At 65.6% G+C, this 56,549-nt stretch carries 55 protein-coding genes and 1 pseudogene (2 of these 56 cut by a window edge); 36 read left to right on the plus strand and 20 right to left on the minus strand.

Going from position 1 to position 56,549, the window contains the following annotated elements; all coding sequences use genetic code 11:
• Positions 1-500, minus strand: the 5' portion of a protein-coding gene (locus GU920_RS07125; RefSeq protein ID WP_161766224.1) for a Tim44/TimA family putative adaptor protein. Its footprint begins 166 nt before the window's first position; the window shows 500 of its 666 coding nt (coding positions 1-500); its start codon is at positions 498-500; its stop codon lies off the left edge, out of view.
• Between the two features lie 129 nt (positions 501-629).
• On the opposite strand from GU920_RS07125, the gene GU920_RS07130 reads away from it, so the two are divergent.
• Complete coding sequence (locus GU920_RS07130; RefSeq protein ID WP_161766225.1) at positions 630-1,127, plus strand: FxsA family protein; 498 nt, start codon at positions 630-632, stop codon at positions 1,125-1,127.
• A gap of 60 nt (positions 1,128-1,187) precedes the next feature.
• Positions 1,188-1,712: a protein-export chaperone SecB gene (gene secB, locus GU920_RS07135; RefSeq protein WP_161766226.1), complete on the plus strand. Its 525-nt coding sequence runs from the start codon at positions 1,188-1,190 to the stop codon at positions 1,710-1,712.
• A gap of 37 nt (positions 1,713-1,749) precedes the next feature.
• On the opposite strand, the gene dnaQ is transcribed toward secB, so the two are convergent.
• From dnaQ to GU920_RS07155, 4 genes are read right to left on the minus strand one after another with little or no spacing between them, the layout of a single operon-like run.
• The gene (gene dnaQ, locus GU920_RS07140) at positions 1,750-2,451 is read right to left on the minus strand and encodes a DNA polymerase III subunit epsilon (protein WP_161766227.1); all 702 of its coding nucleotides are present in this window, start codon (positions 2,449-2,451) and stop codon (positions 1,750-1,752) included.
• Positions 2,444-3,037: a dephospho-CoA kinase gene (gene coaE / locus GU920_RS07145; protein ID WP_161766228.1), complete on the minus strand. Its 594-nt coding sequence runs from the start codon at positions 3,035-3,037 to the stop codon at positions 2,444-2,446. The genes dnaQ and coaE overlap by 8 nt, the downstream gene beginning before the upstream one ends.
• Complete coding sequence (locus tag GU920_RS07150) at positions 3,034-3,873, minus strand: shikimate dehydrogenase (RefSeq protein WP_161766229.1); 840 nt, start codon at positions 3,871-3,873, stop codon at positions 3,034-3,036. Before GU920_RS07150 ends, coaE begins: the two co-directional genes overlap by 4 nt.
• The gene (locus tag GU920_RS07155; RefSeq protein ID WP_161766230.1) at positions 3,870-4,466 is read right to left on the minus strand and encodes a Maf family protein; all 597 of its coding nucleotides are present in this window, start codon (positions 4,464-4,466) and stop codon (positions 3,870-3,872) included. The genes GU920_RS07150 and GU920_RS07155 overlap by 4 nt, the downstream gene beginning before the upstream one ends.
• A gap of 429 nt (positions 4,467-4,895) precedes the next feature.
• Between GU920_RS07155 and GU920_RS07160 the strand changes: the two genes are divergently transcribed.
• From GU920_RS07160 to GU920_RS07190, 7 genes are all read left to right on the plus strand, one after another.
• Positions 4,896-5,345, plus strand: a complete 450-nt coding sequence (locus tag GU920_RS07160; protein WP_161766231.1) for a CopD family protein — start codon at positions 4,896-4,898, stop codon at positions 5,343-5,345.
• A gap of 167 nt (positions 5,346-5,512) precedes the next feature.
• Complete coding sequence (gene rho, locus GU920_RS07165; RefSeq protein WP_161766232.1) at positions 5,513-6,784, plus strand: transcription termination factor Rho; 1,272 nt, start codon at positions 5,513-5,515, stop codon at positions 6,782-6,784.
• Between the two features lie 28 nt (positions 6,785-6,812).
• Positions 6,813-8,087 carry a tRNA uridine-5-carboxymethylaminomethyl(34) synthesis GTPase MnmE gene (gene mnmE / locus GU920_RS07170; protein WP_161766233.1) on the plus strand — a complete coding sequence of 425 codons (1,275 nt, stop codon included), beginning with the start codon at positions 6,813-6,815 and terminating at the stop codon, positions 8,085-8,087.
• Between the two features lie 11 nt (positions 8,088-8,098).
• Positions 8,099-9,964 carry a tRNA uridine-5-carboxymethylaminomethyl(34) synthesis enzyme MnmG gene (gene mnmG, locus GU920_RS07175; RefSeq protein ID WP_161766234.1) on the plus strand — a complete coding sequence of 622 codons (1,866 nt, stop codon included), beginning with the start codon at positions 8,099-8,101 and terminating at the stop codon, positions 9,962-9,964.
• The gene (gene rsmG / locus GU920_RS07180) at positions 9,961-10,575 is read left to right on the plus strand and encodes a 16S rRNA (guanine(527)-N(7))-methyltransferase RsmG (protein WP_161766235.1); all 615 of its coding nucleotides are present in this window, start codon (positions 9,961-9,963) and stop codon (positions 10,573-10,575) included. Before mnmG ends, rsmG begins: the two co-directional genes overlap by 4 nt.
• Complete coding sequence (locus tag GU920_RS07185; RefSeq protein WP_161766236.1) at positions 10,568-11,389, plus strand: ParA family protein; 822 nt, start codon at positions 10,568-10,570, stop codon at positions 11,387-11,389. The genes rsmG and GU920_RS07185 overlap by 8 nt, the downstream gene beginning before the upstream one ends.
• Positions 11,389-12,297: a ParB/RepB/Spo0J family partition protein gene (locus GU920_RS07190; protein ID WP_161766237.1), complete on the plus strand. Its 909-nt coding sequence runs from the start codon at positions 11,389-11,391 to the stop codon at positions 12,295-12,297. The genes GU920_RS07185 and GU920_RS07190 overlap by 1 nt, the downstream gene beginning before the upstream one ends.
• A gap of 20 nt (positions 12,298-12,317) precedes the next feature.
• On the opposite strand, the gene hemW is transcribed toward GU920_RS07190, so the two are convergent.
• Genes hemW through rph form a run of 4 tightly spaced genes read right to left on the minus strand, consistent with a single transcriptional unit; the run spans position 12,318 to position 15,171 of the window.
• Entirely contained in the window at positions 12,318-13,472 is a 1,155-nt protein-coding gene (gene hemW, locus GU920_RS07195) for a radical SAM family heme chaperone HemW (RefSeq protein WP_161766238.1), read from the minus strand.
• Between the two features lie 3 nt (positions 13,473-13,475).
• Entirely contained in the window at positions 13,476-13,850 is a 375-nt protein-coding gene (locus tag GU920_RS07200) for a RidA family protein (protein ID WP_161766239.1), read from the minus strand.
• On the minus strand, positions 13,847-14,458 hold the full coding sequence (rdgB, locus tag GU920_RS07205) for an RdgB/HAM1 family non-canonical purine NTP pyrophosphatase (protein ID WP_161766240.1): 612 nt from the start codon (positions 14,456-14,458) through the stop codon (positions 13,847-13,849). The genes GU920_RS07200 and rdgB overlap by 4 nt, the downstream gene beginning before the upstream one ends.
• Positions 14,455-15,171 (minus strand): ribonuclease PH, encoded by a 717-nt coding sequence (rph, locus tag GU920_RS07210; RefSeq protein WP_161766241.1) that lies wholly within the window; start codon positions 15,169-15,171, stop codon positions 14,455-14,457. Before rph ends, rdgB begins: the two co-directional genes overlap by 4 nt.
• Positions 15,172-15,283: 112 nt before the next feature.
• On the opposite strand from rph, the gene hrcA reads away from it, so the two are divergent.
• Positions 15,284-16,345, plus strand: coding sequence for a heat-inducible transcriptional repressor HrcA (gene hrcA / locus GU920_RS07215; RefSeq protein WP_161766242.1), 1,062 nt, complete (start codon positions 15,284-15,286; stop codon positions 16,343-16,345).
• Between the two features lie 16 nt (positions 16,346-16,361).
• Positions 16,362-16,898, plus strand: coding sequence for a nucleotide exchange factor GrpE (locus GU920_RS07220; protein ID WP_161766243.1), 537 nt, complete (start codon positions 16,362-16,364; stop codon positions 16,896-16,898).
• A gap of 107 nt (positions 16,899-17,005) precedes the next feature.
• On the opposite strand, the gene mutS is transcribed toward GU920_RS07220, so the two are convergent.
• Positions 17,006-19,651 (minus strand): DNA mismatch repair protein MutS, encoded by a 2,646-nt coding sequence (gene mutS / locus GU920_RS07225; protein ID WP_161766244.1) that lies wholly within the window; start codon positions 19,649-19,651, stop codon positions 17,006-17,008.
• Between the two features lie 62 nt (positions 19,652-19,713).
• On the minus strand, positions 19,714-20,361 hold the full coding sequence (gene msrA, locus GU920_RS07230) for a peptide-methionine (S)-S-oxide reductase MsrA (protein ID WP_161766245.1): 648 nt from the start codon (positions 20,359-20,361) through the stop codon (positions 19,714-19,716).
• A 142-nt stretch (positions 20,362-20,503) separates the two neighbouring features.
• Between msrA and GU920_RS07235 the strand changes: the two genes are divergently transcribed.
• The 3 genes from GU920_RS07235 (at position 20,504) to GU920_RS07245 (ending at position 23,454) form a co-directional block, all read left to right on the plus strand.
• On the plus strand, positions 20,504-21,430 hold the full coding sequence (locus GU920_RS07235) for a D-amino acid aminotransferase (RefSeq protein ID WP_161766246.1): 927 nt from the start codon (positions 20,504-20,506) through the stop codon (positions 21,428-21,430).
• A 44-nt stretch (positions 21,431-21,474) separates the two neighbouring features.
• A complete protein-coding gene (locus GU920_RS07240; protein WP_161766247.1) occupies positions 21,475-22,191 on the plus strand; it encodes a sulfotransferase-like domain-containing protein in 717 nt (238 codons plus the stop codon).
• A gap of 69 nt (positions 22,192-22,260) precedes the next feature.
• On the plus strand, positions 22,261-23,454 hold the full coding sequence (locus tag GU920_RS07245; RefSeq protein ID WP_161766248.1) for a phytanoyl-CoA dioxygenase family protein: 1,194 nt from the start codon (positions 22,261-22,263) through the stop codon (positions 23,452-23,454).
• 52 nt (positions 23,455-23,506) lie between these two features.
• Here GU920_RS07245 and GU920_RS07250 read toward each other — a convergent pair whose 3' ends face one another.
• Positions 23,507-24,730: an argininosuccinate synthase gene (locus GU920_RS07250; protein WP_161766249.1), complete on the minus strand. Its 1,224-nt coding sequence runs from the start codon at positions 24,728-24,730 to the stop codon at positions 23,507-23,509.
• Positions 24,731-24,925: 195 nt separating this feature from the next.
• Here GU920_RS07250 and ilvA point away from each other — a divergent pair, with 195 nt between their 5' ends.
• Positions 24,926-26,173: a threonine ammonia-lyase IlvA gene (gene ilvA, locus GU920_RS07255; RefSeq protein WP_161766250.1), complete on the plus strand. Its 1,248-nt coding sequence runs from the start codon at positions 24,926-24,928 to the stop codon at positions 26,171-26,173.
• On the opposite strand, the gene GU920_RS07260 is transcribed toward ilvA, so the two are convergent.
• Positions 26,170-26,484, minus strand: a complete 315-nt coding sequence (locus tag GU920_RS07260) for an Hpt domain-containing protein (RefSeq protein WP_161766251.1) — start codon at positions 26,482-26,484, stop codon at positions 26,170-26,172. The genes ilvA and GU920_RS07260 overlap by 4 nt on opposite strands.
• A 181-nt stretch (positions 26,485-26,665) precedes the next feature.
• Between GU920_RS07260 and GU920_RS07265 the strand changes: the two are divergent.
• Positions 26,666-27,832, plus strand: a pseudogene (locus GU920_RS07265) (PP2C family protein-serine/threonine phosphatase); the annotation flags it as partial.
• A gap of 20 nt (positions 27,833-27,852) precedes the next feature.
• On the opposite strand, the gene GU920_RS07270 reads toward GU920_RS07265, so the two are convergent.
• On the minus strand, positions 27,853-28,299 hold the full coding sequence (locus GU920_RS07270; protein ID WP_161766252.1) for an NUDIX hydrolase: 447 nt from the start codon (positions 28,297-28,299) through the stop codon (positions 27,853-27,855).
• 81 nt (positions 28,300-28,380) lie between these two features.
• Between GU920_RS07270 and hslO the strand changes: the two genes are divergently transcribed.
• From hslO to GU920_RS07310, 8 genes are all read left to right on the plus strand, one after another.
• Positions 28,381-29,376, plus strand: a complete 996-nt coding sequence (hslO, locus tag GU920_RS07275; protein ID WP_161766253.1) for an Hsp33 family molecular chaperone HslO — start codon at positions 28,381-28,383, stop codon at positions 29,374-29,376.
• Complete coding sequence (locus tag GU920_RS07280) at positions 29,369-29,965, plus strand: CoA pyrophosphatase (protein ID WP_161766254.1); 597 nt, start codon at positions 29,369-29,371, stop codon at positions 29,963-29,965. The genes hslO and GU920_RS07280 overlap by 8 nt, the downstream gene beginning before the upstream one ends.
• Positions 29,962-31,101 carry a CCA tRNA nucleotidyltransferase gene (locus GU920_RS07285; protein WP_161766255.1) on the plus strand — a complete coding sequence of 380 codons (1,140 nt, stop codon included), beginning with the start codon at positions 29,962-29,964 and terminating at the stop codon, positions 31,099-31,101. The genes GU920_RS07280 and GU920_RS07285 overlap by 4 nt, the downstream gene beginning before the upstream one ends.
• A 60-nt stretch (positions 31,102-31,161) precedes the next feature.
• Complete coding sequence (locus tag GU920_RS07290; protein ID WP_161766256.1) at positions 31,162-33,009, plus strand: ABC transporter ATP-binding protein; 1,848 nt, start codon at positions 31,162-31,164, stop codon at positions 33,007-33,009.
• Entirely contained in the window at positions 33,006-34,856 is a 1,851-nt protein-coding gene (locus GU920_RS07295) for an ABC transporter ATP-binding protein (protein WP_161766257.1), read from the plus strand. The genes GU920_RS07290 and GU920_RS07295 overlap by 4 nt, the downstream gene beginning before the upstream one ends.
• Before the next feature lie 19 nt (positions 34,857-34,875).
• Positions 34,876-35,298, plus strand: a complete 423-nt coding sequence (locus GU920_RS07300) for a VOC family protein (RefSeq protein ID WP_161766258.1) — start codon at positions 34,876-34,878, stop codon at positions 35,296-35,298.
• Positions 35,295-36,524 carry a class I SAM-dependent RNA methyltransferase gene (locus tag GU920_RS07305; protein WP_161766259.1) on the plus strand — a complete coding sequence of 410 codons (1,230 nt, stop codon included), beginning with the start codon at positions 35,295-35,297 and terminating at the stop codon, positions 36,522-36,524. Before GU920_RS07300 ends, GU920_RS07305 begins: the two co-directional genes overlap by 4 nt.
• 110 nt (positions 36,525-36,634) lie before the next feature.
• Positions 36,635-37,132 carry a L,D-transpeptidase family protein gene (locus tag GU920_RS07310; protein ID WP_161766260.1) on the plus strand — a complete coding sequence of 166 codons (498 nt, stop codon included), beginning with the start codon at positions 36,635-36,637 and terminating at the stop codon, positions 37,130-37,132.
• Between the two features lie 36 nt (positions 37,133-37,168).
• Here the strand turns inward: GU920_RS07310 and GU920_RS07315 are convergent, their stop codons facing one another.
• On the minus strand, positions 37,169-37,702 hold the full coding sequence (locus GU920_RS07315) for a CAP domain-containing protein (RefSeq protein ID WP_161766261.1): 534 nt from the start codon (positions 37,700-37,702) through the stop codon (positions 37,169-37,171).
• Positions 37,703-37,930: 228 nt separating this feature from the next.
• Between GU920_RS07315 and GU920_RS07320 the strand changes: the two genes are divergently transcribed.
• Positions 37,931-38,542 (plus strand): L,D-transpeptidase, encoded by a 612-nt coding sequence (locus GU920_RS07320; protein WP_161766262.1) that lies wholly within the window; start codon positions 37,931-37,933, stop codon positions 38,540-38,542.
• Positions 38,543-38,687: 145 nt separating this feature from the next.
• Positions 38,688-38,867 carry a hypothetical protein gene (locus GU920_RS07325; protein ID WP_161766263.1) on the plus strand — a complete coding sequence of 60 codons (180 nt, stop codon included), beginning with the start codon at positions 38,688-38,690 and terminating at the stop codon, positions 38,865-38,867.
• 104 nt (positions 38,868-38,971) lie between these two features.
• On the opposite strand, the gene hemH is transcribed toward GU920_RS07325, so the two are convergent.
• Both hemH and GU920_RS07335 read right to left on the minus strand, forming a co-directional pair.
• A complete protein-coding gene (gene hemH / locus GU920_RS07330) occupies positions 38,972-40,027 on the minus strand; it encodes a ferrochelatase (RefSeq protein ID WP_235933165.1) in 1,056 nt (351 codons plus the stop codon).
• A gap of 115 nt (positions 40,028-40,142) precedes the next feature.
• Positions 40,143-40,967, minus strand: coding sequence for an SAM-dependent methyltransferase (locus GU920_RS07335; protein ID WP_161766264.1), 825 nt, complete (start codon positions 40,965-40,967; stop codon positions 40,143-40,145).
• 24 nt (positions 40,968-40,991) lie between these two features.
• On the opposite strand from GU920_RS07335, the gene GU920_RS07340 reads away from it, so the two are divergent.
• The 6 genes from GU920_RS07340 to GU920_RS07365 all read left to right on the plus strand — a co-directional run bounded on the left by GU920_RS07340 (position 40,992) and on the right by GU920_RS07365 (position 45,353).
• Complete coding sequence (locus tag GU920_RS07340; protein ID WP_161766265.1) at positions 40,992-41,711, plus strand: ComF family protein; 720 nt, start codon at positions 40,992-40,994, stop codon at positions 41,709-41,711.
• Between the two features lie 40 nt (positions 41,712-41,751).
• A complete protein-coding gene (grxC, locus tag GU920_RS07345) occupies positions 41,752-42,006 on the plus strand; it encodes a glutaredoxin 3 (RefSeq protein WP_161766266.1) in 255 nt (84 codons plus the stop codon).
• Positions 42,006-42,842 carry a carbon-nitrogen hydrolase family protein gene (locus GU920_RS07350; RefSeq protein WP_161766267.1) on the plus strand — a complete coding sequence of 279 codons (837 nt, stop codon included), beginning with the start codon at positions 42,006-42,008 and terminating at the stop codon, positions 42,840-42,842. Before grxC ends, GU920_RS07350 begins: the two co-directional genes overlap by 1 nt.
• Before the next feature lie 10 nt (positions 42,843-42,852).
• On the plus strand, positions 42,853-43,311 hold the full coding sequence (locus tag GU920_RS07355; protein ID WP_161766567.1) for a MarR family winged helix-turn-helix transcriptional regulator: 459 nt from the start codon (positions 42,853-42,855) through the stop codon (positions 43,309-43,311).
• A 212-nt stretch (positions 43,312-43,523) separates the two neighbouring features.
• Positions 43,524-44,405: a PfkB family carbohydrate kinase gene (locus tag GU920_RS07360; RefSeq protein ID WP_161766268.1), complete on the plus strand. Its 882-nt coding sequence runs from the start codon at positions 43,524-43,526 to the stop codon at positions 44,403-44,405.
• A gap of 117 nt (positions 44,406-44,522) precedes the next feature.
• Positions 44,523-45,353: a YihY/virulence factor BrkB family protein gene (locus GU920_RS07365; RefSeq protein WP_161766269.1), complete on the plus strand. Its 831-nt coding sequence runs from the start codon at positions 44,523-44,525 to the stop codon at positions 45,351-45,353.
• Here GU920_RS07365 and GU920_RS07370 read toward each other — a convergent pair.
• The 3 genes from GU920_RS07370 to GU920_RS07380 all read right to left on the minus strand — a co-directional run bounded on the left by GU920_RS07370 (position 45,347) and on the right by GU920_RS07380 (position 52,191).
• The gene (locus tag GU920_RS07370; protein ID WP_161766270.1) at positions 45,347-48,871 is read right to left on the minus strand and encodes a translocation/assembly module TamB domain-containing protein; all 3,525 of its coding nucleotides are present in this window, start codon (positions 48,869-48,871) and stop codon (positions 45,347-45,349) included. The genes GU920_RS07365 and GU920_RS07370 overlap by 7 nt on opposite strands.
• Positions 48,871-50,688, minus strand: a complete 1,818-nt coding sequence (locus GU920_RS07375) for an autotransporter assembly complex protein TamA (RefSeq protein ID WP_328799239.1) — start codon at positions 50,686-50,688, stop codon at positions 48,871-48,873. The genes GU920_RS07370 and GU920_RS07375 overlap by 1 nt, the downstream gene beginning before the upstream one ends.
• A gap of 225 nt (positions 50,689-50,913) precedes the next feature.
• Complete coding sequence (locus GU920_RS07380; RefSeq protein ID WP_161766271.1) at positions 50,914-52,191, minus strand: ROK family transcriptional regulator; 1,278 nt, start codon at positions 52,189-52,191, stop codon at positions 50,914-50,916.
• Positions 52,192-52,415: 224 nt separating this feature from the next.
• Between GU920_RS07380 and GU920_RS07385 the strand changes: the two genes are divergently transcribed.
• The 4 genes from GU920_RS07385 to xylB all read left to right on the plus strand — a co-directional run.
• The gene (locus tag GU920_RS07385) at positions 52,416-53,441 is read left to right on the plus strand and encodes a substrate-binding domain-containing protein (protein ID WP_161766272.1); all 1,026 of its coding nucleotides are present in this window, start codon (positions 52,416-52,418) and stop codon (positions 53,439-53,441) included.
• A 155-nt stretch (positions 53,442-53,596) separates the two neighbouring features.
• A complete protein-coding gene (locus tag GU920_RS07390; protein ID WP_161766273.1) occupies positions 53,597-54,916 on the plus strand; it encodes a sugar ABC transporter permease in 1,320 nt (439 codons plus the stop codon).
• 13 nt (positions 54,917-54,929) lie between these two features.
• Positions 54,930-55,688 carry an ATP-binding cassette domain-containing protein gene (locus tag GU920_RS07395; protein ID WP_161766274.1) on the plus strand — a complete coding sequence of 253 codons (759 nt, stop codon included), beginning with the start codon at positions 54,930-54,932 and terminating at the stop codon, positions 55,686-55,688.
• Positions 55,688-56,549: the 5' portion of a xylulokinase gene (gene xylB, locus GU920_RS07400; RefSeq protein WP_161766275.1), read on the plus strand. The gene runs 575 nt beyond the window's last position; the window shows 862 of its 1,437 coding nt (coding positions 1-862); it begins with the start codon at positions 55,688-55,690; its stop codon lies beyond the right edge, outside the window. Before GU920_RS07395 ends, xylB begins: the two co-directional genes overlap by 1 nt.

The following is a 56,549-nucleotide window of genomic DNA, read 5'->3' on the forward strand; positions in this document are numbered from 1 at the left end:
ACCTCGGCCTCGCGCGAGCTGCGGTCAAAGGTCGCGTCATGCAGCGCCAATTCGCGCAAGCCCACGAAATTCGCCTCAACCGTCAGGCCCTGCGCTTCACGCGCGCGGATCGCCTCGTCGAACGTATCGGCCACCTCGGGCGAAAGGAAGGCGCGGACCTTGTCCACCTCGCCCTTCTCATAGGCCATCAGGATCATCTCATAGGCACCGCGCGCACCCGACAGGAACTGCGAAACGTTGAAGCCCGGCTCCGCCAGCTTCATCGCGCCCAGCGCCTTGGCCGCGTCCGATCCTTCGGGGGCGTGGTCGATGATGTCCCGGTCCGGCCCGCCCTCGATCACCTCAAAGTCGCGGCGCGGTTTGGCGGCCGCGCGCACCTCATCCAGCGGGATGGGCGGTTTCTCAAACCCCTCGCGAGAGCCCAGAACGGAACGCAGCTTGAGAATCAGGAAAACGGCGATCCCGGCCAGAACCAGCAGCTGGATCAGGGAAGAACTCATCGGAACCTCGGTCTTGCGATGCCGCGTGTCGGCTTGGGGTTGGTAACTGTCTTGCTTGGCCCCTATGTAGGGTTCATGGTCGCGCCTGTCTATGGCGCGCCCCCCGTTTTGGCCCTGAGGACCATTCCGATGCCCGTTTTCGCCCTGCTTCTGGCCTGGCCCCTGATCGAAATCGCCCTTTTCGTTACCATCGGTGGCGCAATCGGCCTGTGGCTGACCCTGCTTGTGGTCATCGGCACGGGCGTGCTGGGTGTGGCCCTGCTGCGGCGGCAGGGCCTGCGCAGCGCCGAACGCCTGCGCCAACAGATGGGCGAGATGCGCGATCCCCTTGGTGCGGCCGGGGATGGCGCACTGCGCGCGCTGGCGGCCTTGCTGTTGATCCTGCCCGGTTTTCTGACAGATGCCCTCGGTGCGCTGCTGTTGGTGCCGCCGCTCCGCGCCGCCCTGATTACACAGATCGCGCGGCGCGTCAGCGTGGTGTCGATGCGGTCGGACCAGCCCGCCCGGCGGGCTGACGGCATTGTGATCGACGGCGAATTCGTCGAGGTGGACCCCGACCCGACCCAAACCCCACCGCGCACCCCGCTGGGCACCCCCCAGCGCCCCTCCGGCTGGACGAGGCATTGAGGCAGCGCCACCTTCCTGCTAGGAACACGCTCGACCAAGGAACGTCGAGGAGAAGCCGCCATGGCCGATGAAACCCCCGCTGCCGGCACCGACGGCGCGCAACCCGCCCCCCAGCAGCTTCGCATGCAGGTGCTTGCCCAGTTCATCCGCGACATGTCTTTCGAAAACATGGTCGCGAAAAAGGGCATCAGCGGCGCCGATGTGCAGCCCGACATTCAGGTTGCTGTCAGCCTGGACGCGCGCAAGCGCCCCGTCGATCATCAATATGACATCGTGTCGAAGTACCGCTGCACGTCGAAGAACAAGGCGAACGGGGAAACGCTGTTCCTGCTCGAGGTGGAGTATGGCGCGATCTTTCATGTCGAGGGCGTGCCGGAAGAACAACTGCACCCCTTCCTGCTGATCGAATGTCCGCGCCTGGTCTTCCCCTTCGTGCGGCGCATCATCTCGGACGTGACGCGCGACGGTGGCTTCCCGCCGCTGAACATCGACACTGTGGATTTCGTGGCGCTCTACCGCCAAGAACTGGCCCGCCGGGCGCAGGCGGCGCAATCCGCACCCGCGGCGACAGCACCGATCAACTGATCCGGGTCATCTTGGGCAATAGGGCAGGGCGCGCCGGTCAGGCGCGCTTTTTCCATATGGCGGCATCGCCAAGCTTTGCGACAAAGGCCTCATGCGCGGCGGCCTCCTCCGCGCTGATCCGGGGCGGCAGGGGGGCGGGGCGCCGGCGCGGGCGCCAGACATCGCCCGTCTCGCGCTGGCGCGATGCCGATTGCGGGCTTCCCGCCGTCGCCAGCCCGAAATCAGGCTGACGTCCGCCCACCAGTTCCAGATAGACCTCTGCCAGAATTTCGCTGTCGAGAAGCGCGCCGTGCTTTTCCCGGGCCGAGTTATCCACGCCGAACCGTCGACACAGCGCATCGAGAGAGGCCGGCGATCCCGGAAACCGCTGCCGCGCAATCGCCAGCGTATCAACAGCCCGCTCCCACGGCAGGCCGGGCAGGCCTGCCCATTGCAGTTCGGCATTCAGGAATTTCATGTCGAAGGCGGCGTTGTGGATGACCAGCTTCGCATCGCCGATGAACTCCAGAAAGGCCTGCCCGATGGCCTTGAACACAGGCTTGTCGCGCAGGAAATCGTCGCCCAGCCCATGCACCTCGAACGCCTCCTTGGGCATGGCGCGTTCGGGGTTGATGTATTGGTGATAGGTGCGCCCCGTTGGCAGGTGGTTCAGCAGTTCCACCGCCCCGATCTCCACGATGCGATGGCCTTCGGTTGGTTCAAAGCCGGTGGTTTCGGTATCCAGAACGATTTCACGCATCAAGGGTTGTCCGTATATAGCCGATCAGCGCCCGCACAGCGGCGCGGGCGGCGTCCAGTTCCAGGGTTTCGATGATATGGGTCGCGCGCCCACGTTTTTCGCTGTCAGGCATCTGCCGGGCAAGGATGGCGGAGAACTGCGCCTCGGTCATCCCCGGGCGCGCCAGCACACGCGCGCGCTGCAGGGCTGGGGGCGCGGTGACCAGAAGGGTGGCATCCATCTCGGCCTCATATCCTTTTTCGAACAAGAGCGGGATATCCAGAACCACGATATCCGCAGCGACGGCCTGCAAAAAGGCGTGCCGGTCCGCTGCCACCAGCGGATGCACGATCGCCTCGATCCGCCCCAGCGCCGCAGGATCGCGCGCGATCCATGCCTTCAGCGCCGCCCGGTCGATCCCGCCCTCGCTCTGCGCGGCGGGGTGGATCGCGGCCAAGGGCGCAACCGCCGCCCCACCCGGTGCATAAAGCCGGTGCACCGCCGCATCTGCATCCCATACCGGCAGGCCTTCGGCGGCGAACATCGCCGCAGTGGTCGATTTTCCCATCCCGATCGAACCGGTCAGGCCAAGGCGAAAGGCCGTCATGCCGACAGGACCGCCGCGCGCGTGGCATCATCCACTTCGGGCCGCAGGCCGAACCAGCGTTCAAAGCCGGGCGCGGCCTGATGCAGCAGCATCCCCAGGCCATCCACCACAGTGGCGCCCCGCTCTTCCGCCTCGATCAGGAATTGGGTCTTGAGGGGGGTATAGACAAGATCAGTGACCAGCGCATGGGATGACAACGACCCGAGCGGCAACACAAGATCGGGCTTCCCGGTCATCCCCAGCGATGTAGTGTTCACGACCGTGGCCGCGCCGTCGATCATCGCATCGGCCTGCACCCATTCATGCACATGAACCTTGGCCCCGAAATCCGACCGCAGCGCATCGGCGCGCGCCCGCGTCCGGTTGGCAAGGCGGATCTCCGGCACGCCCACCTCGATCAGCGCGGCGATCACAGCGCGCGCGGCACCCCCGGCGCCAAACACCGCCGCCGGGCCGGCCGACGGCACCCAATGCGGGGCCTTCTGCCGCAGATTGGCGATGAAGCCCGCCCCGTCGGTGTTGTCGGCCTGTATCTTGCCATCCTTGCGGAAGATCAGCGTGTTCGCCGCCCCGATCAGCGCGGCCCGGTCCGAGATGACATCGGCAATCTGCAGGATCGCCTCTTTGTGCGGGATGGTCACGTTCGCCCCCACGAACCCCATCTTGGGCATCGTGCGCAGCACCGTGGCCAGATCCGCCTGCGCCACATCCATGGGAATGTAAAATCCCTTGATCCCGTAACGTTTCAGCCAATAGCCATGCAGGATGGGCGACCGGCTATGGGCGATGGGCGATCCGATGACGGCCGCAAGCGGGATGCGTGGAAGTTCGGTCATGCCGGGATGAACCCCCGTTGGCCGAGATAGGTCAAGAGCGGGACAAGCGGCAATCCCAGCACGGAGAAGAAATCGCCCTCCACCCGCGCCATCAGGCGAACCCCTTCCCCTTCCAGCTGATAGCCCCCGACGCAGTGGCGGATCTCATCCCAGTTGCGTGCCAGATACTCATCAAGGTAATCGTCCGTAAACGGGCGCATCGTCAGCCGCACCTCCCCCACATGCCGCCAGACAGGCTTTTCGCGTTCATATAGCACGACCGCAGAGATGAGCTTGTGCTCCTTGCCACGAAGGCGGCGCAACTGTGCCCGTGCTGCATCAGGGCTGTCCGCCTTTCCCCAGACCTCTCCTTCAAACTCCAGCACCTGATCGCAGCCGATCACCACCGCATCCCCGTGCCGTTCGGCCAGTTTGCGCGCCTTCATCTCGGCCAGAGTATCCGCCACATCCCGCGGTTTCGCCCCTTCGGCCTCCAAGGCGGCGCGGATCTGCTCTTCATCCACCCGCGCGGCCATCGCCTCTACCGCGATCCCGGCGCGCCGCAGCAAGTCGTGCCGGATCGTCGAAGCCGAGGCGAGGATGAGGCGGGTCATGGGCGGCGCTCCGTCTTGGGGGTGAAGCTGTGGAAAGGCTCGTTTTGTTCCTGCGCCCAGACTGTGCCCGGATCCCGGGCAGGCCGCGCCGGGCGGGCCGGAAGGGGATAAATCGACCAGCCGGGGCAATTTGTCCACCTGTGGGTTCGCAATTGGGAACGATGGGGACAGGGGCGGCGCGAGCCTCTTTACTGTTGCCGGTCTGTGGACAATTTCTGGCGCAAGAAGAGTGTAACACATTGATAGTAATACAGTGTTTTTCTGACCGGACTGCAGGGGACGGGTTATCCCGAAACGATCCACAGGTCATTTGCTGTGGATCAAACGCGGGATGATCCCCGGAATTCCGTTTTGCACAGGGCCAGCATCATCATTCTCTCTTCTCTTCTATATTGATAAGAAGAAAGAGGCAGAGACAAAGGATCGGGCATGGGTGACTTTCTGGCGAACTGGTATCCGTGGACGAAAGCGCTGCATGTGGTGTCCGTGATCGCGTGGATGGCAGGTCTGTTCTATCTGCCACGCCTCTTTGTCTATCACGTCGAAGTGGTGGCAGCCGGAACCCCGACGGATGACCTGTTCCAGACGATGGAACGGCGCCTTTTGCGGGCGATCATGAACCCGGCGATGGTGGCGACCTGGGTGTTCGGGCTGGCCTTGGTGTTCACACCGGGCGTCGTGCCTTGGTCCGAGGTGTGGCCCTGGCTGAAAGCGGCCTCCGTGCTGGGGATGACATGGTTCCACCACTGGCTGGGCCTGCGCCGCAAGGATTTCGTGGCCGGGCAGAATGCGGTGACCGGCCGCCAGTACCGCATGATGAACGAAGTGCCGACGCTGCTGATGCTGGTGATCGTCTTTTCAGTTATCGTGAAGTTCTGATGCGCGCGCAGTCGCGGCCGGGCGACAGCCGCGAAAGCGCGGCAAGATTGACTTTGCCCACCGCGCCGCGTATCTGCTGCCGGGCAGGGCCGTCCGGCCCACGGCATTTCCCGCTTCCATACTGGTGAACCTGCGCCTTTGCGCGGCACCCTAGGACCATTCCGCACATGACCACCGAACGCCTGAACCTTTCCGACCTGAAGGCCAAGACACCTGCCGATCTTCTGGCAATGGCTGAGGAATGGGAGATCGAAAACGCCCCGTCGATGCGCAAGGGCGAGATGATGTTCCAGATTCTGAAGGAACATGCCGAGGAAGGGTTCGAGATCGGCGGCGACGGCGTGCTTGAGGTTCTGCAGGACGGCTTTGGTTTCCTGCGCAGCCCCGAGGCGAACTATCTGCCCGGTCCCGATGACATCTATGTCAGCCCCGAGATGATCCGTCAGTTTTCCCTTCGCACGGGCGATTCCATCGAAGGCGTTATCCAGGCCCCGCGCGAGAACGAGCGGTATTTCAGCCTGGTGAAGGCGACGAAGATCAACTTCGACGATCCCGAACGCGCCCGCCACAAGGTGCATTTCGACAACCTCACGCCGCTTTATCCGGATGAGCGACTGAAGATGGAGATCGAGGATCCGACGATCAAGGATCGCTCTGCCCGTATCATTGATCTGGTCTGTCCGATTGGCAAAGGCCAGCGCGCCCTGATCGTGGCGCCGCCGCGGACGGGTAAGACCGTTCTGTTGCAGAACATCGCCCATTCCATCGCGACCAATCACCCGGAATGCTACTTGATCGTTCTTCTGATCGACGAACGCCCCGAAGAAGTGACCGACATGCAGCGGTCCGTGAAGGGCGAGGTTGTGTCATCCACCTTTGACGAACCGGCGACCCGTCACGTGGCCGTAGCCGAGATGGTGATCGAAAAGGCCAAGCGTCTGGTGGAACACAAGCGCGACGTGGTGATCCTTCTCGATTCGATCACCCGTCTGGGCCGGGCCTTCAACACCGTGGTCCCGTCCTCCGGCAAGGTGCTGACCGGCGGTGTCGATGCCAATGCCCTGCAACGCCCGAAGCGGTTCTTCGGGGCGGCCCGCAACATCGAAGAGGGCGGATCGCTCACCATCATCGCGACCGCACTGATCGACACGGGCAGCCGCATGGACGAGGTGATCTTCGAAGAATTCAAGGGCACCGGCAACAGCGAGATCGTGCTGGATCGCAAGGTCGCCGACAAGCGCGTCTTCCCGGCCATCGACATCCTCAAGTCTGGCACCCGGAAAGAGGATCTGCTGGTGGACAAGGTCGATCTGCAAAAGACTTATGTCTTGCGCCGCATCTTGAACCCGATGGGCACGACAGATGCGATCGAGTTCCTGCTGTCGAAACTGAAACAGACCAAGACCAATTCCGAATTCTTCGATTCCATGAACACATAAGTGTTCTGAATCAAGGGGTTGCAGGAAAATGGATACGATCTATGCCTTGGCCAGCGCGCGCGGCAAGGCCGGGGTGGCGGTATTGCGCTTGTCCGGCCCGGCGTCACATGCGGCGGTCCGTGCGTTGTGCGGTGATGTGCCGGAACCCCGTCGCGCCAGCCTGCGGCGCCTCAGCCATGACGGGGTAGAGCTTGATCAGGCGCTGGTCTTGATCTTTGCCGACCGCGAAAGCTTTACGGGCGAGGCTGCGGCCGAACTTCATCTGCACGGCTCGTTGGCCGTAGTGCAGGCCGTGATGCAGGCCCTGTCGCAGCAACCGGGGCTGCGTCTGGCGGAACCGGGAGAGTTCACCCGGCGTGCGCTGGAGAACGGAAAGCTTGATCTGGCGCAGGTCGAAGGTCTGGCAGACCTGATCGAGGCCGAGACCGAGGCACAGCGTCGCCAGGCGCTGCGCGTGCTGTCCGGGGCGATCGGACGACGGGCCGAAGCGTGGCGCAAGGATCTGATCCGTGCGGCGGCGCTGATCGAGGCGACGATCGACTTTGCCGATGAGGATGTCCCGGTCGATGTGCGGCCAGAGGTTCTGGCCCTGATTGACGTGGTCCTGACGGACCTGCGCCGCGAGGAAGCGGGCGCGACAGCGGCCGAACGGATCCGGGACGGGTTCGAAGTGGCCATCGTCGGGGCGCCGAATGCCGGCAAGTCCACGCTGCTCAACGCCCTGGCCGGACGGGATGCCGCGATCACCTCTGACCTTGCGGGAACGACGCGGGATGTGATCGAAGTCAGGATGGATATTGGCGGTCTTCCTGTCACGCTGCTCGATACGGCGGGCCTGCGCGAAACCGAGGATCGGATCGAACAGATCGGCATCGACCGCGCCTTGGAACGGGCGCGAATGGCGGATCTTCGCGTATTTCTGGACAGCGGCGATCAGGTTATCGGCTTATCGCCAGCCGAGGATGACATCATCATCTCCGGCAAGGCAGATCTGACGGGCCGGGGCGTTTCGGGCAAGACGGGGCAGGGCATCGCCGAGCTGATCTCAATGATCCAGGAACGGCTGCAACCGCGCAGTGCGCGGGCCGGTTTGGTTATCCGCGAACGGCATCGTCTTGCGCTGGTCCGGGCGATCGGGGCTATGGAATCAGCGCGCCATGAGGTAGAGAAGGGCGCAGAAAGAGCAGAGCTGGCAGCGGCAGATCTCCGCATCGCCATCCGGGCGCTGGAGGCGTTGGTCGGGCGGGTGGATGTCGAAAACCTTCTGGACGAGATCTTCGCCAGCTTCTGCATCGGAAAGTAAGGACGTTTCACGTGAAACAATTCGATGTCATCGTCATCGGCGGGGGTCACGCCGGGTCTGAAGCCGCCGCTGCCGCCGCCCGGATGGGCGCCAGGACGGCGCTGGTCACGTTGCGGGCCGAAGCCATCGGCGTGATGTCCTGCAATCCGGCGATCGGCGGGCTGGGCAAGGGCCACCTGGTGCGTGAGATCGACGCCCTTGATGGCGTCATGGGCCGCGCCGCCGATGCCGCCGGTATCCAGTTTCGCCTGCTCAACCGTCGGAAGGGGCCTGCTGTGCAGGGCCCCCGCGCACAGGCCGACCGTAAACTGTATCGGCAAGCGATGCAGCGCCTTCTGGCCGCGGAACCCTGCCTGACGATCATCGAGGGTGAGGTTGCGGATCTCGTCGAAGACGCGGGTCAGGTGCGCGGTGTGGTTCTGGCGGATGGCAGCCGCATCGACGCCGCAGCCGTCATCCTGACGGCAGGCACATTCCTGAACGGCCTGATCCATATCGGCGACAGCAACCATCCGGGCGGTCGCATGGGCGATCGGCCATCTGTTGCATTGGCACAGCGGCTTGCCGCGCTGGACCTTCCGCGTGGGCGGCTCAAGACCGGGACGCCACCGCGCCTATCCGGCCGTACGATCCGTTGGGATCTGTTGGAAATGCAGCCCGGGGATGAAGACCCGGTCCTGTTTTCGTTCCTCAACACAAGGCCGCAGGCCCGCCAGATTGACTGTGGCATAACCCACACCAACGAACGGACGCATGACATTGTGCGCGCCAATCTTGGCCGCTCCGCCATGTATGGGGGCCATATCGAAGGCGTTGGTCCCCGCTATTGCCCGTCGATCGAAGACAAAATCGTTCGCTTTGCCGACAAGACCTCTCATCAGGTTTTTCTGGAACCAGAGGGGCTTGAGGATGACACCGTCTATCCCAACGGCATCTCGACATCGCTTCCCGCCGACGTGCAAGAGGCCTATGTCCGCTCCATCCACGGGCTGGAGGATGTGGTTATCCTGCAGCCGGGCTATGCCATCGAATATGATTACTTCGATCCCCGCTGCCTTCGCCCGACACTCGAGGTGCGGGATCGGCCTGGCCTCTACTTCGCCGGGCAGATCAATGGCACGACCGGCTATGAAGAAGCAGCAGCGCAAGGTCTCTTGGCCGGGCTGAATGCCGCCGCCGCCGCGCTCGGGCGGGATCCTGTCACCTTCAGCCGCGCCGAAAGCTATATCGGCGTGATGGTGGATGATCTTATCACGCGCGGTGTCACCGAACCCTATCGCATGTTCACCTCACGCGCCGAGTTTCGGCTTGCCTTGCGTGCCGACAACGCCGACCAACGCCTCACGCCGCTGGGCATTCAGATCGGCTGCGTCCGCGATGATCGCCGACACGCCTTTGAGTCAAAGGCCGAACTGCTCCAGCAGGCCCGAAAAACGCTTGAGGGGCGCCGCTTGTCGGCCAAGGATATCGACGGGACGGGTCTCGTCGTCAGCCAGGATGGCGCGCGGCGCAACGGTTTTGATCTTCTCGCCTTTGGCGAAGACGCGCGCCCCGTGGTGGAAGGCCTCTTTCCGGATTTCGCAGAACTGCCCGATCCGATCCGGGAGCAGACGGCAATTGACGCGCTGTACGCGCAGTATCTGCACCGGCAGGAACAAGACGCACGCCTTCTTCAGCGCGAAGAGGATACGGTAATCCCGGATGATCTGGATTTTCGGGCCATGGCGGGGCTGTCCAACGAGCTTGCCCTGAAACTGACCCGGCATCGCCCGTCTACGCTGGCACAGGCCGGCCGGATCGAAGGGATGACACCGGCGGCACTTACCCTGATCCTCGCTCATCTGCGCAAGGCACAGCGGACAAAGGCCAGCGCATGACGGTGGCATCCCTGCCGGAGGGTGTTTCACGTGAAACGCTGGACCGATTGCAACGGTTGACCGAACTCCTCGCAAAGTGGAACCCGGCCATAAATCTGGTCTCCCGGTCCACGGTTGATCAGGCATGGGATCGGCACATCCTTGATTCCGCGCAGATTTTCGGCCTCGCCCCGCCGGTGGCCACGTCATGGGTGGACATGGGCAGCGGCGGCGGTTTCCCCGGCCTCGTCATTGCCTGCCTCGCCGCCGAACTGCGCCCCCAGATGACCGTCACCTTGATCGAATCGGATCAGCGCAAGGCCACCTTCCTTCGGCAAGCCGCGCATGACCTTGGCCTGACCATCCAGATCTATGCGCAGCGCATCGAAACATGCGAACCTCAGAATGCCAGCGTCCTGTCCGCCCGCGCCCTTGCGGCGCTGCCTCTGCTGCTGGGCTTTACCCGCCGCCACCTGTCAACAGACGGCATCGCGCTATTCCCCAAAGGCGCATCCTGGCGCGCAGAGGTTGAACAGGCGCGCAAAGACTGGCAGTTCACGCTCACATCCCATCCCAGCGCGACCGATCCTCAAGGCGCCATCCTTGCCGTGAAAGCCGTCTCTCATGTCTGACCCGAGCCGCCCCAAACAACCACGGATCATCGCGATCGCCAACCAGAAGGGCGGGGTGGGCAAGACCACCACCGCCATAAACCTCGCCGCGGCGCTGGCAGAGATTGGCGCGCGGGTCCTGCTTGTCGATCTCGATCCGCAAGGAAACGCGTCCACCGGGCTCGGCATCGAACCGGCGGATCGAAAGGTCACAACCTACGATCTGCTGCTGGAAGATGCGCCGCTTGACTCGGTCATCCAGCCCACCCGCATCCCGGGTCTGTTCATCTGCCCGGCCAATGCCGACCTGTCATCAGCGGATATTGAACTCGTCGCCAATGAAAAGCGCAGCTTTCTCTTGCACGATGCGCTGCGCCAGCCGGCGATTGATCGCTATGCCCTTGATTTCGTGCTGATAGATTGCCCACCGTCGCTCAGCCTGCTCACCGTCAACGCCATGATCGCCTGCCATTCGGTGCTGGTGCCGCTGCAATCCGAATTCTTCGCGCTGGAAGGTCTGTCGCAGCTGATGCTGACGGTGCGAGAGGTACGGCAAACGGCCAATCCGAACCTGCGGATCGAAGGTGTAGTGCTTACCATGTATGATAGCCGCAATAGGTTGAGCCAGCAGGTCGAAACAGACGCGCGCGAAAATCTGGGTGATCTCGTGTTCCGCACGATCATCCCGCGCAATGTCCGCCTGTCCGAGGCGCCAAGTTTCGCCATGCCGGTCCTGACCTATGATCCGGCCTCCAAGGGAAGCGAGGCTTATCGCGCCCTTGCAACGGAATTGACGGCCCGCCACCCGTTCGACCGCACAGAGGAACCCGCCTGATGGACAAGAAACCCGAACGTCGCAGCCTTGGCCGTGGTCTTTCTGCGCTCATGGCCGATGTGGCCGTGGACAGTGATCCGCAGACGCCGGATCGGCCGCGCCGCCCCGATCTGTTGATCCCGGTTGAAAAGCTCGTTCCCAATCCCAACCAGCCGCGCCGTGATTTCCAGCCCGAGGCGCTGCAGGAACTGGCGGCGTCCATCCGGGTGAAAGGCGTCATCCAGCCCCTGATCGTGCGCGCCATGGGCAATGGCAGCTATGAAATCGTGGCGGGCGAACGGCGCTGGCGGGCCGCGCAGCTGGCGCAGTTGCATGAACTGCCCGCGATCGTGCGCGATTTCACGGATTCCGAGGTGATCGAGGTCGCGATCATCGAAAACATCCAGCGGGCCGATCTGAACGCGATCGAAGAGGCGCTCGCCTTCCGTCAACTGATGGATCGTTTCGGCCATACGCAGGAAAAACTCGCCGAAGCCCTGTCCAAAAGCCGCAGCCACATCGCAAACCTGCTGCGCCTTCTGAACCTGCCCGAAGACGTGCAGGCCCATGTCCGCGACGGCAAGCTTAGCGCCGGTCACGCAAGGGCGCTGATCACCGCTCCCAACGCGTCGGAACTCGCCCGGCAGGTCATCACCCGCAATCTTTCGGTGCGCGAGACGGAAAATCTGACCCGAAACTCGGATCAGAAGGGCAGGGGAAAGACCAGCGGCCCCCGCCCCAAGTCTGACAAGGACGCCGATACCCGCGCGCTGGAAAACGATCTTTCCGCCAATCTCAACATGCGCGTGACGATTGATCATGGCGGGGCAGGGGATGGCGGCACGCTGTCCATCCGCTATCGCGATCTGGATGATCTCGATTTGCTTTGCCGCGTGCTCTCGGCCATTCCCCGCGACGTGCCGGTTTAGGGGCGCCCGCGCGCCGGGCCTTACGCCAACAACGCCCGCAGCACGCCGTTCAACACGGCGCGCCCCGCGTCGCTCGCCCGCAAGCGTCCGTCATACCGTGCCACAAGGCCCATCTCTTCCAACTCCACCACCTTGGCCTCGTCCAGCGGCACCCCTGCCAGCGCCGCGTGTCGCCGCAGATCCACGCCCTCGCGCAGGCGCAGGCCCATCAGAAGATGCTCCGTCGCCTGCTCCTCGGCGGTCACGGCCTCGCGCGGCTCTTCCCCGCTGCGGCCCGCCTCGACCATCTCCAGCCAGGCCCCCGGCGCCCTTGGCGCCACCGTCGCCCAGCGCGTCCCAGCCAGCGTCAGCCGCCCATGCGCCCCCGGCCCGATCCCGATGTAATCCCCCATCCGCCAGTAGATCAGGTTATGCCGGCTTTCCGCCCCCGGCCGCGCGTGATTTGACACCTCATAGGCCGGCATCCCATGTGCGGCGCAAACCTCCTGCGTCACGGCATACATGTCGGCCTGAACGTCCTCGTCCGGCAGCCCCCTCAAACCGCCGCGGGCAAACCGGTCGGCAAAGGCCGTGCCCTCCTCGATGGTCAGCTGGTACATCGACAGATGATCCACCGCCATCGACAGCGCCTCCGTCAGTTCCGCCCGCCACGCGGCAAGCGTCTGCTCCTGCCGCGCATAGATCAGGTCAAAACTCACCCTGTCAAAGCAATCTCGCGCAATATCAAAGGCTTGCCGTGCCTCTGCCACGGAATGAAGCCGCCCCAACCGCCGAAGATCGGCATCGTTCAGCGCCTGCACCCCCATGGAAACCCGCGTCACGCCCGCATCCCGAAACCCACGGAACCGCCCCGCCTCCACCGATCCGGGATTGGCCTCCAGCGTTATTTCGGGATCGTTGACCATCGGCCATGTCGCACGAACGGCCGCCAGCACATCCGCCACCACCTCCGGCTCCATCAGCGATGGGGTGCCACCGCCAAAGAACACTGTCTCCAGCACGCGCCCAGGCGTCTCTGCGCCCACCCGGGCGATCTCTCGCAAATAGGCGTCGCGCCAGCGGCGCTGGTCAATCCGCGCCGCGACATGGCTGTTGAAATCGCAATAGGGACATTTCGACTGGCAGAAAGGCCAGTGGATATACAGCCCAAACCCCCCGGCCCGCCAATCTTCCATGGGTTATCCCTTGAAGGCCGTCACCTCGATCTCGACCTTCATCTCGGGTCGGATCAGCCCGGCGATCACCATCGTCGCAGCGGGCCGGATTTCGCCCAAGGCTTCGCCCAGCGCGGGAACCAGCGGATCCACCAATGCCGCATCCGTCACCGTGTACTGGACCCGCACGATATCTTCCATCGTGAAGCCACCCTGTTCCAGCACGCCCTTGATCGTGCGAAAACAGTTGCGCGCCTGATCTGCTACATCCTCGGGCATGGTCATCGTGGCGTAATCATACCCCGTCACGCCCGAAACAAAGCACCACCCGCCCTTCACCACGGCGCGCGAATAGCCCATCGTCGCCTCGAACGGCGATCCTGTCGAAATGCGCTTCATGTGAAACATCCCTCCACCAGCTTGCGGAACGCGTCGGCGCGGTGGCTGATGCGGTTCTTTTCCCAACGATCCATCTCGCCAAAGGTCACGTCAAACCCCTCGGGCTGGAAGATCGGGTCATATCCATGCCCCTGATCCCCCCGCATGGGCCAGACCACCTGCCCTGGCATCACACCTTCGAACACCTCGTCATGCCCATCCGGCCAAGCCAGCACCAGCGTGCAGCGGAATTGCGCGGTGCGGGGGTAGGGGGCCTGTGCCGCTTCCAACTCGGCCCAGGTCCGCGTCATCGCCATCACAAAATCCCGCCCGGTCGGCGTTTCCGCCCAGTCGGCGGTGTATACGCCCGGCGCGCCGCCCAATCCGTCCACCGTGATCCCCGAATCATCGGCCAGGGCGGGCAGGCCCGATGCCTTGGCCGCGAAATGCGCCTTGATCCGCGCATTGCCGACAAAGGTCGTCTCGGTCTCGGCAGGCTCTGGCAACCCCAAGGCGCCCGCGCTGACCACGGCCACAGAAAACGGCTCTAACAAGGCCGAAATCTCTTCAAGCTTGCCCTTGTTATGCGTCGCCACCACCAGCCGATCGCCCGCGAACCTGCGCATCACAACCCCAGCGCTGCTTTCTGCGCCGCCACCAAGGCCCCGCACCCCGCCTCCGCTAGGTCCAGAAGCTGCCCCATCTCATCGCGCGAAAACGTCGCCCCCTCCGCGCTCATCTGCACCTCGATCAGCCGCCCGCGCCCGGTCAGGATGAAATTCCCATCCGTGCCGGCGGTCGAATCCTCGGCATAATCCAGATCCAGCACCGCCTGCCCGGCATAGATGCCGCAGGACACGGCGGCGACATGGTCGATCATCGGATCGCTGACGATGACACCCGCCTTCAGCAGCTTGTCCACCGCCATCTTCAGCGCGACCCACCCCCCGGTGATCGACGCGCAGCGTGTCCCGCCATCCGCCTGGATCACGTCGCAGTCGATGACGATCTGCCGCTCGCCCAGCGCCGATCGGTCCACGCCCGCGCGCAGCGCCCGCCCGATCAGGCGCTGGATCTCCTGCGTCCGCCCTGATTGCTTGCCCGCCGCCGCCTCGCGCCGTGTCCGGCTGTTGGTGGCGCGCGGCAGCATCCCGTATTCCGCCGTCACCCAGCCCAGCCCCGTATTCTTCAGAAACGGCGGCGCCTTGTCCTCGATCGTCGCCGAACACAGGACATGCGTCTCGCCCATCTTGATCAGGCACGATCCTTCTGCATGTTTCATCACACCGACTTCGATTGAAACCGGCCGCATTTCGCTTAGTTGTCGGGCAGAGGGGCGCATCAGATCATCCTTTTTGGGTTGGGGCCAGATATCCACCCCCATCCCCCGGATGCAACCCCGATTGACGCCCCGACGCCCGCGCCGATAATGGCAAACCGGCAAGGATCGACAGATGACAGACGGCTCGAAAATTCTGTCCGAAATGAATGACCGCTCGCGCGAGGTGTTCCGCCGCGTCGTCGAAGGCTACCTCGCCTCCGGCGATCCGGTGGGGTCGCGCACCCTAACGCGGTCCATGTCGGAAAAGCTGTCCGCCGCCACCATCCGCAACGTGATGCAGGATCTCGAATTCCTTGGCCTGCTCGACAGCCCGCATATCTCGGCCGGGCGCATCCCCACACAGCTTGGCCTGCGGATGTTCGTCGATAGCCTGCTCGAAGTCGGCACCGTCGCGGAAGAGGATCGCGAACGCATCGACGCCACGCTTGGCAGCAACGATCAGGACGTGAACTCGCTCCTCGATCACATCGGCGCGGCGCTGTCCGGCATCACCCGTGGCGCTTCCCTCGTGCTGGCGCCCAAGGTCGAGGCGCCGATCCGCCACATCGAATTCGTCTCATTGTCACAGGACCGCGCGCTGGTGGTGCTGGTCTTCGCCAATGGCCATGTCGAAAACCGCATCTTCACCCCGCCACCGGGACAGACGCCCTCTTCGATGCGCGAGGCTGCGAATTTCCTGAACGCGCTCGCCGAAGGCAAGACGCTGACCGAACTCCGCCGCTCCATGACGGCCGAGATCGCCAAACGGCGGCAAGAGATCGATTCCCTCGCCCGCGATCTGGTGGAATCCGGCCTCGCCGTCTGGGAGAACCCCGGCGAGACCTCAGAACGCCTGATCGTGCGCGGCCGCGCCAACCTGCTCGAGGAAGAATCGACCGATCTCGAACGCATCCGCACCCTGTTCGACGACCTCGAAAGGAAACGCGATATCGCCGATTTCCTCGAACTCGCCGAAACGGGCGAGGGCGTGCGCATCTTTATCGGGTCCGAGAACAAACTCTTCTCACTTTCCGGTTCAAGTCTCGTCGTTTCTCCCTATATGAACGCGGACCGAAAGATCATCGGCGCCGTCGGCGTCATCGGTCCGACCCGGCTGAATTACGGCCGCATCGTCCCGATCGTCGATTACACGGCGCAGCTCGTCGGGCGGCTGGTGTCCGAACGGGGCAAGTGAAGAAGGCAGTAGGAAAATGGCAGACGACAAATCGGTTCCGGAAGATTTCGCCATCGAGGAAGGTCTCGAAGATCTCGCCGCGCTGGACGAGGTCGAGGCGCTGCGTGCCGAACGGGATGAGCTGCGCGATCGTTTCATGCGCGCTTTGGCTGACGCCGAAAATGCCCGCAAGCGCGGCGAACGCGACCGGCGCGAGGCGGAACAGTATGGCAGCACCCGCCTTGCCCGCGATCTGCTCCCGGTGTTCGACAACCTCAACCGCGCGCTGAACGCCGCCACCGACGAACAGAAGGCCGCCGCCTCGGCCCTATTCGAAGGCGTGCAGCTCACCCTGCGCGAACTCACCAACGTGATGACGCGCCATGGCGTGAAACCGATCACGCCCAAAGTCGGCGACATGTTCGATCCGCAGAACCACGAAGCCATGTTCGAAGCGCCGGTTCCCGGCACCAAGGCCGGCCAGATCATTCAGGTCATGACCGAAGGTTTCATGCTGCACGATCGTCTGCTGCGCCCTGCGCAGGTGGGCGTTTCGTCCAACACGGGCGCCTGACTGCCACCGTCGACCGGGGGTTTCACACCCCGTCAGCCATCGGTTCTCGAACCGATGGCGCACTCGATGGCTGACCCCCGTGGGATATTTGACCAACGGAGAAGGGGCTAGGGCTTCAGCAAGTCCTTCAGTTCATAGACAAAGCGCAGCGCCTCCATCGGCGTCATCTCATCGGGATGCGCGTCCTTCAACCGCGCCTCCACCACGGATTCCTTCGCCACCACACGCGGGGCAGGGGGCGCGGCCGGGGCGACGGAAAACAACGGCAGATCGTCGATCAACGCCTTTGGCCGCGCGCCGCCCTGCCGTTCGCCGGATTCCAGCGCCTCCAGCACCACCTTGGCGCGGTCCACCACCGCCGCAGGCAGGCCCGCCAGCCGCGCCACCTGCACGCCATAGGACCGATCCGCCGCCCCTTTCCGCACCTCGTGCAGGAAGATGACCTCGCCTTCCCATTCCTTGACGCGGACGGTGGCGTTCTCCACCCCGTCCAGCTTCCCCGCCAGCGCCGTCATCTCATGGTAATGCGTGGCAAACAGCGCGCGGCAGCGGTTCACCCCATGCAGATGTTCCATCGTGGCCCAGGCGATGGACAGCCCGTCATAGGTTGCCGTCCCCCGCCCGATCTCATCCAAGATCACCAGCGCCCGGTCATCCGCCTGATTCAGGATCGCCGCCGTCTCCACCATCTCCACCATGAAGGTGGACCGCCCCCGCGCCAGATCATCCGCCGCGCCCACGCGGCTGAACAACTGGCTGACGATACCGATATGCGCCCGCGACGCCGGCACGAAACTCCCCGCCTGCGCCAACAGCGCGATCAGCGCATTCTGCCGCAGAAAGGTGGACTTACCCGCCATGTTCGGCCCGGTCAGCAGCCAGATCGCGGGCGTCTCCCCCTCGGTCAGCGCGCAATCATTGGCCACGAAGGGCCCCGCCCCCTGCCGCCGCAGCGCGCGCTCCACCACCGGATGCCGTCCCCCCTCGACCACGAAGGCGCGGCTTTCATCCACCACAGGCTCCGCCCAACCCTCCTCTGCCGCCAGATCGGCAAAGGCCGCCGCCAGATCCACCTCGGACAAGGCCCGCGCCGCCGCGCCCACCGGGCCGCTTGCCGCCAGCACCGCCGCGCGCAACGCCTCGAAATGCCGCTTCTCGATCTCCAGCGCGTGGTTCCCGGCATTCAGGATGCGCGTCTCCATCTCCGACAGTTCCACGGTGGTAAACCGCACCTGCCCCGCTGTCGTCTGCCGATGGATGAACGTCTCTGACAGGGGCGGCGACAGCATCCGCTCCGCATGGGTGGATGTCGTCTCGATGAAATAGCCCAGCACGTTGTTATGCTTGATCTTCAGGCTCTGGATGCCGGTTGCCGCGATGAAATCCGCCTGCATCGCGGCGATCACCCCGCGCCCCTCGTCCCGCAAGCGCCGCGCCTGATCCAGCTCCGCGTCATATCCCGGCGCGATGAAGCCCCCATCCCGCGCCAACAGCGGCGGTTCCGCCACCAGCGCCTGATCCAGCAGGTCCACCAGCGCCTCATGCCCCACCAGCGCCCGCGCTGCATCGGCCAGCAGCACCGGCGCCCCCTCCAGCCGCGCCGCCACCGCCACCGCCTGCGTCAGCCCAGCCCGGATCGCGGACAGGTCGCGCGGCCCGCCCCGATCCAGCGCCAGCCGTGACAGCGCGCGGTCCATATCCGGCACCCGCCGCAGCGCATCGCGCAATTCGGCGCGCAACAGGCTCTGTTCCAGCAGAAAACGCACCGATTCGAGCCGCGCATGGATTACTGACAGGTCGCGCGACGGCGACGATATCCGCCGTTCCAGCAGCCGCGCCCCCGGCGCTGTCACCGTCCGATCCACCGCTGCCAGCAGCGATCCATCCCGCCCGCCGCTCAGGGCCTGCGTCAGTTCCAGATTGCGCCGGGTCGCGGCGTCGATCTGCATCGCGCCCCCCGCCGCCTCCTTCACCGGCGGGCGCAGCAAGGGCAGCTTTCCCCGCTGCGTCAGATCCAGATAATCGACCAGCGCCCCCATCGCCGACAGTTCCGCCCGGTCAAACCGCCCGAACCCCTCAAGCGTCCCCACATCGAACAGCGCGCACAGCCGCTTTTCGGCAGAGACAGAATCGAATGATCCCCGCGCCAGCCGCGTCAGCGACGCGCCGGATTCCGTCACTATTCCGGCCCAATCCGCCTCTCGTGCCTCGGAAATCAGCACCTCGCGCGGGGCCAGCCGCGCCAGTTCCGGCCCCAGCCGCGCGGGCGCACAGGGCATCACCCGCAACTCGCCCGTAGAAATATCCGCCCAGGCCAGCGCCGCCTCGTCCCGCACCTCGCTGAACGCACAGAGGAAGTTATGCCGCCGCGCCTCCAGCAGCGCGTCCTCGGTCAGCGTGCCGGGCGTCACCAGCCGCACCACATCGCGCCGCACCACGGCCTTCGATCCGCGCTTCTTCGCCTCGGCCGGGTCCTCCAGCTGTTCCGCGATCGCCACGCGAAACCCCTTGCGGATCAGCGTCAGCAGATACCCTTCCGCCGAATGAACAGGCACCCCGCACATCGCGATGGGCTCACCCAGATGAAACCCCCGCTTCGTCAGCGCGATATCCAGCGCCTCTGCCGCCGCAACGGCATCGTCAAAGAACATCTCGTAGAAATCGCCCATCCGATAGAACAGCAGCGCGCCGGGGTTCTGCGCCTTGATCTCCAGATATTGCGCCATCATCGGCGTCACGCTGTCGTCGCTCATCGGTCCCCCACTTGCCGGGGAAACCCTACAAAAGCGCCAAGTCCCGCGAAAGGCCCCGCCCGCTATTTCGCAAAGGCCGCCTGATCGCCCCAGACCGCCCGCACCCGATCATCCCGGCCACAGGCATTGCGATAGAAGGTATAGGCGTTCCGCTTCTGCTTCGGCCCGGCCCGCGTCAGGATGATATCCCGGCTCTTGTAGTAATCCTGATGGTAGGCCTCGGCCTCGTAGAAAGGCCCTGCCGCCAGAACGGGCGTTACCACAGCCGCGCCCAGCGCCTGCGATGCCTCTGCCACTGCCGCCTCCGCACTGGCCCTTTCAGCCGCGTTAGAGACGAAAATTGCCGTCCGATAGCTATCGCCCCGGTCACAGAACTGCCCGCCCGCATCCAACGGATCGACAGACCGCAGGAACAGGCGCACCACCTGATCATAGCTGATGCGGGTCGTGTCGAAGGTGATCTCCACCGCCTCGTAATGCCCGGTTCCGCCCGCCGTCACCTGCTTGTAGGTCGGGTTCGCCACCGTGCCGCCGGTATAGCCTGACACCACCGACAAAACCCCCGGAACCCCCTCGAAATCCGCCTCCACGCACCAGAAGCAGCCCCCCGCCACGACGGCCTTGCCCGTGGCGGCATGGCTCGCCGCGCCGAGAACGGCCGAAAGGAACAGCGTCACGCCAACGGCAACGATGGTGAACAGGCGATGCATGGGTGGCCTCCTCGTTTTGGGCAACCTCACCCGCCGCGCGCTAGGCGGCAACTCACCCTGCCGTGACATCACGCTAAGGTGACGGCCCCCCTTCCCCTTCCGCCAGCCCCCCACTACCCTCGCCCCAACAGCAGAGGGCCCCATGACCAACCCCGTGACCAACCCCACGACCGACCACGTCTCCACCCACGCCGCGGAAGAGGATATCCGCAACGAAAGCATCCTCATCTACGTCAACGGCCGCATCGTCCCGAAGGCACAGGCGCTGATCTCGGTCTACGATTCGGGCTTCATGCTGGGCGATGGCGTCTGGGAAGGCATCCGCCTTTACGATGGCAAATGGGCCTTCATCACCGAACACATGGACAGGTTGTATGAGGCGGCAAAGGCCATCGACCTCGACATCGGCATGACACCGGATCAGATGATTTCCGCCGTGTCAGAGACGCAAAAGGCCAACGACATGCACTCTGATGCGCATTGCCGCCTGATGGTGACGCGCGGGGTAAAGACCCGCCCCTTTCAGAACCCGCGCCTGTCGCAGCAGGGGCCGACCGTCGCCATCATCATGGAGCACAGCCGCCCCAAACTCCCGCGCCCCATCACGCTGGCCACCGTGCCCCACCTGCGCGGCCTGCCCATGACGCAGGACCCCAAGCTGAACAGCCATTCCAAGCTGAACTGCATCCTCGCCTGCATCGCCGCCCAAAAGGCCGGCGCGGATGAGGCGCTGATGCTCGATGTCCATGGTTTCGTGAACACCACCAATGCCTGCAACTTCTTCATCGTCCGCAAGGGCGAGGTGTGGACCAGCACGGGCGACTACTGCATGAACGGCATCACCCGGCAAAAGGTCATCGACCTTTGCCGCGAAAACGGCATCCCCGTCTTTGAACGCAACTTCTCCCTCGTCGATACCTACGGCGCGGATGAGGCGTTTCTCACCGGCACCTTCGGCGCGCAAACGCCCGTCGGCATGATCGACGGGCGGCAGATCGGCACCGGCCAGATGGGGCCGATGACCGAACGGCTGCGCGGCCTTTACAAGGCGTTGATCGCCCGTTCGTAGCGTATGCACGCTTTGCTGCACCACTTTCTGCACAGGGAAATGCCATGAAGATCGCCATGTGGTCCGGCCCCCGGAACCTCTCCACCGCCATGATGTATGCCTTCGCGTCGCGCGGTGATTGCGCGGTGATTGATGAGCCGTTCTATGGCGCCTATCTCGCCCGTACCGGCATCCAGCACCCGATGCGTGATGCGGTGATTGCCGCACAGCCCGGTGATCCGGCACAGGTGGCGGCAGATCTTCTCGGCCCGATCCCCGATGGAAAACCGCTGCACTACCAGAAACACATGACGCTCCACATGATCCCCGGCTTCGACCGGGGCTTCATGCGCGACCTCACCAACGTCTTCCTGATCCGTCACCCCGCCCGCGTTGTGGCCAGCTACAGCCAGAAACGCGAAGCGCCGACCCTCGCCGATATCGGCTTTGTCCAGCAGGCCGAACTCTTCGACGAGGTGGCGCAATGGATGGGCCGCGCCCCCATCGTGATCGACAGCGCCGATATCCGCGCCAACCCGCGGGAATCGCTGGAAAAACTCTGCGCCGCGCTGGGTATCCCCTTCACCGAGAACATGCTGCACTGGCCCGCCGGCCCCAAACCCCATGATGGCGTCTGGGCCCCCCATTGGTACAACGCCGTCCACGCTTCCACCGGTTTTGGCGATCCCGAAGGCCCCCTTCCCACCCTTCCCGCCGACTACGCCCCCCTCGTGGAACAGGCTCTCCCGCATTATCAAAGGCTTGCGCGGTTCAAACTCTGACGCGCGCCCCGCTTGCCCCGGGCCGCGCGGCAAAGCACACTCCCCCCAACCAGCATCGGGGAGGATGCCATGCTCAACCATTCCACCGCCGCCGCCCGCACCGCGCGCGTCTACCTCAGGGCCGAGGATTGCAGGTTGGAAGACCTCGCAACCCTCTGCTCCCAAGCTGTATCCCTGGCGGATTACCCCTTCGCAGCGGATGTGCAGAAGAATGTCCTGATCTACGATTGCCCCGCCCTCCTGCCCGCGCTGTCAAGCCCCGATGACCGCCGCGCCCTGATGGCCGAATGGGCCGAAGCGATGCTGACAGGCCCCGGTGTTGTGGTGCTCAAGGGCGCCGAACCCGACCTCGCCATGATCGACGAGGCCAGCGCCATCTTCTGGCGACTGATTGCAGAGCAGAACCGTGCAGGCACCGGCGGCGGCGACCATTTCGCCAAGCCGGGCGCGAATGACCGGCTTTGGAATTCCTTGGAAAAACATTGCCTTGCGGACCCTGCCAACTTCGCCCGCTACTACGCCAACCCATTTCTGGCGGCGATATCCGAGGCATGGCTCGGCCCCCATTACCAGATCACCGCGCAACTCAACGTGGTCAACCCCGGCGGCGCGGCGCAGTCACCGCATCGCGACTATCACCTCGGCTTTCAATCTGCGGCGCAGATCGAAAGCTATCCCCGCCATGTCCAACTGCTGTCGCCCGTCCTCACGCTTCAGGGTGCCATCGCCCATGTCGATGCCACCATCGAAACCGGGCCGACCCAGCTCCTGCCCTTTTCACAGGCCTATGATGCGGGATATCTGGCGATGAACCGCCCCGACTTCCGCGCCTTCTTCGTTGAAAACCATGTGCAATTGCCGCTCTCCAAGGGCGACATGCTGTTCTTCTCGCCCGCCCTTCTGCATGCCGCAGGCACCAACCGCAGCGCCGATATCCGCCGCATGGTGAACCTGTTCCAGGTCTCCTCCGCCTATGGCCGCGCGATGGAAACGGTGGATCGCAACCGCATGACCAAGGCGCTCTATCCCACCCTCCGCGCCGCGAAACGGGATGGCAGCCTGACCCCCGGCCAGATCGCCCACGCTATCGCCGCCAGTGCCGAAGGCTACAGCTTCCCCACCAACCTGGACCGCGACCCGCCCCTCGGCGGCATGGCCCCCAAGACACAGGCCGCGCTGGTGGCCGAGGCACTGGCGGCGGACTGGAACCCGGAAGAACTGAACCACGCGCTGGATGAACAGGCCGCAAAAAAGCGCAGTTGAAACGAAAAGGGCGGGCAAATGCCCGCCCTATCCCAAAGCGTAAAGCGAGGGATCACTTCACCCGCGCATTCCGCGTGGCGATCAGCTTCAACCGCAGCGCGTTCAGACGGATGAAGCCTTCGGCATCCTTCTGGTCATAGGCGCCGGCGTCTTCCTCGAAGGTCACGTGCTTCTCGGAATACAGCGAATGATCCGACCACCGCGCCACCGTCCGGGCCGATCCCTTGTACAGCTTCACCCGTACCGTCCCGGTCACATGTTCCTGCGTCTTGTCGATCAACGCCTGCAGCGCCTCGCGCTCGGGGCTGAACCAGAAGCCGTTATAGATCAGCTCCGCATAGCGCGGCATGATCGAATCCTTCAGATGGCCCGATCCGCTGTCCAGCGTGATCTGCTCGATCCCGCGATGCGCCTCCAGCAGGATCGTCCCGCCGGGGGTTTCGTACAGGCCGCGCGACTTCATGCCCACGAACCGATTTTCCACCAGATCCAGCAGGCCAACGCCATGCCGCCCGCCCATCTCGTTCAGCCGGGTCAGGATCGTGGCCGGCGACAGCGCCTCGCCATTGATCGCCACGGCATCGCCGCGCTCAAAGGAAATCTCGACAAACTCTGCCTGATCCGGCGCCTTCTCCACCGGGACCACGCGCTGATACACGAACTCCGGCGCTTCCTCGGCGGGGTTCTCCAGCACCTTCCCCTCGGACGACGTATGCAGCAGGTTCGCATCGACCGAGAACGGCGCCTCGCCCCGCTTGTCCTTGGCGATCGGGATCTGGTTGGCTTCCGCGAATTCCAACAGCTTCGTCCGCGAAGTCAGATCCCACAGCCGCCACGGCGCGATCACCTTGATCGACGGGTCCAGCGCCGCCACGCCCAGTTCGAACCGCACCTGATCGTTGCCCTTGCCCGTCGCGCCATGCGCCACGGCATCGGCCCCGGTTTCCTGCGCGATCCGCACCAGTTCCTTGGAAATCAGCGGCCGCGCGATGGATGTGCCCAGCAGATACAGCCCCTCATACACCGCATTGGCCCGGAACATCGGGAAGACGAAATCGCGCACGAACTCCTCGCGCACATCCACGATGTGGATGTTCTCGGCCTTGATCCCCATCAGCAGCGCCTTCTGCCGCGCGGGTTCCAGTTCCTCGCCCTGTCCCAGATCGGCGGTAAAGGTCACTACCTCGCAGCCATATTCCGTCTGCAGCCATTTCAGGATGATCGACGTGTCCAGACCGCCCGAATAGGCAAGGACAACTTTCTTCGGCTTGAACATGGCGGCCCCATCTTACCCAAGGTTCATCGGCGCGCGGTGTAACGGGTAATCCCCTTGCGGGCAAGGGCGGCCCGGTCCATCAGGGGCGGGCTCCCTGCAGGCCCCGGCATCAGGATGGCACCTTGGCGAAAGCTCGCATAGGCTGCCGCACCACAGGGCCGAAACCAGGGGCCGGAACAAGAGGATTGCCATCGCATGTCGGATTTCACGTCCAGCGCCCGGTCCAACGCCGATGCCCTGCGCGCCCTCTTTCCAGAAACGCCCCTGCAGCGCAATGATCACCTGTCGCAGCGCTATGATGCCGACATCTGGCTGAAACGCGAAGACCTGACCCCCGTGCGCAGCTACAAGCTGCGCGGTGCCTTCACCGCCATGCGCAAGGTGCTCGACACCACGCCCGACCGGCGCCATTTCGTCTGCGCCAGCGCGGGCAACCATGCGCAGGGGGTGGCCTTTGCCTGCCGCCATTTCGGCGTGCAGGGCACCATCTTCATGCCTGTCACCACCCCGCAGCAAAAGATCGACAAGACCCGCACCTTTGGGGGCGATCATGTCCAGATCGTGCTGACCGGCGACTATTTCGATCAGACGCTGGCCGCCGCGCAGGCCTTCTGCGCCGAACAGCAGGCCCATTTCCTGTCGCCCTTCGATGATGCCGACGTGATCCTTGGTCAGGCCAGCGTGGGGGTGGAAATCCTCGATCAGCTGGGCCGCGCGCCCGATCTGGTGATCCTGCCCGTGGGGGGCGGCGGCCTGTCTTCCGGCGTGACCGCCTATCTGCGCGCCATGTCGCCCGATACCGACTACCGCTTTGTCGAACCGCTGGGCGGGGCAAGCCTGCTTGCCGCCCTGCGCGATGGCACGCCGGTCAAGCTGCCGCGCGTCAACAGCTTTGTCGACGGGGCCGCCGTGGCGCGGGTGGGCGACCGCACGTTTGCGCACCTCAACTGGGTGCCGGTGGAAAACGTGCTGCTTGCCCCCGAAGACCGCATCTGCGTGACCATGCTAGAGATGCTGAATGTCGAAGGCATCGTTCTGGAACCGGCGGGCGCGCTCTCTGTCGATGTGTTGCCCGAACTCGCCGATCAAATTCGGGGCAAGACCGTGGTCTGCGTCACCTCTGGCGGGAATTTCGATTTCGAACGCCTGCCCGAGGTGAAGGAACGCGCCCAGCGCTATTCGGGCGTGAAGAAATACTTCATCCTGCGGATGCCCCAACGCCCCGGCGCGCTGCGCGAATTCCTGGCGATGCTCGGCCCGGATGATGACATCGCCCGCTTCGAATACCTCAAGAAATCCGCGCGCAACTTCGGGTCCGTCCTGATCGGGATCGAAACCCGCAAGCCCGAGAATTTCCGCGATCTTTTCCGCAAACTGGACGATGCCGCCTTCACCTATCGCGACATCACCAATGATGAAATCCTCGCCGAATTCCTGATCTAGGCCACGGCCAGCGCATCGCGGCTGCGCAGCCACAACTGCTGCAGATCCCCCGGCGCGACGGCGGCCCCCGCTTCCGACCGACGGCACAGATCGGCCAGATCATCAAAACCCAGCGTTAGCGCGCTCCCTTTCAGAAAGTGCATATCCGCATCCGACAGCCTTCCCTCCTTCTGCGCAGACAGCCGTGCCACCACCTCTTCGCTTTCGCGCAGGAACAACTGCAGCAACTCTTCAAACCCGTCCTCGCCGATCTCGCCCCGCAGCGCGGCGAGGCGCTCCTTGTTCACCAGCATCACATCACCCACTTCCACAACGCCCCCGCCCTGTCAGATCGCGAAAAACGGTCAAGCAAAGGTGAATCCGCCCGGGTTCAGTAGCTAGAATTTTCCGCATTACCGGGATCTTAAGCGTTCTGCGCCACGGTGGGCGGAATGTGTCTGGGATGGGGTTTCCGTGCAGCGACCGATCACACAGCCGCCATCGGCCCGGCGCGTGCTCGTCACCGATGACAGTGCCGCGCAACGCCAGATGCTGGCGATGCAGCTTTCCCGCTGGGGCTATGATGTGGCACAGGCCGCCTCCGGGCCGCAGGCGCTCGCCCTCGCGCGGGATGCGCGCTTTGACATCGTCCTCAGCGATTGGGTGATGCCCGGCATGTCGGGGCCCGACCTCTGCCGCGCCTTCCGGGCGCTTCCGCAGGATTCCTACAGCTATTTCATCCTCATCTCGGCCAAATCCGGCACGGCGGCGGTGGCCGATGGTCTTGCAAGCGGGGCGGATGATTTCCTGACCAAACCCATCGACCCGGCCGAATTGCAGGCCCGCCTTCATGCGGGGGAACGCATCCTGCGGATGGAGTCGGAACTGCGCCACCGCAACCGCGATCTGCAACGCCTCTATGATGCCCTGCAACGCGATCTGGCCGAAGCGCGGCGCCTGCAACTGTCGCTGATCCCCGATCCCGTGATCCCGCTGGACGGGGGCGAGGCGGTGTTCCTCATGCAGCCATCCGGCCATGTGGGCGGCGATCTGGTGGGCTGGTTCCCGCTGGAGGACGGGCGCATCGCCCTCTTCTCGATCGACGTGGCGGGGCATGGCGTCGCTTCCGCGCTGATGGCGGCGCGGCTGGCGGGCCTGCTGTCCGCCGGATCGCGCGAGCAGAACATCGCGTTCCAGGCCGGTCGCCCCCTGCCGCCCGATGCCGTGGTGGGCCGCCTCAATCGCCTGCTCTGCGCCGATCCGCCCGGCGATCTGTACCTGACGATGATCTATGCCGACATTGATCTGCGCGGTGGCGTGGCCCGTCTGGTGCAGGCGGGCCATCCCCACCCGCTGCTCCTGTCGCCCCGACGACCGCCCCTGCGCATCGGGGATGGCGGCTTTCCCGTGGGGCTGTTCCCGCAGGCCAGTTACGCCCCTGTCACCCTGCATCTGCAACCCGGTGACCGTCTGGTGATCCCGTCAGACGGGGTGACGGAATGTCCGGTCCCGGGCGGCGCCCCGGGTGATCCGGCCCCGGCCGATCTGGGGGAAGCGGGGCTCGCCGCGATCATGGACGCGGCGCGCGATCTGCGGGGCCGGCCCCTGCATGACGCCCTGCTCGCCGGCCTTGCCGCCCATGCCGGCACGCGGGATTTCCCCGATGACGTCTCGGCCGTGATCCTTGATTTCAAGGGCGCTCAGCGCGCGCCGGTCAAGGCGCGGGCCAGCATGGCGCGGTCGCCGGGGTTGCCCAGCACCTCCAGCGCCGCCGCCACCGACATCCAAACCGCCTCATGCCCCGGTTCGGAGGGCGGGCCAAGCCGCCGCACTGGCCGCGCCAGATAGACGGTGCACAGCTTTTCCGCCCACAGGTCATATTCCGGCATGTAGGTGAACCGCCGGAACGCGCCCAGCCGCCGCTCCAGCGCGACGCGCCATCCCGTTTCCTCGAACACCTCGCGGTGCAGGGCCGCGATGGGATGCTCTCCCGGGTCGATCCCCCCGCCCGGAAGCTGATACTCCGGCACCGGTTCGGCCTGATGGGTGGCCAAGAGATGATCCCCGTCCAGCAGGATGGCATAGACCCCGGGCCTGCGCTTGTACCGTTGACCTTGCTGCAAAGGCTCCCCATATCGACGGATCATCAGTTCTGCCCCCTGCCGCGCACCGCATTGCCCAATGCATATTGCCGCGTTATTCGGGGCAGGCACAACCGGGAAACCCCCATGACCATCGGCTCTCAACTCGCCTGGGACGATACCGTCCTGCCCTTTCAGCTTGATCGCTCCGACATCCGGGGTCGCGTGGCACGTCTCGATGGCGTGCTCGAACAGGTGCTCAAACAGCACGCCTACCCCCCGCAGATCGAGGCGCTGGTCGCCGAGGCCGCGCTGCTGACCGCGCTCATCGGCCAGACGATCAAACTGCGCTGGAAACTGTCGCTGCAGGTGCGCGGCAAAGGCCCGGCCCGCCTGATCGCGACCGATTACTACGGCCCCAGCGAAGACGGCCAGCCCGCCCGCATCCGCGCCTATGCCAGCTTTGACAAAGACAGGCTCGATCCCAACGCCGCCCCCTTCAGCCAGATCGGCGAAGGCTACCTCGCCGTGCTGATTGATCAGGGCGAAGGCAACCTTCCCTATTCCGGCATCACCCCCATCGCGGGCGGGTCGCTTTCGTCCTGCGCGGAAACCTATTTCGCGCAGTCCGAACAGTTGCCCACCCGCTTTGCCGTCACCTTCGGCAAAAGCCAGCAACCGGGTCAGCCGGAACTCTGGCGCGCAGGCGGCGTGATGCTGCAGCACATGCCCAAGGCTTCGCCCTTCGTCGCCAACGCGGGCGGCAGCGGCGAAGGCGGCCTGCTCACCCATGCCGATATCCTGTCGGGGGATGAGGGCGAAAACTGGAACCGCGTGAACCTCCTCCTCGATACGGTGGAAGAGATGGAACTGATCGGCCCTTCCGTGCAGCCGACCGAACTGCTCGTCCGTCTGTTCCACGAAGAAGAGCCGCGCGTCTTCGACGCCCAGCAGGTGCGTTTCGGCTGCTCCTGTTCCGAAGAAAAGGTGCGCAATTCGCTGTCGATCTATTCGGCCAAGGACATCGCCTACATGACCACGCCCGAAGGCAAGGTCACGGCGGATTGCCAGTTCTGCAGCGCGCATTATGAACTCGATCCCGCCACCGTCGGGTTCGAGGCGACAAAGTCGCCGGATGCGTGATGTCGAAGACAGGCTGCGCGCGGCCCTGAACCGCCCCGCGCGGCCTTCTTCCGATTTCGATCTGAACCCGGCCATCTCCCTGCCCCCCGGGCGCGTCCTGCGCCCGGCGGCGGTGCTGCTGGCGGTCTGGCTGCGCCCCGAAGGCGCGCGCCTGATCCTTACGAAACGGGCCTCGCATCTCAAACACCATCCCGGCCAGATCGCGCTTCCGGGCGGCAAGGTCGACCAGGGCGATGACGGCGTCATCGCCACCGCCCTGCGCGAAAGCGTGGAAGAGGTGGGTCTTCCCCCCGCGCTGGTCGATATCGCAGGCACGCTGCCCGCGCATGAAACCGTCACGGGCTTTTCCGTGACCCCCGTGCTCGGCTTCGTGCGCGCCCCCTTCACCCCCACGCCCGAGGCGGGCGAGGTGGAAGAGGTCTTCACCGTCCCGCTCGCCCATGTGCTGAACCCGGAAATCTACAGCATCGAACGCCGCCGCTGGCGCAATGAATGGCGGCGCTACTACGCCGTACCCTTTGGCCCCTATTACATCTGGGGCGCCACCGCGCGCATCCTGCGCGGTCTGGCCGATAGGGTGCAGCCATGAAACTGCACGGCGCATGGCTGGAAGACCCCGCCGCACAGGCCGCCTGCGCCGCGCTCATCGCGGGCGGCCATCAGGCGCTCTTCGTGGGTGGCTGCGTCCGCAACGCCCTGTTGAACATGCCCATCGGCGATATCGACATCGCGACGGATGCCACCCCCGACCGCGCCATGGCGCTGGCGGCGCTGGCGGGCATCAAGGCCCTGCCCACCGGCATCGAACACGGCACCGTCACCTTCATCATCCGCCGCCACCCGCATGAGGTGACGACCTTCCGCCGCGACGTGCAGACCGATGGCCGCCACGCCGTCGTGGCCTTCTCCCGCCGGATCGAGGAAGACGCCGCCCGCCGCGATTTCACGATGAACGCGCTCTACGCCCGCCCTGATGGCACGCTGGTTGATCCGCTGGGGGGTCTGCCCGATCTCCTGGCCCGCCGCCTGCGCTTTGTGGGCGATCCTGCCACCCGCATCCGCGAAGATTACCTGCGCATCCTGCGCTTTTTCCGCTTCCACGCCTGGTATGGCGATCCCGAGGCCGGGGTGGATGCCGAAGGGCTCGCCGCCTGTGCCGCGGGTGTTGATGGATTGTCGTCCCTGTCGCGCGAACGGGTGGGGGCCGAATTCCGCAAGCTGCTCGCCGCGCCCGATCCTGCCCCCGCGCTGGCCAGCATGGCCCATGCGGGCGCGCTGCACGCCCTGCTGCCGGGCACCGATCCCCGCTACCTTTCGCCCCTGATCCATCTGGAAGACGGCCTTCCCATCCGCTGGCTGCGCCGTCTGGCCGTGCTGGGCGGCGACAATCTGGCCGATCTCCTCCGCCTGTCGCGGGCCGAAGCGCGACAGCTTGCCCATCTGCGGGCCGCGGCGACCGGCACCGACAGCCCCGCCGTTCTGGCCCAGAAGTACGGCGCTGACGAGGCGACCGATGCGCTTCTGGTGCGCGCCGCCCTTAACGAAACACCCCTCCCGCCCGGCTGGCAGGCCGAGGTCGCCCGCGGCGCAGCCGCGCAATTTCCCGTGACCGCCGCCGACCTGCCCGCCCTCATCGGCCCTGCACTTGGCCAGGAACTCAAGCGTCTTGAACGTCTCTGGCGCGATTCCGATCTGCGGCTGACGAAGGCCGACCTGCTGCGCTGACGGTTTTCCTTTCCGGCGAAGGGGTCTATATGGTGACCTCGCACGCAAGAGGCTTTGTCCGTGTTTCGTTTTTTCGAAGGCCTCGTTGACCCCTACGGTCCTTACGAGCAAACCGATACGCCGCCCCGGCGGCTCTGGCCCTTTCTGAAAGACTATATCCGCCCCTTCCGGATGGTCTTTTCGATCACGGCTGCGCTGTCGGTGGTCACCGCCTTCGCCGATGTGGCGCTGATCTGGTATGTCGGGCGGCTGGTGGACCTGTTGGCCGATAACGGCCCGCAACAGGCCTGGGCGCTTTATGGGACAGAGATGATCCTTGTCGCGCTGGCCGTGCTGATCCTGCGCCCGATCCTTCTGGTGGCCAATGTGGCGCTGTTGCACAACGCCATCCTGCCCAATTTCGGCACGATGATCCGCTGGCGCGCCCATGCCCATGTGATCCGCCAGCCGGTGGGCTGGTTCGAATCCGATTTCGCCGGCCGCATCGCCAACCGCATCATGCAAACCCCCCCTGCTGCGGGCGATGCGGTGTTCCAGACCTTCGATGCCGTGGCCTTCGCCTCTGTCACCGTGGTGGGCGCGGGCATCATGCTGGCCGAGGCCGACCCCCGGCTGCTGTTGCCGCTGCTGATCTGGTTCGCGCTCTATGCGCTCCTTGTCCGCTGGACCGTGCGCCACGCAGGCCCCGCCTCCAAGGCCAGTTCCGACGCCCGCTCCGCCGTCACGGGCCGCGTGGTCGATGCCTATACGAACATCCATTCGGTAAAGCTTTTTGCCCATGACGCGCGCGAACTTGATTACGCGCGCGACTCGATCGAACACGCCCGCAAGACGTTTCAATCGGAAATGCGCATCATCACCAAGATGGACCTCGCGCTCACCGTCCTGAACGGCTTCCTGATCGTGGCCATCACCGGCTGGGCCATTTTCCTGTGGTATCAGGGCAATGCCACCCTTGGCACCGTCGCCGCCGCCACCGCGCTGGTCCTGCGGCTCAACAACATGACCTACTGGATCATGTGGGCCTTCTCCTCGCTCGTGCAGGCGCTGGGCGTGGTGCAAGAGGGGATGGAAACCATCGCCCAGCCCATCACGCTGGTGGATCGCCCCGATGCCAAACCGCTGCAATTCCGCGAAGGCCGGATCGACATCGAAGGCATCAGCCACCATTACGGGCGCGGCTCGGGCGGGTTGGAAAACCTGTCGCTCTCCATCCGCCCCGGCGAAAAGGTGGGCGTCGTGGGTCGCTCCGGCGCGGGCAAATCCACGCTGGTGAAACTGATGCTGCGCTTCTACGACTGCGAGGAAGGCCGCATCCTGATCGACGGTCAGGACATCGCCCATGTCACGCAATCCAGCCTGCGCCGCCAGATCGGCATGGTGCAACAGGACAGTTCGCTCCTCCACCGCTCGGTGCGCGACAACATCCTCTATGGCCGCCCCGATGCGTCTGATGCCGACATGATCGCCGCCGCCAAACGTGCCGATGCCCATGATTTCATCCTGACGCTGGAAGATCCGCAGGGCCGCCGCGGCTATGATGCCCATGTGGGCGAACGCGGCGTAAAACTGTCGGGCGGCCAGCGCCAGCGCGTGGCGCTGGCCCGCGTCATCCTGAAGGACGCGCCGATCCTTATCCTGGATGAGGCCACCTCCGCCCTGGATTCCGAGGCAGAGGCCGCCATCCAGTCCGCGCTTTACGGTGTCATGCAGGGCAAGACCGTAATCGCCATTGCCCACCGCCTGTCCACCCTGTCCGAGATGGACCGCATCGTTGTTCTGGACGGCGGCCATATCGCCGAACAGGGCAGCCATTCCGAACTGTTGGCGCAGAACGGGCTGTATGCCCGCTTCTGGGCGCGCCAGTCGGGTGGTTTCATCGGGCTGGAAGAAGAGGCTGCCGAATGAACCTGTCCGCCACCCTTGGCAATCTGATTGATGCCTTCCGCCCCGCCGACGGCCCGCCGCCGCGAAAGCTGGGCGCCTTCATGAACTGGTCGCTGCGCGGATCATGGCCCATGCTGGTGATCGCGGGCATCCTGTCGTCGCTCGCCGGGGTGACAGAGGTCGTTTCTGCCCTCATCCTCGGCTGGGTGATCGACGCGGCCCTTGCCTCCGGGCCGGATCGCTTCTTCGTCGATCATGGCCTGCTGATCGCCGCGTTCCTGATCTTCTACATGCTGCTGCGGCCGCTCGCCTTTGGCATATCTTCAGCGTCGAACTCCATCATCGTGGGGCCGAACGTCCTGCCCCTCGTCCTGTCGCGCCTGCACCGCTGGACGCTCGGTCAGGCCGTCACCTTCTTTGACAACGATTTCGCGGGCCGCATCGCCACCAAACAGATGCAGGCCGCCCGCGCCGTCACCGATGTCGCGACCGAGGTGATCAACACCGTCTGTTTCGCCCTCGCCTCGGTCATCGGGTCGGTCGTGTTCCTTCTGGTGATCGACGCCCGCATCGCCATGGCGCTGGCCGTCTGGCTCGTGGTCTATGTCCTTCTGATCCGCTTCTTCATGCCGCGCGTCCGCGTGAACTCCGCCGCCCGCGCCTCGGCCCGCGCCATGGTGTCGGGGCAGGTGGTGGACACGATCACCAACATCAAGACGGTGAAACTCTTCGCACATGCCGCGTTCGAGGATCGCGTCGCCCTGAAATCCATGGAAGTGTTCCGCGAAAAATCGCTGGAATTCGGCGTCATCTCCACATGGTTCCGCTTCTCGCTGATGACGGTGGCGGGGATCCTGCCCGTCCTTTTGATCGGCGGCGCGGTCCTGCTGTGGATGCAGGGCGCGGCCACGGCGGGCGACATCGCCGCCTCGGGCGCCATCGCCATGCGCATCGCCCAGATGTCGGGCTGGGTCAGCTTCACCCTGATGTCCATCTACACCAGCGTGGGCGAGGTGGAGGATGGCATGAAAACCCTCGCCGTGCCGCACGCCCTTGCCGATGCGCCGGATGCGCACGACCTGCCACCGATCCGGGGCGAAGTTCGCTACGACCATGCCAGCTTTGCCTATGGCCGCCAGCGCGGCGGGGTGGAACAGATCGACCTCACCATCCGCCCCGGCGAAAAGCTGGGCATCGTCGGCGCGTCCGGCGCGGGGAAATCCTCGCTCGTCTCGCTGCTCCTGCGGCTCTACGATACCGAAGAGGGCGCGGTCCTGATCGACGGGCATGATGTCCGCACCGTCACGCAGGAATCCCTGCGCCGCCAGATCGGCATGGTCACGCAGGAAACCGCGATGTTCAACCGCTCCGCCCGTGACAACATCGCCTATGGCAATCCCGGCGCAAGCGACGAGGCGATCATCGCCGCCGCCCGCGCGGCCGAGGCGCATGATTTCATCGTGAACATGGTCGATCACAACGGGCGCAAGGGCTATGACGCCTTCCTCGGCGAACGCGGTGTGAAACTCTCGGGCGGCCAGCGCCAGCGCATCGCCCTTGCCCGCGCCTTCCTCAAGGATGCCCCCATCCTCGTGCTGGATGAGGCCACCTCTGCGCTGGATTCCGAGGTGGAGGCGAACATTCAGGAAGCGCTCGGCCGCGTCATGCAGGGAAAGACGGTGCTTGCCATCGCGCACCGACTGTCCACCATTTCCGCCATGGACCGCATCATCGTCATGGACAATGGCCGCATTGTCGAAGAAGGCACCCATGATGCCCTTCTCGCCAAAGGAGGCCTTTACGCCCGCTACTGGAACCGCCAATCCGGCGGCTTCATCGGGACGGATGAACAGGAAGCGGCGGAGTGATCCGCCAAAAGGGGCAGGAATGGATTACGCAACCGTCGGGGGCGCAACGCTGGGCCAGTCGCTGCGCGGGATCGGGCTGAACATCCTGACGCGCGACGCGGGCGCGCTGGCCCGTTTCGTGGCCGATGTGTTCGGCCTTGATCTTCTGCGCGCCAGCCCGGATTTCGCCCTTGTCCGCCATGACGGGCAGATCCTGCAATTCCACGCCGACAGCACCTTCGCGGGCCATCCGCTGCATGATCTTCTGCCCGAAAACCCGCCGCGCGGGGTGGGCCTGCAGATCTACCTCTTCGGCACCGATCCCGATGCCGCCGCCACCCGCGCCCCGGCCTTGGGCGGCACCGTCGCCGAACCCCCGCGCGACAAACCGCACGGCCTGCGCGAAGCCACCATCCTTGCCCCGGAAGGCCAGGCCTTCACGGCGGCCCGGGCGCTGCCATGATCCTGACAATCGAACGAATCGGCCATCTGGGCGATGGCATCGCCCGCGGCCCGGATGGCCCGATCTACGCCCCGCAAACCCTGCCGGGGGAACAGGTCGAAGGCACCCTGCAAGGCGACAGCCTGACCGATATCCGCATCCTCACCCCCGCGCCCGACCGCAAGAAACCGCCCTGCGCCCATGCCCGCACCTGTGGCGGTTGCCTGATGCAGCACGCCTCCGATTCCTTTGTCGAAAACTGGAAAGAGGGAATCGTGCGCGGCGCCCTCGCCGGGCAGGGGCTGGATGCGCCCTTCCGCCCCACCCATACCTCGCCCGCCCGCACCCGCCGCCGCGCCACGCTCGCCGCGCGCAAGACAAAGGGCGGCGCGCTTCTGGGCTTTCACGCCCGCGGGTCCGACCTGATCATCCCCGTCCCGAATTGCCAGCTTCTCCACCCCGATCTCATCGCTACCTTCCCCGCGCTCGAGGCGATCACCCGCCTCGGCGGGTCGCGCACGGTCGAACTCGCGCTCACCGTGACGCGCAGCCTTGCCGGTCCCGATGTGGCCGTCACCGGGGGCAAGCCGCTGGATGCCGCGCTGCACCTTGATCTCGCCCGCCTCGCCGAACAGCACGGCCTTGCCCGCCTGACATGGGATGGCGAAACCGTCGCCCTGCGCGCTGCCCCGATGCAGCGCTTTGGTCAGGCGCTGGTCGCCCCGCCCCCGGCGGCCTTCCTGCAAGCCACGGCTGATGGCGAATCGGCCCTCCTCGCCGCCGTGGCCGATGCCATCGGCCCCGACGCGCGCCGCATCGCCGATCTTTTCGCAGGCTCCGGCACCTTTGCCCTGCCGCTGGCCGAACGGGCCGAGGTGCACGCGGTAGAAGGCGATGCCGCCATGATGGCAGCGCTGGAAAAGGGCTGGCGCAACACGCCCGGCCTGAAACGCATCTCGACCGAGACGCGCGATCTCTTCCGCCGCCCGCTGGAACCCGATGAATTCAAAGGCATCGACGCCGTGGTGATCGACCCGCCCCGCGCCGGGGCCGAGGCGCAGTTCGCCACCCTGTCGCGCAGCGCGGTTCCCGTCATCGCAGCGGTATCCTGCAACCCCGCCACCTTCGCCCGCGACGCGCGGATGCTGGTGCAGGCGGGCTGGCACCTCGATTGGGTGCAGGTCGTGGATCAGTTCCGCTGGTCATCCCATGTCGAACTCGCCGCCCGGTTCCGCCGCCCCGCATGAACGATGACACATCCGTGAGCGGCCCCTCCGAACGGCTGCCTAGCCAGACCGGGCGATTTGCGCTATGCGCAGGAAAAAAAAATCAAACAAACGGCGAGGCGGGCAGTGGTATGCGGTTCCTGAAGGTTTTTCTCATCCTTGCGCTGGCGGTGGGCTTGTCCGCCTGCGGCCCGCGGTCAAAATTCCTGAAATATCGCGGCCCCGAGGTGACGTCGGTGCAGGTCCACAAGGCCGACCGCAAGATGTATCTGCTGCACAATGGCCGCGTGCTCGAATCCTATGACATCGCGCTGGGCTTCGCCCCGCAGGGCCACAAGCAGTTTGAAGGCGATGGCAAGACGCCCGAAGGCACCTATTACATCACGCACAAGAACCCGCGCTCGCGCTTCCATCTGTCCTTGGGCATCTCGTACCCCAACATCGCGGATGCGGAATATGCCGAAGCGCAGGATAAATCCCCCGGCGGCGACATCTTCATCCATGGCGGCCCGCTGGGCCCCATCGCGCGCCGCGACTGGACCGAAGGCTGCATCGCCGTGACCAACCGGGAAATGGAACAGATCTATTCGATGGTCGAACCGGGCACCGTGATTCACATCCTGCCCTAGGTGCCGTGGCAAACGGGGGCCAATGGCCCCCGGATGTCAGACCAGCCCGGCGCTGCCCATGACCAGCGTCCACCAGATCTTGCCATTCTGTTCCTGGAACCAGGCAAAGCCCATTTCGGTGGCATTGGGATCAAGGATCACCGCCCGCATGTCGGGGCTTTCCATCCATGTGGCCAGCGTTTCCAGTTCCGTCTCGAACGTCTCGGAAATCAGCTCACCCGTCAGCTTGCCGCCATAGCCCACGCGCCGCACCCGCTCCAGCGGCGAAGACCCGTCCGATCCGAAATGCCAGGGCCGGTTCTGCACCGACATGTCGCGCGAATGGGTCGCCGCCGCCGCGTTCAGCTGCGCGTTCAACGTGACCGGCCGCAGGTTGCGCGACTGCCGCAGCGCATTCACCGAATCCAGAAGCCGGTATTCGATCACGCCCGCACCCTGCGCCTGCGTGTTATAGACCTGCGGCAGCGGCAACCCGTCCGGCCCCAGCTTCGGCCCCTCACCCATCGAAGGCGCACAGGCCGCCAGCAGAACCGCAGCCCCGCCCAACATCAGCATCCCACGTCTGTTCATCGTACCGCTTGCCCCCTGCGCCCCGGCGCCTGCTCCTTTGCCTGCTCTTAGCGAAACCGGCCCTTCAGTTCAAACGCAACCCGCAACCCCGCGTCAGAGTCGCGCGGCTTTGCCGATTGACATGTCTTTGATTTGCCCAAAGGCGCAAAAATCGCTATTGCCCTAGAAAAACGGGTTGCCAACGCGCGCAGACGCGGCCGCCCGAAGACCTGAAGGGGCAAGCAGACCATGACTGATGATCCGAAACTCCGCCTGAACCGCCGCCATTTCGTGACGGCTGCCTCTGCCGCGCTGGGCGCGGGCGCGCTGGGTGCGATGCCCGCCTTTGGCATGGAGGGCTCTACCGAAGTGCTGCCCGGCGCCTCCAGCTCGGTGCGCAACAACGCCTCCAGCTTCCGCATGCTGGATTGGCAGGGCTATTTTGAGAATACCCGCAACGGCGCGATCCTTGTCGATCTCACCTCGCGCGCGCTGCATTTCTGGTCCGAGGATCAGTCGATCTATCGCCTCTACCCCACCTCGGTCCCGCTGTCCGAAGACCTCACCCGCCGGGGCCGCACGGAGGTTGTGCAAAAGGTCGTGGCCCCCACATGGCGGCCCACCCCGGCCATGCTGGAACGCAATCCCGAATGGCCCGCCGTGGTCGAAGGCGGCGCACCCGACAACCCGCTGGGAACGCACGCACTTTACCTGTCATGGACCTATTACCGCATCCACGGCACCCATGACACGCGCAAGATCGGGCGCCGCTCGTCGAACGGCTGCGTCGGGCTTTACAACGAACATATCCAAGAATTGTTCGCACTGACCAAAGTCGGCACTCAGGTGTTGCTAATTTGACGATATGCGCCTCAACGGCGCGTTTTGGCGTCGAGCCAAGTTGCAATCCGGCAAAGTTGCTGCTTAACAGAAGCCACGAGGTATATCTTGGGTGCATGTCGTCGCCTCTGCAACATTCGGCGTCATGCGATAACTGGAGGTTAATATGAAGAAACTTGCGCTCGCTGCCGCTCTGACGGTTGCCGCCTCGACCGCTTTCGCCGGCGGCATGGTTGAACCGGTCATGGAACCGGAAGTTGTCGAAGCGAACACGTCGTCCTCGGCTGGCGGCATCGTTGTTCCGCTGCTGCTCCTGCTGGTCATCGCGGCTGCTGCCTCGAACTGATCTGTCGGATCACGATACAGGAAAGGGTCGGTGGCTTGGCCACCGACCCTTTTCCTTTTCCGCCCCAAGGGGTCTGATCGCCGCGATCCGGCCCGACCGGGTGCTCAGCGCACCCAGCCGGTCAGGTTTTCCTCGATCACGCTGACCAGCGCGTCGATATGCGCATCGTCATCGTTCAGGCAGGGGATATAGGTGAACACCTCGCCCCCCTCATGCTCGAACGCCTCGCGGATCTCGCCGTTGATCTCTTCCAGCGTCTCGATGCAGTCCGCCGAAAAGGCAGGCGCAATCACCGCGATCTTCTTCTTCCCCTGCTTGGCCAGTTCGGCCACATGCTCCACCGTGTAGGGGCGCAGCCATTCCTCGGGGCCAAAGACCGACTGGAACGTGGTGTCGATCGACCCCTTCTCCCATCCCAGCCGCTCCCGCAGCAGGCGCGAGGTTTTGGCGCATTGGCAATGGTAGGGATCGCCCTCCATCAGATACCGCTTGGGCATCCCGTGATAGGACGCGACAAGGACATCGGGCTTGTGGTCCAGTTCCGCATAGGCCCGCTCCACCGATTGGGCCAGGGCCTCGATATAGGCCGGATGCTCGAAATACTCCGGCACGGTGCGCACCGAAGGCTGGCGCTTTTCCTTCATCAGCGCGCGAAAGAACTGGTCATTCGCCGTGGCCGACGTCGCACCCGCGTAATGGGGATACAGCGGGAAGAACAGGATCTTCTCACACCCCGCCTCCACCATTTCCCGCACCTTCGATTCCGTCGAAGGGTTACCATAGCGCATGCAGAAATCGACCATCACCTCATCGCCATGCTTGGCGGCCATGGTTTCGGCGATCTTGCGCGTCTGGTTCTTGGTGATCGTCAGCAGCGGGCTTTCATTCAGCTCGTGGTTCCAGATCAGCTTGTAATTCGCCCCCGATGAAAAGGGCCGCTTCGACAGGATCACCAGCTGCAACAGTGGCTGCCAGATCCAGGCCGAATAATCCACCACCCGCTTGTCCGACAGAAACTCGTTCAGATAGCGCCGCATCGACCAGTAATCGTAATTGTCCGGCGTCCCCAGATTGGCGACCAGAACACCGACCTTGGCCCGCCGCACCTTCGGATGGTCTGCCGGGGCATGGGCAAGCCGCCCCTGACCGGGCTGAATCATGGCCGGGCGCGCGTCCGTCTGGGCGAAGCCCGCGTTCTGTGCCTTGGCATCCAGCATGGTGTTTTCCTTGAAATCCTGATCCCAAAGGCGGGACATATAGGCTTATACGCCCCGGTCAACCATTCGGTTCAGTGTCAGGCAGCCGCACCTCGCGCACCGACAGCGCGTCGGCCAATCTTTGGGCAGCCGTGCCGGGACGCAGCGGTTTTTGCTGGCTTTCATGCGGGGCCCAGCCCGTCAGTCCGATGATCTCGAATGTCGCGCTCAGCCGCCCATCGGCCAGGGCGTGGTGCTCTGCATAAAGCTCGGCCGCGCGGGCGAACACCGCGCGCCGCGTGGGCCGCCGCAGGCGCGCGGCCAGCGCATTGCCCTCGCCCATCTGCCGCAGATCGCGCAAAAGCGCGCCGAAATCGCCATAACTCACTGTTTTCGTGAAACTGTCCGCCACCGGCAGCGCAAAGCCCGCCCGTTGCAACAGCGCCCCCAGATCGCGGATCTCGCCCATCGGCAGCACGCGCGGCGACAGGCCACCCGTCACCTCGGCCTCGGCCTGCGCCAGACAGGCCCGCAACTCCGCCAAGGTCTGCCCCCCGAACAGAAACCCAAGGAACAGCCCATCCGCCCTGAGCGCCCGGCGGCACTGCACCAACTGCCCCACCGGATCATTCGCCCAATGCAGGCACAGCGCATGGATCACCAGATCGTGACCGCCCGGCGGCAGGTCCAGCACCTCGTCATCTGCCACCTTGCGCGCCGCCATCGGCCACAGGTCGGCAAAAGGCGTGACCACGGCCACATCCGTAAACGCCCTGTTAACCTCTGCCAGTCTCTCCTGCGCCTCCAGGGCCACCTCGTCATGCAGGAACAGCGCCGCGCGCTCGGCGCGCTCGCGGTTGCGGGTCAGGGCCTGCCGGTCGGTCAGAAGGGGCGGTGTCTGCATGGCGCGGAACATGAGGAAGCGGGAATGGGAATGCAAGCGCTGGTCAGGCTGATCTACCCCGCGCAATGCCTGTCCTGCGGCGACAAGGTGGACACCGACTTCGCCCTCTGCCCGGCTTGCTGGCGGGATACGGGCTTCATCACCGGCCTTGTTTGTGACACATGCGGCACCCCCCTCCCGGGCGAAGATACCCAGCCCGTCCAGTGTGACGACTGCCTCACCCTCGCCCGGCCCTGGCATCAGGGCCGGGCGGCGCTTTTGTACCGCGATACTGGGCGCAAGCTGGTGCTGGCGCTCAAACATGGCGACCGCGGCGATCTCGCCCCGCCTGCCGCCCGCTGGATGCAGCGCGTGGCGGCACCCATCGTCACCCCCGGCATGATCGTGGCGCCGGTGCCGCTGCACTGGCTGCGCCTTGTCCGCCGCCGCTACAACCAGTCGGCCCTTCTCTCCGCCGCTTTTGCCCGCCTCGCCGCGCTCGACCATATCCCCGACCTGCTGCAACGCACCCGCCGCACGCCCACACAGGATGGCCGCGACCGCGACGGTCGCTTCCGCAATGTCCAGACGGCGATTCGCGCCCATCCCCGCCACGCCTCCCGCATCGCGGGCCGGGATGTCCTGCTCATTGATGATGTCATGACCAGCGGCGCCACCCTTGCCGCCTGCACCGAGGCCTGCCTTGCCGCAGGCGCAAGCCGGGTATCCGTATGTGTGCTGGCCCGCGTTGCTAAGGATGCCTAAATCCCTATAGTTCCGCGCAATCGCCAAAGGACCGCATCCCGTGAAACCCGTCGAAATCTACACCACGCCCATCTGCCCCTATTGCATGGCCGCCAAACGCCTGCTCACCCGCAAGGGTGTGGCCTTCACCGAAATCGACGTCAGCCGCGACCCCGCCCTGCGCGATGCCATGACCGCCCGCGCCGGGGGCCGCCGCACCGTGCCGCAGATCTTCATCGGCGGCACCCATGTCGGCGGCAGTGATGACCTGCACGCGCTTGACCATGACGGCAAGCTTGATCCGATGCTCGCCTGATGCGCGCGGGCCTTGTCCAGCTGACCGTCTCTGACGACCCGGCCGCCAACCTGCCGGACACGCTGGCGCTGGTCCGTGCTGCGGCACAGGGGGGCGCGGGCTTCGTCCTCACCCCGGAATGTACCAACGCGCTCTCCTCCAACCGCACCCGCCAGCGCGCCCTTTTCCACCCCGAGGAAACCGATCCCACCCTCGCCGCCCTGCGGGATGAGGCGGCGCGCGCGGGCATCTGGCTGCTGATCGGCTCGCTCGGCCTGCTGACGGACGATGCCGATGGCCGCTTCGCCAACCGCTCCTTCCTGATCGCGCCGTCGGGCGACATCGCCGCCCGCTACGACAAGATCCACATGTTCGATGTGAACGTCTCGGAAACCGAGGTGTACCGCGAATCCTCAGGCTATCGCCCCGGCAACCGCGCCGTGCTGGCAGATACCCCCTTCGGCCGCATCGGGATGACGGTCTGCTACGATCTCCGCTTCCCCCATCTCTATCGCCGCCTCGCGCAGGCCGGGGCCGAAATCCTCACCGTCCCCGCCGCCTTCAACCACATCACCGGGGCCGCGCATTGGGAAACGCTCCTCCGCGCCCGCGCGATTGAAACCGGCTGCTACGTCCTCGCCCCCGCCCAGACCGGCTTTCACCCCGAGGTTGAGGGGAAGGGTCGCCGCACCCATGGCCACAGCCTCGCCATCGCCCCTTGGGGCGAAATCCTCTCCGACGCCGGAACAGAACCCGGCATCACCTTCGCCGATCTCGACCTGGCCGAGGTCGCCCGCGCGCGCGACCGCATCCCCTCGCTCTCCCATGACCGCGATTTCACGGGGCCAGCAGCATGAGGCATGGGGGATGACCGGCAAACCCGCTGACGAAAAGACCGAAGACATCGCCGTTGCCCTTTTCGGCGAACTCTTCATGGCCGATCAGCTTGCCCGCAACCGCATCTCGCGCGTGCTGCCCAAGGGGATGGAACTGTCGCATTTCGGCGTGCTGAACCACCTCGCCCGGGTGAATGACGAACGCACCCCGGCGCAGTTGGCCCGCGCCTTCCACGTCACGCGCGGGGCGATGACCAACACCCTTGCCCGGCTGGAATGGGCGGGACATGTCCATATCCGCCCCGATTGGGATGATGCCCGCCGCAAGTTCGTGGCCATCAGCCCCGCCGGACGCGCCGCCCGCGACGCCGCCGTTCAGGCCGTCGCCCCCCTGATCGCCGAAGTGGTGCAACAACTCGGCGCCGACCGCGTCCGCGCCGTCCTCCCCGTCCTGCGCGAAATGCGCACCCGGCTCGAGGGTGAGGGTTAGCCCGGCACCCCGCGCCCGCGTGACACCGGACCCTCGGCCCGATGGCGCGATCTCATCCCCAGAACGCGGGCGGGCCTTCTCGCGGATGCCTGCCACCGCTATCATCACGGTCACCCTCCGTGATCCGGCCGCAGTGATCACGCCACCGGGGGAAAGCAGGGCTGACCATGCGGAATCCAAGGGTCACCCGGCCAATGCAAAGGGGATCGTCCGTGCCGCAACCGCCCGTCGTCCTTGTCGTGGGCTCCCTCCACCATGACATCATGGTCGAGGCCGACCATCTGCCGCGCGTGGATGAAACCGCCGTGGGCCGACGCTGGTATCCGAAATTCGGCGGCAAGGGCGGCAATCAAGCCGTGGCCGCCCGCGCCGCCGGGGTGCAGGCCCGGATGTTCGGGGCGGTGGGCCGTGACGCCTTTGGCGACTATCTCCTCGCCGCCCTCGACCGCGGCAAGGTGGACCGTCACTTTGTCCGCATCCTTGATGATGCACCCTCGGGGATGAGCGTTGCGATACAGGATCGCGCGGGCGACTACGCGGCCACCATCGTTTCCGGCGCCAACCTCTGCCTTGATCCGGCGCTGCTGACGGATCCCGCGCTTTGGGCCGATGTGGCCGTCCTCGTCCTGCAGAACGAGGTGACGCCCGACATCAACCTCGCCGCAGCCACCGCCGCCCGCGCGCGGGGGATTCGGGTCATCCTCAACGCGGCCCCCGCGCGTGAGGTGCCGCCCGCCCTCGGGGCCTGCGTGGATGTTTTGGTCGTGAACGCGGTCGAGGCTGCGATGTTCGGCGCCGATCCGGTGACAGACCTCGCCTCCGCCCGCGCCGCCGCCGGCCACCTCGCGGCGCGTTTCGGCAGTGTCGTAGTCACTGCCGGGGCGGCGGGCCTTGCCGCCTGCACGGCCGGGGGCGCAAGGATCACCCTTCCCGCGCGCAAGGTCACGGTCGCCAGCACCCATGGCGCGGGCGACTGCTTCACCGGCACCCTCGCGGCGGCGATGGCCACCGGCCACGATCTCGAATCCGCCTGCCAACAGGCCTCTGACGCCGCCGCCCGCCATGTCGCAGGCGTGGGGGCCGCCACCGCCTGATCCACCACGGGGGCATCGGGGCCAGTGCGACGCCGCCTGTCACCGCGACGCGCCAGGATCGGCTTCGCCCGGGCGGACAGGATTGCCCCGTCCCCCATCCTCCCCTACCTTCCCGGGATGCAACTGCCCAACATCCCGACCCTGATCAAAGATCTCTGGACGCTGTCCGACGAACGCGAGCTGGATCTCATCGCCGCAGGCATCGCCTTTTACGGCTTTCTCGCCCTGTTTCCCGCCGCCGCCGCCGTCATCATGATCTGGGGCAGCTTTTCCGATGCCACCCTGATCCGGCAGGAACTGGAACTTGCGCGCGACTACCTTCCCCCCGATGCGTGGAACCTGATCTCACAGCAGATCGAGGCGATCCTTGCCGGCCCGCCCGGTGGCTTCGGTCTGGCCACCTTCCTGTCGCTCTTCCTTGCGCTCTGGACGGCGCGCGCCTCGGTCGCTGCGCTGATGCGCGGCCTCAACGCCATCCACGGCTTGCCGAACCGCGCCGGGCACCGGCATTTCGTCCGCTCGCTCCTGCTCACGCTGGTGATGGTGGGCCTTGCCATCGCCGGGCTTCTGGCGGCGGTCGTAGGCCCGCTGATCCTTGCCTTCCTGCCGCTGGGCGGCCTCACCACCGTCGCGCTGGAACTGCTGCAGCTTCTGCTCAGCCTGATGATCGTCATCCTCGGCGTGGCGCTGGTCTACCGGCTCGGCCTGAACCGCGAAATCACCCACCGCCTCTTCACGCGCGGCATCTTTGTCGCCGTCCTCATCTGGGTGGCGGCCTCACGCGGGCTTGTCGTCTATCTGGCGAACTTCGACACATACAACCGCATCTACGGGTCCATCGGCGCGGTGGCGGCGCTGCTGGTCTGGCTGTATCTCTCGGGCTACGCCATCCTTCTGGGGGCTGCCGTCGATGCCGCCCGGGCGCAGCGCAAGCGGGTGGATCAGTAATCCTTCTCGAAATAGACGCCGATCCCGGTATCGCCCGAACTGCCCGTCCGCCCTCGCACAGTGACCGAGTCCGTCACATCAAGATTCAGGTTGATTTGGCTTTCGCCGCGATCATCCACCTCCACCTCGGTATAGACATTCTCCGACAGGTATTTCCCCGCCCGCACCGTCGCGCCGCCATCGGCCCCGGTCTGCACATCCAGATCGTCCAGCCCGAACCCCTGCCGCAGCCGCCCCACGATGCCCACCCCGCCCCGGCCCGCCAGCGTGGCCACGGCATTGGCCAGCTGCGCCGCCTGCAAGACTGACAGCGTCTCGATCCCACGCCCGAACAGCAGGCGCGACAGCACCTCCTCCTCGGGCAATTCGGGGCTGGACCGGAAGCTTACCACCGGCTCGGTCGCCGGGCCGTCGATGCGGATGAAACTGGTGATCCCGTCGCTTTCATTCGATGCCGCCACCGCCAGCACAGGGGTAAAGTTCCCCGCCAGCGTCATCGTCGCCTCGCTCAGGTCCAGCCGCCGCCCAAGGATATCCAGCCGCCCCCGGATCAGGCTGAACGTCCCCGACGGCACCACCGCCGCTGTCGTCCCGCCCAGCCGCAACGCGCCCCCCAGTTCGGCATCAAGGCCCCGCCCGCGAATGTATATCTGTGACGGGGCGGAAATCAGCAGGTCCAGCGCAAAGGGCCGCGCGCCCCCGCCGCCCGCGCCCGCCGTCTCAAGGCCCAGCAACCCCGCCCGCGCCCGCGTGGCGCGCACCTCTGCCGGTTCGTTCACATGCCGCAGATCCGGGATATCCGCCGAACCGCCCAGACCGGTTGACGGGATCTGCACTTCGGTCTCGGCCAGATCAATCTGGCCGCCGATGGTGCCACCCCCTGTCAGCGGGCCGCGCACCGTCACGGCGCCATTCGCGGTGGTCTGGTACAGCTGCGGGTCGCGCAGCACCGCGCCCTGCAATCCGACGCGCAGATCGGCATTGAACGGCGCGGCCAGCCCGACCGTCCCGCCCAGATCAATCCGCCCGCCGCTGCTCAGCGCGCCACCCCCCGAAAGCTGCGCCCGCCCGCCGCCCAGATCGGCATTCACCGCCACATCCTGCAATGCAAAGGCAAGGCCCGGATCGGCGATCCGCCCCCCGCTCAGCCCCACCCGCCCCGACAAGGACGCCGCAGAAAGCGGCCCGTTCAGCCCGAGGTCGAACCGCACCAGCCCCGAAATCAGCCGCCCGGAAAGGAAGGCATTGGCCAACCCCGCCTGCGCGCTGCCCGCGATGCGCAGATCACCGCCCGATCCATCGGGCCGCAGCCGCCCGGTCACCCGCGCGTCGATCCCGCCCGGCCCCTGCCCGCGCAGGTTCAGATCATACCCCTGCCCGTCATCCGCCGCCGTTCCGCTGACCGTCAGCACACCGGGAAAATCCGGCAAGAGCAGCGCCAGATCGGCCAGCCGCGCCTCAAGGTTGATCCGCCGCGCCGCGCCCTCGGCGCGGCCATCCGCCACCACGCGAAGCTGCGGGTTCTCCACCCGCGCCGCGTTCAGCACCACCTGCCCCCCCGCGATGGACAGATCCCCCGAAAGCACCGTCTCGCCCCGCAGCAGCCGGTCCGCCTCGGCCTGCCCGATGGCAAGGTTCCGCCCCCGCCCGTTCACCGTCACCCGGCCCGCATCCGCCGCGCCGGCAAAGCGCACGTCCCCCGCAAAGCCGCCGCGATAACCCCCGCCCAGCACCGACAGATCCGCGAAATCCACCGTCCCGCGCAGGTCGCTCTGCCCGCTTGTCACCGTGCCGCTGGCCTGCGCCCGCAGGCCATTCGCCGTCACCGTCAGGTCGCGCAGCACCGTGCCGGTCGCCGTCCGCGCCGCGTCCAGCGCGATCCGTGACGTCCCCGCCAGCAGCCGGTCCACCTCGGCCTGCGCCAGCGCCACATCCTGCCCCGTCAGGGCCACCTGTCCGTCAAAGGCGCCCGTCAGCGGGCTCGCACTGCCCTCGACGGTCAGCCCCGCCGCCCCGGTCAAGGGCCGCCCCACCAGCGCCGACAGCCGCGCCAGATCCTCCACCCGCGCCTCGGCCGTGCCGCTGATCGCCAGATCGGTCTCCAGCCCCGCCACCAGCGCGCGCCCGCTCAGCCCGTAATCCGCCCCCTCCAGCACGATGCGCGGCAGCCGCAGCCCCGGCCCGCCCTCCTGCCAGGACAGGATCACCTGCCCGTCCAGATCGGCCCCCAGCGCCTGCGCCAGCGCCGCATCCTCGGGCGCCAGCCCGCGCGCGGTGAAATCCAGCGTCGCGCCGACATGCGCCCGCCCGTCGCGCTGCCAGATCCGCCCCGCCCCATCCAGCGCCAGCCGATCCGCCCGCAACCCCCGGCGATCCAGCCCGTCGATCACCACATCGCCGGTCCACCCCTCGCCCGCGGCCCGGTCATAGGCCACATCCAGCGTCACCGACCGCACCCGCGTCTCATCCTCGCCCGACAGCGGCAGCAGCACGGGTTGCCCCGACTCCAGCCCGATCCGCCCCGTCAGATTAAAGGCCAGCGGCAACCCCCCCGCCGACAGCGTCGCCTGCCCCGACAGATCCATCGCCTGCGTGTCCAGCCGCAACCGATCCAGCCGCAGCACCCCTTCAGCCGACCGCGCACCCGCCGCCTGCACCACGATGCTGTCACCGAAGAAGGCGGCATAGTCGGGCATCCACAGCGGCGCCAGATCGCCCGCCAGATCGACATCGAACCCCCGGCTGCCATCCTCGGCCCCGATCAGCTCCACCGTCCCGCTCAGCCGCTCCTCGCCATCCGTCGTCAGTGCGACATCGGCCACGAAATCGGTGATCGGCCCCGCGCCCTGCACCGCCAGCCGCGCCGAAGGGGTGCCGGGGATCCCCAGCTTTGCCACCGCGATGCCGCCCGCCTCTTCCTCGGCCACAAGGTTCAATTCGAACTGCCCGGTCGCATTGGCAAAGGCCGCCGTCAGGTCCAGCCGCCCAGCAGGCCCGTCATCGCTCCGCTCAAGCAGCAGTTCCGTGCGCCCCTCACCCCCGGCAAGCTGCGCCGATGCCTCCAGCCGCGCCTCCAGCGCTTCGCCCAGCACCGCCTCGCCCAGCACGATCCGCTCTGCCGCCAGCCGCCCGATGCTGATCGACACGGGCAGATCGGGCAGGGCGAATGTCCCCGCCTCGGGCGACGGCGCCGCCGGTTCGGTCTCAGGGATGCGCTCCAGCACGATCTCGCGCGCCGAAAGCTCCGACACATCCACCACCCCGCGCAACAGGGCCGACCGGCTCCAGTCCAGCGTCACGCCTTCCAGCGTCAGCCAGATGCCCGAATCATCCGCGATGGTCAGCCGCTCCATCGTCGCGCGCGACGACAGCGCCCCCTCAAAGCCGGTGATCGTCACCGCCCGCCCGGCGCCGGAAAGGTTGTCCTCCAGAAAGGCCGTCAGATAGCCGCGGTCATCCTCTTGCGCCGTGGCAGAGAGGGGCAGGCAGATCAGGGCAAGAACAGGCCACCACCGCATCAGAACGCCTGCCCCAATCCCACATAGATCTGCACCCCGTCGCCCGTGGTGCCGCTCACCGGCGCCGCCACGTCCAGCCGGATTGGACCAAAGCCGGTATCATAACGCAGGCCCAGCCCCGCGCCCGAATGCCAATCCCCGCCCGTGCCAAAGAACCCGTCCAGATCCACCCGCCCGGCGTCAAAGAACCCCACCACGCCGATTCGATCCGTCACCATCGCCCGCGCCTCAAGCTGCGTGCCGATGAAATGCGTGGCCCCGATCTTGGGCGACAGCGCGCCCCGCGCCACATTCACCCCCAGCGACTGATAGGGTTGTCCGCGCACCGTGCCGCCGCCACCGCTGTAGAACAGGTCATCGCGCGGCGTATCCAGCAGGGCCGATCCCGTGATCAGCCCCAGTTGCAGCCGCCCCGCCAGAACAACCCGGTCCGCCGCGCCAAGGCCCAGATAACCGCGCGCGTCGATCTTGGTCCGCGCGCCCGTGCCTGTGGTGCCAAGGCCAAAGAAGGGCTTCACCTCGGCATCCAGATAGAACCCTTCCGTCGCGTTGGTCTTGTCGTTGCGGCGGTCCCAGTTCACGCCGATGGGGATGGATACGTTGCGGAACAGGAAATCGCTCACCCGGTCGCGGCCATTGGCATATTCATAGCCGATCCCCAGCCGCCCGGTCAGCGTGTCGCTGAAATAATGCGTCAGGTTCACGCCGATGGTCGCCACATCGGCCACGTAATCCTCTTCGTCCAGCCGCCCGATCTCGGCGGCAAAACCCAGCGTGGTGTCGGGCGTCAGCGTGGCCGGTCGGTCCAGCGTTACGCCCAGTGTGTAATCCACCCCGCTGTTCTGCGCGCCGATATTGGTGATCTCGCCATCCACACGCAGCCGCTCGGCCCCGCCCAGAAGGTTGCGATGCAGCCAGTAGCCGGTCAGCGACAGCCCGTCCTGACTGGCGATCTCGGCGCCGAAACTGTAGCGGCGCGGCAATTCCTCGACGATGGCCGCGGTGATCGGCACCAGATCGGGCGACAGTACGTCGCCCTCGGTCATGGCGACCGACCGAAACACCCCCGTCCGCCGCAGCCGGTTCGCCGCGCGTTCCAACTCCTGCGGCGAAAACACCTCGCCCTCGGGCAGACCGGCGATCTTGACAACGCGGCGCACCTCCATCCGCTCGGCCCCTTCCACCGTCAGCGGACCAAAGCGCAGGCGCGGCCCCGGCTCCAGCGCGATCCGCGCGGCCAGCGTCGCATCGCGGTGATTGGCGGTCACGTCCTGCCCGGCCACACGCGCCTTTGCATGGCCCCGGTCGCGCCAGCCCGAAACGCCCGCCGCCGCCGCATCCCGCACCACGCCCGACAGGGCGGGTTGCCCGGCGGCAAAGCCGGGCGGCAGCGCCGTGCCGGGCGCCAGCGGCGCCACCTCGGCCTGTGACAGGCGGAAGGCAGGCCCCGGCTCTACCGTCACCTCGATCACGTCGATGCGTCCGGGCGCATCCAGCGGCGCGATCGACGCCGCCTCGCGCCCGTCCACGCGGATCGTGATCACGCCGGAATAATGCCCCTTGGCGTAAAGCGCGCCCAGCAGTGCGGCATATTCCGCCCGCGCCGCAGCGAACAGGTCCTGAGCATCGGTCTGCCCGTCCAGTTCCGACGACACCAGCAGCGAAGCGGCGCGCAGCGCATCGGCCACATCCTCGGCCGCGCCCGGGGTGCGAAACTCCAGCCGTTCCAGCGCCGCCGCAGGCCCGCTCAGCACGCCGAACGCAAGGACCGCCGCCCCGCAGGAACGGCGCAGGGGCCGGATGGAAAAGGGCGGCACGACAACCTCCGAAATCAATGCCCCTGACTATCGCAACCTATCCCGTCCGGTGCAATCTCCCGCACCGGCCAACTGCCATAATCCGCCGCTCCGCCGGGTCACGTTCCGGTGCGCGGCGCACATTCCGGGCCGACGCAGGGTTAAGGAATTCGCTCCACCCAGCGCGCTGCGTATGCACGCCTTGCTGCACTGGGATGCTGCACCACTTGCTGCCCGGGCGTCGCGCTACTGCGCCGCCATCTCCCGCGCCGGGACGAGCAACCCCTCGCTCACGAAAGACAGGGCCAACGCCGCCGCCCCATGCGCCCAAAGCAGATCGCCCCAGGCATGGATCTCGATGGGCGGGCGGGGGCGCCCGGTCTGGATCGCCAGCATGTCCATCTCGGCCAGCGTCTCCTGCGCATAAAGGTAATCATAGCGCATCCGTTCGCCCGACAGGATGATCAGCGCAGGATCGAACAGGTTGATAACATTGGACAAACCCACCGCCAGATAGCGCCCCGCCCGGCGAAAGATCGACCGCGCCGCCGTGTTCCCGGCCTTGGCATGGTCATACAGGCTCTCCAGCAGCACGCTGATCGACTGGCCCTCGCGGTGTGTCCAGTTCAGCGCCGTCGTGGCCTCGCGCGCCAGCGCGTAGTCGGCGATATAGGCCTCAAGGCAGCCACGCTGCCCGCAGCGGCACAGCGCCCCGTCCAACTGCACCTTGGTATGGCCCAGCTCCATCCCAAGTCCTTGAGTTCCCCTGTAAATCCGGTGGTTGATCACATAGCCCATCCCCACGCCATGCTCGATCGTCACCACCGCAAAATCCGCCAACCCCCGCCCCGCCCCGAACCAGAGTTCGGCCAGGGTCACAAGGTTGGCGTCATTGTCCACCGTCACCGGCAAGCCCAGCCGCGCCTGCGCCGCCGCCGCCAGCGGCACCGCCCTTTCGGTCAGGACAGAGGACCACATCACCATCCCCGCGACCGTATCGACAAAGCCCGGCACACCGATGCCCACTGCCGAAAGTTCGCTCCGCGTGATGCCTGCCTTGGCGCAGACCCTATCCAGAAGTGTTTGAATAGCCGTCAGAATTTCATCCAGCGCCATCGGTCCCGGGCGGCGCGGAATGACGTCGTCGGCAATCAGGTTGCCCGCGAAATCCACGATCACCGCCGTATGTTCCCGATCCGACAGCTTCATCCCCGCGACGCGATGGGCATTGGCCCGCACCCCCAATGACACCGCAGGCCGCCCCCGGCCCTGATCGCCCTCGCGCGGCGCCGCGACCTCTTCGATCAGCCCCGCCTCGATCAGTTCCTGCGTGATCGTCGTCACCGAAGCCGGGCTCACACCCAGATCCTTGGCCACCTGCACCCGGGGAATCAGCCCCGCCGCGCGCACCCGTTCGAACACCTGCTGGCGCAGCGGGCGCAGCGTATCGGAAAGCGGCGGGATCAGCGGCCCGCACCCGCGGCGGCCCTCTCCCCCGTCTTCCATCGGCCCTTTGGGCTGCATTTATTCGGTCTCCGAACTAAAAATCGGCAGAAATCCTGCCCTAATCTTTGCAGCCGCTCTGAAACTTGCTGCACCGCCGCATGATTTTGCCTGTTTCCTAAGCAGCCCAAGATTTGACGAACAAAATTATTTTGACAACTGAAATTATTCGCGCCAATTTTCGCCCGTGCCGACGAATCCGTCGTACCGGCCATACGCTGGCCGCATCCATAGGGAGGATAACAATGCGTATCGCAATTCTCGCCGCCGTCATGGCGGTGACCGGTTTCTCGTCTGCCGCTCTGGCAGAAGGCAAGAAGATCGGCGTGTCCTGGGCGCAGTTCCAGGAAGAGCGCTGGAAGATCGACGAAGCCGCGATGAAGGCCGCCATCGAAGCCGCCGGCAACGAATACATCTCGGCCGACGCCCAGTCGTCCGCTGAAAAGCAGCTGTCCGACATCGACGCGCTGATCGCACAGGGCGTGGACGCGCTCGTCATCAACGCCTGGGACAAGGATGCGATCGGGCCTGCGATCGAAAAAGCCGCCGCCGAGGGCATCCCGGTCGTGGGCTACGACCGCCTGATCGAAGACGCGCGCACCTTCTATCTGACCTTCGACAACGTCGGCGTCGGCCGCATCATCGCCGAGTCGGTCTTTGCGCAGGTTCCGGAAGGCAACTACGCGATCATCAAGGGTGACCCGGGCGACCCGAACGTCGGCTTCCTGCGTCAGGGCATGGAAGAAGTGATTGGCGCCGCTGTTGCGGAAGGCAAGATCACCATCGTCGGCGAAGCGAACTCGGACGGCTGGAAGCCCGAGAACGCCCAGCGCAACATGGAACAGATCCTGACTGCCGCGAACAACGACGTTGACGCCGTGCTGGCCCAGAACGACGGCATGGCCGGTGGCGCCGCTGCCGCTCTGGCCGCGCAGGGCCTGAACGTTCCGCTGGGTGGCCAGGACGGCGACCTCGCCGCGATCAACCGCGTGGCGCGTGGCACCCAGACCGTTTCGGTGTGGAAGAACGCGCGCGATCTGGGCAAGGCCGCGGGCGAAATCGCCTCGGCGCTGGCTGATGGCACCGCGCTCGACGCGATCCCCGGCGCGACCAAGTTCTCGGGCGGTGAGAAGGGCGTTGAAATGAACGCGATCCTTCTGAACCCGACCCCGATCACGAAGGAAACGCTGAACCTCGCGATCGACGCGGGCCACATCACGAAAGAGCAGGCCTGCGAAGGCGCCCTGCCCGACGTGGCCGCCTGCCAGTGATCTGATCCTGGGACTGCCGGCCCGTCCGGGCCGGCAGTCCCGCCCCTTTTTCCTGCATGCGGGCCAAGGCCCGAAACCACGGTGCAGCACGCTGCGCGACGCGCGCCGCCGTATCTGGCCGGGCGAAAGATCCCCCTCAACGTCAAGGACGGGACATGACCGACACAACCCATCAACCGCAGGCTCAGGGCAAGGAAGACGGCCTCATCGGCCGCTTTCTTCGCGCGACGGAACTCGACCCCCGATTGATTGGGATGGTTGGCGCCCTGTTCCTCATCTGGATCGGCTTTCATGCCTATGGCGCGCTGTTTCTTGGGGAAGGATCGTTCCTGACGCCGCGCAACCTGTGGAACCTGTCGGTGCAGACAGCCTCCATCGGCATCATGGCAACGGGGATGGTGCTGGTCATCATCACCCGCAATATCGACCTTTCGGTGGGCTCGATCGTCGGTGTCACCGGAATGTACATGGGCCTGCTGCAGGTGGAATGGCTGCCGCAGATGCTCGGCCTCGGCCATCCGGCGATCTGGATCATCACGGTGGTCTTCGGTCTGCTGCTTGGTGCGCTGATCGGCGCGATCCAGGGCGGGATGATCGCCTATCTGTCGATCCCGTCCTTCATCGTCACGCTGGGCGGCCTTCTAATCTGGCGCGGCGTGGCCTTCCTAGCCGCGGGCGGACGGACCATCTCGCCGGTGGATCCCACCTTCGCCCTTCTCGGCGGCGGGCCATATGGGGCGATCGGGGCCATGGGCAGCTGGATCGTCTGCGCGATCGCCTGTGTCGGGGTGATCTGGCTTGTCCTGAACGGGCGCAAGAACCGCCGTCTGCACGGTTTCGCGCTGCGCCCGGTCTGGGCGGAATGGTTCATGGGCCTGCTCGGCTGCGGTTTCATTCTAGGCGCGACCTTGGTCGTGAACGCCTATCCCTGGCCCAAGGGCATCTTGCAGCAGTATTATCAGGCGCTTGGTCAGGACGTGCCGGAGGATGCCTTCATCGCGCACGGCTATGCCTATCCGGTGCTGATCCTTGCCGTTGTCGGCATCCTGATGACGATCCTGATGACCCGCACCCGCTTTGGCCGCTACGTCTTTGCCATCGGCGGCAACCCGGAGGCCGCGGCCCTGTCGGGCATCAACACCCGCGCCATGACGGTGAAGATCTTCACCCTGATGGGCGCGCTGGCGGGCCTTGCCGGTGTCATCGCTTCGGCCCGTCTGAACTCGGCCACCAACGCGCTGGGCGATCTTGACGAACTCTACGTCATCGCCGCCGCCGTCGTCGGCGGCACCTCGCTCGCCGGTGGCGTCGGCACGATCTACGGCGCGATCATCGGGGCGCTTGTCCTCGTGTCGCTGCAGACGGGCATGGTGCTCATCGGCTTTGGCGACGGGTCCTACCGCAAGATCGTGATCGGCGCGGCGCTCGTTCTCGCCGTCTGGCTCGACATCGTCTACCGCAAGCGCATCAAGTAAGGGGGACACCACCATGACCAATCGCGGAACCCCTCTGGTCGAGATGCGCGACATCTCGATCTCCTTCGGCGGGATCAAGGCTGTCGATCATGTCACCGTCGATCTCTATCCCGGCGAAGTCGTCGGTCTGCTGGGCCATAACGGTGCAGGCAAATCGACGCTGATCAAATGCCTCTCGGGCGCCTATCAGCCGGATTCCGGCGAAATCCGGATCAACGGCGAAAAGGTGGAGATCAACAATCCCCGCGACGCCCGCGCCCAGAACATCGAGACGATCTACCAGACCCTCGCGCTGGCAGACAATCTCGACGCTGCCTCGAACCTCTTTCTCGGGCGCGAGATCGTGAACTCGCTGGGCTTCGTGGACGAAACGAAGATGGAGGCCGAGACGCGCAAGATCATGGCGCGGCTCAACCCAAACTTCCGCAAGTTCAACGTGCCCGTCTCGGCCCTGTCGGGCGGTCAGCGCCAGTCCGTCGCCATCGCGCGGGCGGTCTATTTCAACGCCAAGATCCTGATCATGGACGAACCCACCGCCGCGCTCGGCCCGCATGAGACGCAGATGGTGTCGGAACTGATCCAGGAGCTGAAGGCACAGGGTCTGGGCATCTTCCTGATCGAACATGACATCCACAACGTGATGAAACTGTGCGACCGCGCCTCGGTCATGAAAAACGGTCAGCTTGTGGGCACCGTCAACGTGGATGAGGTGACCGACGAAGACATCCTTGGCATGATCATTCTTGGCAAGAAGCCGGCGAAGGCCGCCTGATGTATATCGGGATCGACCTTGGCACATCCGGGGTAAAGGGTGTGCTGATCGACGACCGTCAGACGGTGGTGGCCGAGGCCACCGCCACGCTGATGGTATCGCGTCCGAAGGAAGGCTGGTCCGAGCAATCCCCGGCCGATTGGATCGCCGCCACGGAAACCGTGCTGGATGCCCTTGCCGCGCAGGGCCTGTCAAAGGTGCGCGGGATCGGCCTGTCGGGGCAGATGCACGGCGCCACGCTTCTGGACGCCAGTGACGAGGTGCTGCGCCCCTGCATCCTGTGGAACGACACGCGCAGCCATGAAGAGGCGGCCGAACTGGACGGTGATCCGCTGTTCCGGCGGGTCACGGGGAATATCGTCTTTCCGGGCTTCACGGCGCCCAAGCTGCTCTGGGTGCAGCGCCATGAACCGCGCCTGCGCGAACGCGTGGCGCGCGTCCTGCTGCCCAAGGATTATCTGCGCCTATGGCTGACCGGTGAACATGTGGCCGAGATGTCGGATGCCGCCGGCACAAGCTGGTTTGATACCGGGGCGCGCGACTGGTCGGACGATTGCCTTGCCGCCACAGGCCTGACGCGGGCGCATATGCCGCGGCTGGTGGAAGGTTCCGCCGTTTCCGGCACGCTGCGCGCGGCGCTGGCGGCGCGCTGGGGCCTGCCCAAGGATGTGGTGGTCGCGGGCGGGGGCGGCGACAATGCCGCGTCGGGCGTGGGCGTCGGCGTGGTGAAGGCGGGCGATGCCTTCGTCTCGCTCGGCACCTCGGGTGTGCTGTTCGCGGCCAATGACGGGTATCAGCCTGCGCCGGAAACGGCCGTGCACACCTTCTGCCATGCCTTGCCGGACACATGGCACCAGATGG

The sequence above is a fragment of the Paragemmobacter ruber genome (assembly GCF_009908315.1).
In the GTDB taxonomy this organism is placed as follows: domain Bacteria; phylum Pseudomonadota; class Alphaproteobacteria; order Rhodobacterales; family Rhodobacteraceae; genus Paragemmobacter; species Paragemmobacter ruber.

Bases quoted from the DNA above. Each gene is read 5' to 3' on its own strand.
- GU920_RS07130 (WP_161766225.1), top strand. From the start codon at position 630: ATGCCCGTTTTCGCCCTGCTTCTGGCCTGGCCCCTGATCGAAATCGCC.
- secB (WP_161766226.1), top strand. From the start codon at position 1,188: ATGGCCGATGAAACCCCCGCTGCCGGCACCGACGGCGCGCAACCCGCC.
- dnaQ (WP_161766227.1), bottom strand. From the start codon at position 2,451: ATGCGTGAAATCGTTCTGGATACCGAAACCACCGGCTTTGAACCAACC.
- coaE (WP_161766228.1), bottom strand. From the start codon at position 3,037: ATGACGGCCTTTCGCCTTGGCCTGACCGGTTCGATCGGGATGGGAAAA.
- GU920_RS07150 (WP_161766229.1), bottom strand. From the start codon at position 3,873: ATGACCGAACTTCCACGCATCCCGCTTGCGGCCGTCATCGGATCGCCC.
- GU920_RS07155 (WP_161766230.1), bottom strand. From the start codon at position 4,466: ATGACCCGCCTCATCCTCGCCTCGGCTTCGACGATCCGGCACGACTTG.
- GU920_RS07160 (WP_161766231.1), top strand. From the start codon at position 4,896: ATGGGTGACTTTCTGGCGAACTGGTATCCGTGGACGAAAGCGCTGCAT.
- rho (WP_161766232.1), top strand. From the start codon at position 5,513: ATGACCACCGAACGCCTGAACCTTTCCGACCTGAAGGCCAAGACACCT.
- mnmE (WP_161766233.1), top strand. From the start codon at position 6,813: ATGGATACGATCTATGCCTTGGCCAGCGCGCGCGGCAAGGCCGGGGTG.
- rsmG (WP_161766235.1), top strand. From the start codon at position 9,961: ATGACGGTGGCATCCCTGCCGGAGGGTGTTTCACGTGAAACGCTGGAC.
- GU920_RS07185 (WP_161766236.1), top strand. From the start codon at position 10,568: ATGTCTGACCCGAGCCGCCCCAAACAACCACGGATCATCGCGATCGCC.
- GU920_RS07190 (WP_161766237.1), top strand. From the start codon at position 11,389: ATGGACAAGAAACCCGAACGTCGCAGCCTTGGCCGTGGTCTTTCTGCG.
- hemW (WP_161766238.1), bottom strand. From the start codon at position 13,472: ATGGAAGATTGGCGGGCCGGGGGGTTTGGGCTGTATATCCACTGGCCT.
- GU920_RS07200 (WP_161766239.1), bottom strand. From the start codon at position 13,850: ATGAAGCGCATTTCGACAGGATCGCCGTTCGAGGCGACGATGGGCTAT.
- rph (WP_161766241.1), bottom strand. From the start codon at position 15,171: ATGCGCCCCTCTGCCCGACAACTAAGCGAAATGCGGCCGGTTTCAATC.
- hrcA (WP_161766242.1), top strand. From the start codon at position 15,284: ATGACAGACGGCTCGAAAATTCTGTCCGAAATGAATGACCGCTCGCGC.
- GU920_RS07220 (WP_161766243.1), top strand. From the start codon at position 16,362: ATGGCAGACGACAAATCGGTTCCGGAAGATTTCGCCATCGAGGAAGGT.
- mutS (WP_161766244.1), bottom strand. From the start codon at position 19,651: ATGAGCGACGACAGCGTGACGCCGATGATGGCGCAATATCTGGAGATC.
- msrA (WP_161766245.1), bottom strand. From the start codon at position 20,361: ATGCATCGCCTGTTCACCATCGTTGCCGTTGGCGTGACGCTGTTCCTT.
- GU920_RS07235 (WP_161766246.1), top strand. From the start codon at position 20,504: ATGACCAACCCCGTGACCAACCCCACGACCGACCACGTCTCCACCCAC.
- GU920_RS07240 (WP_161766247.1), top strand. From the start codon at position 21,475: ATGAAGATCGCCATGTGGTCCGGCCCCCGGAACCTCTCCACCGCCATG.
- GU920_RS07245 (WP_161766248.1), top strand. From the start codon at position 22,261: ATGCTCAACCATTCCACCGCCGCCGCCCGCACCGCGCGCGTCTACCTC.
- GU920_RS07250 (WP_161766249.1), bottom strand. From the start codon at position 24,730: ATGTTCAAGCCGAAGAAAGTTGTCCTTGCCTATTCGGGCGGTCTGGAC.
- ilvA (WP_161766250.1), top strand. From the start codon at position 24,926: ATGTCGGATTTCACGTCCAGCGCCCGGTCCAACGCCGATGCCCTGCGC.
- GU920_RS07270 (WP_161766252.1), bottom strand. From the start codon at position 28,299: ATGATCCGTCGATATGGGGAGCCTTTGCAGCAAGGTCAACGGTACAAG.
- hslO (WP_161766253.1), top strand. From the start codon at position 28,381: ATGACCATCGGCTCTCAACTCGCCTGGGACGATACCGTCCTGCCCTTT.
- GU920_RS07280 (WP_161766254.1), top strand. From the start codon at position 29,369: ATGCGTGATGTCGAAGACAGGCTGCGCGCGGCCCTGAACCGCCCCGCG.
- GU920_RS07285 (WP_161766255.1), top strand. From the start codon at position 29,962: ATGAAACTGCACGGCGCATGGCTGGAAGACCCCGCCGCACAGGCCGCC.
- GU920_RS07295 (WP_161766257.1), top strand. From the start codon at position 33,006: ATGAACCTGTCCGCCACCCTTGGCAATCTGATTGATGCCTTCCGCCCC.
- GU920_RS07300 (WP_161766258.1), top strand. From the start codon at position 34,876: ATGGATTACGCAACCGTCGGGGGCGCAACGCTGGGCCAGTCGCTGCGC.
- GU920_RS07305 (WP_161766259.1), top strand. From the start codon at position 35,295: ATGATCCTGACAATCGAACGAATCGGCCATCTGGGCGATGGCATCGCC.
- GU920_RS07310 (WP_161766260.1), top strand. From the start codon at position 36,635: ATGCGGTTCCTGAAGGTTTTTCTCATCCTTGCGCTGGCGGTGGGCTTG.
- GU920_RS07315 (WP_161766261.1), bottom strand. From the start codon at position 37,702: ATGAACAGACGTGGGATGCTGATGTTGGGCGGGGCTGCGGTTCTGCTG.
- GU920_RS07320 (WP_161766262.1), top strand. From the start codon at position 37,931: ATGACTGATGATCCGAAACTCCGCCTGAACCGCCGCCATTTCGTGACG.
- GU920_RS07325 (WP_161766263.1), top strand. From the start codon at position 38,688: ATGAAGAAACTTGCGCTCGCTGCCGCTCTGACGGTTGCCGCCTCGACC.
- hemH (WP_235933165.1), bottom strand. From the start codon at position 40,027: ATGATTCAGCCCGGTCAGGGGCGGCTTGCCCATGCCCCGGCAGACCAT.
- GU920_RS07335 (WP_161766264.1), bottom strand. From the start codon at position 40,967: ATGCAGACACCGCCCCTTCTGACCGACCGGCAGGCCCTGACCCGCAAC.
- GU920_RS07340 (WP_161766265.1), top strand. From the start codon at position 40,992: ATGGGAATGCAAGCGCTGGTCAGGCTGATCTACCCCGCGCAATGCCTG.
- GU920_RS07350 (WP_161766267.1), top strand. From the start codon at position 42,006: ATGCGCGCGGGCCTTGTCCAGCTGACCGTCTCTGACGACCCGGCCGCC.
- GU920_RS07355 (WP_161766567.1), top strand. From the start codon at position 42,853: ATGACCGGCAAACCCGCTGACGAAAAGACCGAAGACATCGCCGTTGCC.
- GU920_RS07365 (WP_161766269.1), top strand. From the start codon at position 44,523: ATGCAACTGCCCAACATCCCGACCCTGATCAAAGATCTCTGGACGCTG.
- GU920_RS07370 (WP_161766270.1), bottom strand. From the start codon at position 48,871: ATGCGGTGGTGGCCTGTTCTTGCCCTGATCTGCCTGCCCCTCTCTGCC.
- GU920_RS07380 (WP_161766271.1), bottom strand. From the start codon at position 52,191: ATGCAGCCCAAAGGGCCGATGGAAGACGGGGGAGAGGGCCGCCGCGGG.
- GU920_RS07385 (WP_161766272.1), top strand. From the start codon at position 52,416: ATGCGTATCGCAATTCTCGCCGCCGTCATGGCGGTGACCGGTTTCTCG.
- GU920_RS07390 (WP_161766273.1), top strand. From the start codon at position 53,597: ATGACCGACACAACCCATCAACCGCAGGCTCAGGGCAAGGAAGACGGC.
- GU920_RS07395 (WP_161766274.1), top strand. From the start codon at position 54,930: ATGACCAATCGCGGAACCCCTCTGGTCGAGATGCGCGACATCTCGATC.